This is a genomic window from Azonexus hydrophilus DSM 23864 (assembly GCF_000429605.1).
Taxonomy (GTDB): domain Bacteria; phylum Pseudomonadota; class Gammaproteobacteria; order Burkholderiales; family Rhodocyclaceae; genus Azonexus; species Azonexus hydrophilus.
The window spans coordinates 680,547-735,420 of the sequence record NZ_KE386925.1 but is presented as its reverse complement, the minus strand read 5'-3'; the positions used below and the strand labels follow the sequence as shown (position 1 = coordinate 735,420).

General features: G+C 63.7%; 55 protein-coding genes (2 of these 55 only partly in view). 17 read left to right on the top strand and 38 right to left on the bottom strand.

Annotation, left to right across the window (positions count from 1 at the left end; all coding sequences use genetic code 11):
* Positions 1 to 695: the 5' portion of an outer envelope protein gene (locus tag G471_RS0114800; RefSeq protein ID WP_028996015.1), read on the bottom strand. 178 nt of this gene lie to the left of the window's left edge; 695 of the gene's 873 nt are visible here — the first part of the coding sequence; the start codon lies at positions 693 to 695; the stop codon falls past the left edge of the window.
* Positions 696 to 1,092: 397 nt separating this feature from the next.
* Between G471_RS0114800 and G471_RS0114785 the strand changes: the two genes are divergently transcribed.
* From G471_RS0114785 to G471_RS0114775, 3 genes are read left to right on the top strand one after another with little or no spacing between them, the layout of a single operon-like run.
* The gene (locus G471_RS0114785) at positions 1,093 to 2,121 is read left to right on the top strand and encodes an ABC transporter substrate-binding protein (RefSeq protein WP_028996014.1); all 1,029 of its coding nucleotides are present in this window, start codon (positions 1,093 to 1,095) and stop codon (positions 2,119 to 2,121) included.
* Positions 2,122 to 2,178: 57 nt separating this feature from the next.
* The gene (locus tag G471_RS0114780; protein WP_028996013.1) at positions 2,179 to 2,958 is read left to right on the top strand and encodes an ABC transporter ATP-binding protein; all 780 of its coding nucleotides are present in this window, start codon (positions 2,179 to 2,181) and stop codon (positions 2,956 to 2,958) included.
* Between the two features lie 9 nt (positions 2,959 to 2,967).
* Complete coding sequence (locus tag G471_RS0114775) at positions 2,968 to 3,744, top strand: ABC transporter permease (protein ID WP_028996012.1); 777 nt, start codon at positions 2,968 to 2,970, stop codon at positions 3,742 to 3,744.
* Between the two features lie 64 nt (positions 3,745 to 3,808).
* Here G471_RS0114775 and G471_RS0114770 read toward each other — a convergent pair whose 3' ends face one another.
* The 12 genes from G471_RS0114770 to G471_RS0114715 form a co-directional block, all read right to left on the bottom strand.
* Positions 3,809 to 4,246, bottom strand: a complete 438-nt coding sequence (locus tag G471_RS0114770) for a nucleoside deaminase (RefSeq protein WP_028996011.1) — start codon at positions 4,244 to 4,246, stop codon at positions 3,809 to 3,811.
* Positions 4,247 to 4,261: 15 nt separating this feature from the next.
* Complete coding sequence (gene scpB, locus G471_RS0114765; protein WP_028996010.1) at positions 4,262 to 5,041, bottom strand: methylmalonyl-CoA decarboxylase; 780 nt, start codon at positions 5,039 to 5,041, stop codon at positions 4,262 to 4,264.
* Between the two features lie 199 nt (positions 5,042 to 5,240).
* Positions 5,241 to 6,386, bottom strand: a complete 1,146-nt coding sequence (locus tag G471_RS0114760; RefSeq protein WP_028996009.1) for a GGDEF domain-containing protein — start codon at positions 6,384 to 6,386, stop codon at positions 5,241 to 5,243.
* Positions 6,387 to 6,487: 101 nt separating this feature from the next.
* On the bottom strand, positions 6,488 to 7,813 hold the full coding sequence (gene guaD / locus G471_RS0114755) for a guanine deaminase (RefSeq protein ID WP_028996008.1): 1,326 nt from the start codon (positions 7,811 to 7,813) through the stop codon (positions 6,488 to 6,490).
* Position 7,814: 1 nt separating this feature from the next.
* Entirely contained in the window at positions 7,815 to 9,176 is a 1,362-nt protein-coding gene (locus tag G471_RS0114750) for an 8-oxoguanine deaminase (RefSeq protein ID WP_028996007.1), read from the bottom strand.
* Complete coding sequence (locus tag G471_RS0114745; RefSeq protein WP_028996006.1) at positions 9,173 to 10,093, bottom strand: ABC transporter permease; 921 nt, start codon at positions 10,091 to 10,093, stop codon at positions 9,173 to 9,175. Before G471_RS0114745 ends, G471_RS0114750 begins: the two co-directional genes overlap by 4 nt.
* A 12-nt stretch (positions 10,094 to 10,105) precedes the next feature.
* The gene (locus G471_RS0114740) at positions 10,106 to 11,164 is read right to left on the bottom strand and encodes an ABC transporter permease (protein ID WP_028996005.1); all 1,059 of its coding nucleotides are present in this window, start codon (positions 11,162 to 11,164) and stop codon (positions 10,106 to 10,108) included.
* Positions 11,151 to 12,689, bottom strand: a complete 1,539-nt coding sequence (locus tag G471_RS0114735; protein WP_028996004.1) for an ABC transporter ATP-binding protein — start codon at positions 12,687 to 12,689, stop codon at positions 11,151 to 11,153. The genes G471_RS0114740 and G471_RS0114735 overlap by 14 nt, the downstream gene beginning before the upstream one ends.
* A gap of 2 nt (positions 12,690 to 12,691) precedes the next feature.
* Entirely contained in the window at positions 12,692 to 13,699 is a 1,008-nt protein-coding gene (gene xdhC / locus G471_RS17930; RefSeq protein ID WP_081700295.1) for a xanthine dehydrogenase accessory protein XdhC, read from the bottom strand.
* 1 nt (position 13,700) lies between these two features.
* Entirely contained in the window at positions 13,701 to 16,004 is a 2,304-nt protein-coding gene (xdhB, locus tag G471_RS17925) for a xanthine dehydrogenase molybdopterin binding subunit (protein WP_043421677.1), read from the bottom strand.
* Positions 16,001 to 17,494, bottom strand: a complete 1,494-nt coding sequence (gene xdhA, locus G471_RS17920; protein WP_043421675.1) for a xanthine dehydrogenase small subunit — start codon at positions 17,492 to 17,494, stop codon at positions 16,001 to 16,003. Before xdhA ends, xdhB begins: the two co-directional genes overlap by 4 nt.
* A 79-nt stretch (positions 17,495 to 17,573) precedes the next feature.
* The gene (locus G471_RS0114715; RefSeq protein ID WP_028996003.1) at positions 17,574 to 18,080 is read right to left on the bottom strand and encodes a nucleoside deaminase; all 507 of its coding nucleotides are present in this window, start codon (positions 18,078 to 18,080) and stop codon (positions 17,574 to 17,576) included.
* A 162-nt stretch (positions 18,081 to 18,242) separates the two neighbouring features.
* Here G471_RS0114715 and G471_RS0114710 point away from each other — a divergent pair, with 162 nt between their 5' ends.
* From G471_RS0114710 to G471_RS0114695, 5 genes are all read left to right on the top strand, one after another.
* Positions 18,243 to 19,322: a BMP family ABC transporter substrate-binding protein gene (locus tag G471_RS0114710; protein ID WP_028996002.1), complete on the top strand. Its 1,080-nt coding sequence runs from the start codon at positions 18,243 to 18,245 to the stop codon at positions 19,320 to 19,322.
* Between the two features lie 90 nt (positions 19,323 to 19,412).
* Positions 19,413 to 19,982, top strand: coding sequence for a S1 family peptidase (locus G471_RS0114705; RefSeq protein WP_028996001.1), 570 nt, complete (start codon positions 19,413 to 19,415; stop codon positions 19,980 to 19,982).
* 135 nt (positions 19,983 to 20,117) lie between these two features.
* Positions 20,118 to 20,276: a hypothetical protein gene (locus G471_RS19275; protein WP_157272554.1), complete on the top strand. Its 159-nt coding sequence runs from the start codon at positions 20,118 to 20,120 to the stop codon at positions 20,274 to 20,276.
* A gap of 669 nt (positions 20,277 to 20,945) precedes the next feature.
* Entirely contained in the window at positions 20,946 to 21,101 is a 156-nt protein-coding gene (locus G471_RS19270) for a hypothetical protein (RefSeq protein WP_157272553.1), read from the top strand.
* 291 nt (positions 21,102 to 21,392) lie between these two features.
* Entirely contained in the window at positions 21,393 to 22,418 is a 1,026-nt protein-coding gene (locus G471_RS0114695; RefSeq protein WP_043421674.1) for an adenosine deaminase, read from the top strand.
* Between the two features lie 18 nt (positions 22,419 to 22,436).
* Here G471_RS0114695 and G471_RS0114690 read toward each other — a convergent pair whose 3' ends face one another.
* The 3 genes from G471_RS0114690 to puuE are packed head-to-tail and all read right to left on the bottom strand — an operon-like array spanning position 22,437 to position 24,900.
* Positions 22,437 to 22,931: an ureidoglycolate lyase gene (locus G471_RS0114690; protein ID WP_028995999.1), complete on the bottom strand. Its 495-nt coding sequence runs from the start codon at positions 22,929 to 22,931 to the stop codon at positions 22,437 to 22,439.
* A complete protein-coding gene (alc, locus tag G471_RS0114685) occupies positions 22,928 to 23,956 on the bottom strand; it encodes an allantoicase (RefSeq protein ID WP_028995998.1) in 1,029 nt (342 codons plus the stop codon). Before alc ends, G471_RS0114690 begins: the two co-directional genes overlap by 4 nt.
* On the bottom strand, positions 23,956 to 24,900 hold the full coding sequence (gene puuE / locus G471_RS0114680; RefSeq protein WP_028995997.1) for an allantoinase PuuE: 945 nt from the start codon (positions 24,898 to 24,900) through the stop codon (positions 23,956 to 23,958). Before puuE ends, alc begins: the two co-directional genes overlap by 1 nt.
* A 50-nt stretch (positions 24,901 to 24,950) precedes the next feature.
* Here puuE and gpt point away from each other — a divergent pair, with 50 nt between their 5' ends.
* Positions 24,951 to 25,466 (top strand): xanthine phosphoribosyltransferase, encoded by a 516-nt coding sequence (gpt, locus tag G471_RS0114675; RefSeq protein WP_051295521.1) that lies wholly within the window; start codon positions 24,951 to 24,953, stop codon positions 25,464 to 25,466.
* On the opposite strand, the gene G471_RS0114670 is transcribed toward gpt, so the two are convergent.
* Together G471_RS0114670 and uraH are read right to left on the bottom strand one after the other, a co-directional pair.
* Positions 25,467 to 26,651 (bottom strand): urate hydroxylase PuuD, encoded by a 1,185-nt coding sequence (locus G471_RS0114670; protein WP_028995995.1) that lies wholly within the window; start codon positions 26,649 to 26,651, stop codon positions 25,467 to 25,469.
* Positions 26,651 to 27,004 (bottom strand): hydroxyisourate hydrolase, encoded by a 354-nt coding sequence (gene uraH / locus G471_RS0114665; RefSeq protein WP_028995994.1) that lies wholly within the window; start codon positions 27,002 to 27,004, stop codon positions 26,651 to 26,653. The genes G471_RS0114670 and uraH overlap by 1 nt, the downstream gene beginning before the upstream one ends.
* 201 nt (positions 27,005 to 27,205) lie before the next feature.
* Between uraH and uraD the strand changes: the two genes are divergently transcribed.
* Complete coding sequence (gene uraD, locus G471_RS0114660) at positions 27,206 to 27,727, top strand: 2-oxo-4-hydroxy-4-carboxy-5-ureidoimidazoline decarboxylase (protein ID WP_088177981.1); 522 nt, start codon at positions 27,206 to 27,208, stop codon at positions 27,725 to 27,727.
* 2 nt (positions 27,728 to 27,729) lie between these two features.
* Here uraD and G471_RS17915 read toward each other — a convergent pair whose 3' ends face one another.
* From G471_RS17915 to G471_RS0114630, 6 genes are all read right to left on the bottom strand, one after another.
* On the bottom strand, positions 27,730 to 28,698 hold the full coding sequence (locus tag G471_RS17915; RefSeq protein WP_051295520.1) for a LysR substrate-binding domain-containing protein: 969 nt from the start codon (positions 28,696 to 28,698) through the stop codon (positions 27,730 to 27,732).
* Between the two features lie 149 nt (positions 28,699 to 28,847).
* Positions 28,848 to 29,576 carry an amino acid ABC transporter ATP-binding protein gene (locus tag G471_RS0114650; protein ID WP_028995992.1) on the bottom strand — a complete coding sequence of 243 codons (729 nt, stop codon included), beginning with the start codon at positions 29,574 to 29,576 and terminating at the stop codon, positions 28,848 to 28,850.
* Positions 29,557 to 30,213 (bottom strand): amino acid ABC transporter permease, encoded by a 657-nt coding sequence (locus G471_RS0114645; protein ID WP_028995991.1) that lies wholly within the window; start codon positions 30,211 to 30,213, stop codon positions 29,557 to 29,559. The genes G471_RS0114650 and G471_RS0114645 overlap by 20 nt, the downstream gene beginning before the upstream one ends.
* Positions 30,213 to 30,878 (bottom strand): amino acid ABC transporter permease, encoded by a 666-nt coding sequence (locus tag G471_RS0114640; protein ID WP_028995990.1) that lies wholly within the window; start codon positions 30,876 to 30,878, stop codon positions 30,213 to 30,215. Before G471_RS0114640 ends, G471_RS0114645 begins: the two co-directional genes overlap by 1 nt.
* Before the next feature lie 48 nt (positions 30,879 to 30,926).
* Positions 30,927 to 31,715, bottom strand: a complete 789-nt coding sequence (locus G471_RS0114635) for a transporter substrate-binding domain-containing protein (RefSeq protein ID WP_043421672.1) — start codon at positions 31,713 to 31,715, stop codon at positions 30,927 to 30,929.
* 20 nt (positions 31,716 to 31,735) lie between these two features.
* Entirely contained in the window at positions 31,736 to 32,413 is a 678-nt protein-coding gene (locus G471_RS0114630; RefSeq protein ID WP_028995988.1) for a FadR/GntR family transcriptional regulator, read from the bottom strand.
* A 323-nt stretch (positions 32,414 to 32,736) separates the two neighbouring features.
* On the opposite strand from G471_RS0114630, the gene G471_RS19265 reads away from it, so the two are divergent.
* The gene (locus tag G471_RS19265; RefSeq protein WP_157272552.1) at positions 32,737 to 33,150 is read left to right on the top strand and encodes a hypothetical protein; all 414 of its coding nucleotides are present in this window, start codon (positions 32,737 to 32,739) and stop codon (positions 33,148 to 33,150) included.
* Here the strand turns inward: G471_RS19265 and G471_RS18490 are convergent.
* From G471_RS18490 to G471_RS18485, 4 genes are all read right to left on the bottom strand, one after another.
* Positions 33,070 to 35,442, bottom strand: coding sequence for a hybrid sensor histidine kinase/response regulator (locus tag G471_RS18490; protein ID WP_051295519.1), 2,373 nt, complete (start codon positions 35,440 to 35,442; stop codon positions 33,070 to 33,072). The genes G471_RS19265 and G471_RS18490 overlap by 81 nt on opposite strands.
* Positions 35,439 to 36,548 (bottom strand): ABC transporter substrate-binding protein, encoded by a 1,110-nt coding sequence (locus G471_RS0114620; protein WP_028995987.1) that lies wholly within the window; start codon positions 36,546 to 36,548, stop codon positions 35,439 to 35,441. Before G471_RS0114620 ends, G471_RS18490 begins: the two co-directional genes overlap by 4 nt.
* Positions 36,549 to 36,621: 73 nt before the next feature.
* Positions 36,622 to 37,461, bottom strand: a complete 840-nt coding sequence (gene queF / locus G471_RS0114615) for an NADPH-dependent 7-cyano-7-deazaguanine reductase QueF (RefSeq protein WP_028995986.1) — start codon at positions 37,459 to 37,461, stop codon at positions 36,622 to 36,624.
* Positions 37,462 to 37,528: 67 nt separating this feature from the next.
* Positions 37,529 to 39,952: an FIST N-terminal domain-containing protein gene (locus G471_RS18485; protein WP_051295518.1), complete on the bottom strand. Its 2,424-nt coding sequence runs from the start codon at positions 39,950 to 39,952 to the stop codon at positions 37,529 to 37,531.
* An 83-nt stretch (positions 39,953 to 40,035) separates the two neighbouring features.
* Here G471_RS18485 and G471_RS0114605 point away from each other — a divergent pair, with 83 nt between their 5' ends.
* Entirely contained in the window at positions 40,036 to 41,079 is a 1,044-nt protein-coding gene (locus tag G471_RS0114605) for a response regulator transcription factor (RefSeq protein ID WP_157272551.1), read from the top strand.
* Between the two features lie 55 nt (positions 41,080 to 41,134).
* On the opposite strand, the gene urtE is transcribed toward G471_RS0114605, so the two are convergent.
* The 6 genes from urtE to G471_RS0114570 form a co-directional block, all read right to left on the bottom strand.
* On the bottom strand, positions 41,135 to 41,827 hold the full coding sequence (gene urtE / locus G471_RS0114600) for an urea ABC transporter ATP-binding subunit UrtE (protein ID WP_028995984.1): 693 nt from the start codon (positions 41,825 to 41,827) through the stop codon (positions 41,135 to 41,137).
* Positions 41,828 to 41,829: 2 nt separating this feature from the next.
* Complete coding sequence (urtD, locus tag G471_RS0114595; RefSeq protein ID WP_028995983.1) at positions 41,830 to 42,660, bottom strand: urea ABC transporter ATP-binding protein UrtD; 831 nt, start codon at positions 42,658 to 42,660, stop codon at positions 41,830 to 41,832.
* On the bottom strand, positions 42,657 to 43,811 hold the full coding sequence (gene urtC, locus G471_RS0114590) for an urea ABC transporter permease subunit UrtC (RefSeq protein WP_051295517.1): 1,155 nt from the start codon (positions 43,809 to 43,811) through the stop codon (positions 42,657 to 42,659). The genes urtD and urtC overlap by 4 nt, the downstream gene beginning before the upstream one ends.
* Before the next feature lie 10 nt (positions 43,812 to 43,821).
* On the bottom strand, positions 43,822 to 45,402 hold the full coding sequence (gene urtB, locus G471_RS0114585; RefSeq protein ID WP_028995981.1) for an urea ABC transporter permease subunit UrtB: 1,581 nt from the start codon (positions 45,400 to 45,402) through the stop codon (positions 43,822 to 43,824).
* Positions 45,403 to 45,511: 109 nt separating this feature from the next.
* A complete protein-coding gene (locus G471_RS0114580; RefSeq protein ID WP_028995980.1) occupies positions 45,512 to 46,471 on the bottom strand; it encodes a TerC family protein in 960 nt (319 codons plus the stop codon).
* Positions 46,472 to 46,799: 328 nt separating this feature from the next.
* On the bottom strand, positions 46,800 to 47,243 hold the full coding sequence (locus tag G471_RS0114570; RefSeq protein ID WP_028995979.1) for a hypothetical protein: 444 nt from the start codon (positions 47,241 to 47,243) through the stop codon (positions 46,800 to 46,802).
* 254 nt (positions 47,244 to 47,497) lie between these two features.
* Here G471_RS0114570 and G471_RS0114565 point away from each other — a divergent pair, with 254 nt between their 5' ends.
* The 3 genes from G471_RS0114565 (at position 47,498) to G471_RS0114555 (ending at position 49,555) form a co-directional block, all read left to right on the top strand.
* Positions 47,498 to 48,172 (top strand): alpha/beta hydrolase, encoded by a 675-nt coding sequence (locus tag G471_RS0114565; RefSeq protein ID WP_028995978.1) that lies wholly within the window; start codon positions 47,498 to 47,500, stop codon positions 48,170 to 48,172.
* Positions 48,169 to 48,774, top strand: a complete 606-nt coding sequence (locus G471_RS0114560; RefSeq protein ID WP_043421670.1) for a 3'-5' exonuclease — start codon at positions 48,169 to 48,171, stop codon at positions 48,772 to 48,774. The genes G471_RS0114565 and G471_RS0114560 overlap by 4 nt, the downstream gene beginning before the upstream one ends.
* A 139-nt stretch (positions 48,775 to 48,913) precedes the next feature.
* On the top strand, positions 48,914 to 49,555 hold the full coding sequence (locus tag G471_RS0114555) for an alpha/beta hydrolase (RefSeq protein ID WP_081700292.1): 642 nt from the start codon (positions 48,914 to 48,916) through the stop codon (positions 49,553 to 49,555).
* Between the two features lie 66 nt (positions 49,556 to 49,621).
* Here G471_RS0114555 and urtA read toward each other — a convergent pair whose 3' ends face one another.
* The 4 genes from urtA to G471_RS0114535 form a co-directional block, all read right to left on the bottom strand.
* Positions 49,622 to 50,884 carry an urea ABC transporter substrate-binding protein gene (gene urtA / locus G471_RS0114550; protein WP_028995975.1) on the bottom strand — a complete coding sequence of 421 codons (1,263 nt, stop codon included), beginning with the start codon at positions 50,882 to 50,884 and terminating at the stop codon, positions 49,622 to 49,624.
* A gap of 132 nt (positions 50,885 to 51,016) precedes the next feature.
* Positions 51,017 to 51,454 (bottom strand): hemerythrin domain-containing protein, encoded by a 438-nt coding sequence (locus G471_RS0114545; RefSeq protein WP_157272550.1) that lies wholly within the window; start codon positions 51,452 to 51,454, stop codon positions 51,017 to 51,019.
* A gap of 83 nt (positions 51,455 to 51,537) precedes the next feature.
* Positions 51,538 to 51,732, bottom strand: a complete 195-nt coding sequence (locus G471_RS0114540; RefSeq protein WP_028995973.1) for a hypothetical protein — start codon at positions 51,730 to 51,732, stop codon at positions 51,538 to 51,540.
* 82 nt (positions 51,733 to 51,814) lie between these two features.
* Positions 51,815 to 52,330 carry a phasin family protein gene (locus tag G471_RS0114535; RefSeq protein ID WP_028995972.1) on the bottom strand — a complete coding sequence of 172 codons (516 nt, stop codon included), beginning with the start codon at positions 52,328 to 52,330 and terminating at the stop codon, positions 51,815 to 51,817.
* A gap of 156 nt (positions 52,331 to 52,486) precedes the next feature.
* Here G471_RS0114535 and G471_RS0114530 point away from each other — a divergent pair, with 156 nt between their 5' ends.
* Both G471_RS0114530 and G471_RS18480 read left to right on the top strand, forming a co-directional pair.
* The gene (locus G471_RS0114530; RefSeq protein ID WP_157272549.1) at positions 52,487 to 53,023 is read left to right on the top strand and encodes a putative pterin-binding protein; all 537 of its coding nucleotides are present in this window, start codon (positions 52,487 to 52,489) and stop codon (positions 53,021 to 53,023) included.
* On the top strand, positions 53,020 to 54,874 hold the 5' portion of the coding sequence (locus tag G471_RS18480) for a PAS domain-containing hybrid sensor histidine kinase/response regulator (protein ID WP_051295515.1). Its footprint extends 347 nt past the window's final position; only the first 1,855 of its 2,202 coding nucleotides appear in the window; its start codon is at positions 53,020 to 53,022; its stop codon lies beyond the right edge, outside the window. Before G471_RS0114530 ends, G471_RS18480 begins: the two co-directional genes overlap by 4 nt.

Genomic DNA, 54,874 nt, shown 5'->3' with positions numbered 1-54,874 from the left:
TTGGTTTCGGCCTTGGTCTTGGTCTTGGCGATGTTTTCGTTATCGCCCTTGGCGGCGATGAAATTGGCGTAGCCACTGAAAGAGAAACCGCTGTCGCCGAGCGGAATGCCCCAGGCCAGGTTGAGCATGGGGTGCGGGTCATAGTGGTAGCGGCCGGGCTGGCGGAAGACGGCGCGTGCCGGTTCGTTGCTTTCCCACAATTGCAGCAGGCTGATGTTGAGGAAGCCCGGCACATTCATCATCACCGTCGGGCCGGCGACCAGCATGCGCTTCTTCGACTGGTAGCTATCGCCGCTCTTGTTGTTGTAGTCGAAACCGGCGGTAAAGCCGAAGCCACGGAACGGGCCGACCGCCAGACTCTTGCCGGCGATCTTGCCGAAGTCGAAGGTGTGACGGTAAACAATATAGACTTCCTGAGCGCTGCTCTCCTTGTTGGGAACACCGTTGGTCGTCGGCGAGTCGTTGCTGTCCGACATCAGCATGTCGACGTTGAAGTAGTTGCTGCCGTACTTGTAGCCACTGGCGTGGGTCAGGTTGATGATGTTCTTCTTGATGTCGTTGTTGTTGAACGGCTCGGCGAACTTGGTGCCGTAGCGGTAGCCGATCGAGGTATCGCTCCAGTCGGCGGCGCTGGCACCGGTAATGCCGACGGCGAGCAGGACGCTGGCGGTGAGGATGGACTTCTTGGCAAACATGATTGAACCTCCTGGTTTTGAGTTTGGGTGATCTCGTGCGGATGCTGCGGTGCAGCAGCCAGGCGACGGGCAAAATTTATCAGGAAGCGGCGTTGATGACCGGCATACACGGTATCGCTGAAATCATATAGTCGGTTTCTTATATCCCATTGAATATAATGGGCTTATCTCGCAGCAAATATACTTTCGGCATGCACGGTGAGGGGGCGTTTTTGCTGCTCATGCACCAAATCGAGGCGTGCTTTTTGCGCTATTTTGGTGAAAACCTTCTGCTGGCTTGACCGACGCGGCCTCGGGAAATTTCCGGTTTTAAAAAGTTGTTTAAAAACATAGACTTATTGCTTGGCACGGCGATTGCATGAAGACGGCCATTCACAACCGTTCAGGAGAATCGCTCATGTCCCTTCCCTTCAATGCCTGCCGTCGCCTGCTGCTTGCCGCTGGCCTTGCCTGCCTGACTGTGCCGGCGTTTGCCCAGGCTCCGCAGAAGATCAAATTCACGCTTGATTGGCGTTTCGAGGGCCCGTCCGCACCTTTCCTGATGGCCAAGGCCAAGGGTTACTTCGCCGCCGAAGGGCTGGATGTCGAGATCGATTCGGGCTCGGGTTCGGCCGGTGCCGTCACGCGCGTCGCGACCGGCGCCTACGACATGGGCTTTGCCGACTTCAATGCACTGGTCGAGCATGAGGCGAAGACGCCGGGCTCCAAGATCCAGGCCGTCTATATGGTGTACAACGCAACGCCGGCCGCTGTCTTCGTGCTCAAGAAGTCTGGCATCACGAAGCCCGCCGACCTCGTCGGCAAGACTTTGGCGGCACCGGTCTTCGATGCTGGCCGCAAGGCCTGGCCGGCTTTTGCCAAGTCGAATGGTCTGGCCGTCGATGCCGTCAAGTGGCAGAGCGTCGAACCGGCGCTGCGCGAAACCCTGCTCGCGCGTGGTGACGTGGATGGCATCACCGGTTTCTACTTCACCAGTCTGCTCAACCTCGAAGCGCGTGGCGTCAAGCCGGAAGAGATCGTTGCCCTGAAGTATCCGGATTTCGGTGTTGCGCTCTATGGCAACGCGATCATCGCCAGCCCGAAACTGATTGCCGAGAAGCCGCAAGCGGTGGCCGGCCTGCTGCGCGCCTTCAACAAGGCGCTCAAGGAAACCATCGCCAACCCGGATGCCGCGATTGCCTACGTCAGGGAGCGCGATCCGCTGATCAACGTTGCCCTCGAAACGCGTCGCCTCAAGCTGGCACTTGAATCCAGCGTGATCACCCCGGAAGTCAAGGCCAATGGTCTCGGTGCCGTGACCGGCGAGCGCCTGCAACGCTCGCTCGCCGAAACCGTCGAGGCCTATGGCCTGCCGGCGATGCCGAAGGCCGGCGATCTGTTCAGTGCTGCCTTCTTGCCGGCCGCTGCCGAGCGCGCACTCAAGTAAGTCCCCCGGCCGGCGGCAGTCGCCGCCGGCCGTTGCCGTTACCGATAGGGAATCCGCATGTCTTTCGTCAAGTTCGAGAACGTCAGCCTGGCCTACGCACCAGGCGGCGCCAACGCCATCGAGGATGTCAGTCTGGACATCCGTGAGGGTGAATTCGTCGCCGTCGTCGGCCCGTCAGGTTGTGGCAAATCCACCCTGATGAAGCTGGTCTCCGGCCTCAAGCCGCCAAGCAACGGTTACGTCTTTGTCGACGGCCGCGAGGTCGGCGGTCCGCTGAAAATCGTCGGCATGGCCTTCCAGGCCGCCAACCTGCTGCCCTGGCGCAGTACGCTGGACAATGTGATGCTGCCGCTGGAAATCGTCGAGCCCTTCCGCAGCAACCTGAAGAAGGAAAAGGCGCAATACACGGCCGACGCCGAGGCATTGCTCGCCCGCGTCGGGCTGGCCGGCTACGGCGACAAGTTTCCCTGGGAACTGTCCGGCGGCATGCAGCAGCGGGCCTCGATCTGCCGCGCGCTGATCCACCAGCCGCGCCTCTTGATGCTCGACGAGCCCTTCGGCGCCCTCGACGCCTTCACCCGCGAAGAGCTCTGGTGCATGCTGCGCGACCTCTGGCAGGAGAAGCCGTTCACCGTCATTCTGGTGACCCACGACCTGCGCGAGGCGGTCTTTCTGGCCGACACCGTCTACGTGATGAGCAAGCGCCCGGGCCGCATCCTGGTGCGCAAGGAAATCGAACTGCCGCGCCCGCGTCCGCTCGATGTCACCTACACCGACACGTTTGCCGCCTACGTGCACGAGCTGCGCGACCACATCGGCCGCATCCGCGAATCCTGAGGAATTCCCATGGTCATCAAACCTTCCACCCTCATCAAGGCCGCGCCCTGGTTGCTCACTGTCGCCATTTTCCTGATCTGGGAAATCATCTGTACCGGCCTGGCCATTCCCGATTACCTGATGCCGGCGCCGAGCGCGATCTGGGTCTCCGGCGTCGAATACGCGGGGCCGATCATGATGCACGCCATGCAGACGCTGTGGACGACGCTGGCCGGCTTCGCCATTGCCGTCGTCGTCGGCATGATGCTCGGCCTCGCCGTTGGTGCCTCGCCCTTGGTGTACAAAGCCTGCTACCCGCTGCTGGTCGGTTTCAACAGCATTCCCAAGGTCGCCTTCGTGCCGGTGCTCGTCGTCTGGTTCGGCATCGGCACCATCCCGGCCATCCTCACCGCCTTCCTGATCTCCTTCTTCCCGGTCGTGGTCAACGTCGCCACTGGCCTGGCGACGCTGGAACCGGAACTGGAAGACGTGCTCCGTTCGCTCGGCGCCCGTCGCTGGCAGATCCTGATCAAGGTCGGTATTCCGCGCTCGCTGCCGTTCTTCTTCGCTTCGCTGAAAGTGGCGATCACGCTCGCCTTCGTCGGCTCGGTGATCTCGGAAACGGTCGCCTCCAACCTCGGCATCGGCTACCTGATGATGTCGGCCAGCTCGTCGATGAACATGCCGCTCGTCTTCGCCGGGCTGATCGTCATCGGCGTCATGGGGGTGGTCATGTACGAACTCTTCGCCCTGGCGGAGCGGCGCCTGACCGGCTGGGCGCACCGCAACCCGAACGCGCCGGGCTGAAATCGCGCAACTGTCGCGACAACGGCGCCCGCGGGCGCCGTTTTTCATGGTGCGGGGCGCCGGTTCAAACCCCGATATCCTCATTCCACAATTCCGGCCGGGCGGCGATGAAGTCGCGCATCAGGGCGATGCAGCTTTCGTCCTGCAGCACCTCGACGGCAACGCCGCGCGAGCGCAGTAGTTCTTCTTCGCCCATGAAGGTCCGGTTCTCGCCGACGATGACGCGGCGAATGCCGTAAAGCAGAATCGCCCCGCTGCACATCGAACAGGGCGACAAGGTGGTGTACAGCACCGCCTCCCGATACACCGAGGCCGGCTGGCGGCCGGCGTTCTCGAAGGCATCCATCTCGCCGTGCAGGATGGCGCTGCCCTGCTGGACTCGCCGGTTATGCCCGCGCCCGATGATGCGACCGTCGTGCACGATCACCGAGCCGATGGGAATGCCGCCCTCGGCCAGGCCCTGCCGGGCTTCGGCAATGGCGGCCTGCATGAATTCGTCCATGTCTTGCCTCTCCTGTCACTCGCCGCGATAGACCGGCGTGCGTTTTTCCTTGAAGGAATTGATGCCTTCGGCGTAGTCACGGCTGTTGTATACCACACGGCGCAGGCCCTGGATGCGCTCGAAATCGGCCGGCGACAGGGCGTGTGCGGCAGCCAGGATGCGTAGTTGTTCCTTCATGACGCCAATCGCCAGCGGCGAGTTGTGGGCGATGGTCTGCGCCATGTCGTGCGTTAACGCGGTGATTTCGGCAACCGGTACGACGTGGTTGATGATGCCCTGGCGTTCGAGGCGGGCAGCGGTCATCGGACGACTGGTGAATAGCAGCTCCTTGGCGATGTGTGGTGGCGCGGCGTTGAGGAAGGTGAGCAGGCCGGTCGCGTTGTAAGGCACGCCGAGCTTGGCCGGCGTTGCGGCAAAAGTCGCCTCGGGCGTGGCGACGATCATGTCGCAGGCAAAGACCAGTTCGCAGGCGCCGCCCCAGACGCTGCCCTCAATCAGCGCAATCACTGGCGCCGGAAAGGCTTCCACCTCGCGGATCAGCATGCGCAGCGGGTCCTGCCAGCCGAGCGGGTCGACGCCGCCGAGCGGCAGTTCGGCGACATCGTGGCCGGCCGACCAGACCTTGGCACCAGGCTGCGCACGCAGGATGGCAACGCGCGCCCCGGCTTCCCTGAAGTCGGCGAGGGTGGTGGCGATGGCATGGACCAGTTGTTCGGACAGCGCATTGCGCTTGAGGTCGTGATTCAGGGTGATGGTGCCGATGCCTTCGTTGACCGAGGCAAGAATCAGGGACATGAATTTTCCTGTAGATAATGATCTTGGACTATTGTGCCCCAGACTGTTACCGCCAGCACCTGCGTCGCGCTCAGGCTGCGCTTGTTGCCGAGACTCATCGGCGCACTGCTTGCTCTGGCCGTGCGTTGCCAGCTCGTTGGCCGACAAGGCTCCACCGAGGTGATCGCCCTGCGCGGCACGAATGGCTGATCGTCCCGACTTACTCGCTCAACTGCCCGCGTCCCGCCGCCTTGGCCCGGTATAGGGCGGCGTCGGAGCGCCGGCGCAGGTCTTCCAGTGTGGTGTCGCCGCTTTCCAGACAGGCCAGACCGGTGCTGAAATCGAGCGGGTAGCCGAGTTCGGCCGGTGCCATGTCTGCCAGTAGTCGACGCAGGCGGGCATCGTAACGCTGCGTCGCCGCGTTGCCGGCCAGCGGCAGCAGGGCACAGAATTCCTCGCCGCCGATTCGCGCCACCACGTCTTCCTGGCGCTGCTGGCTGTGCAGCAGCTTGCCGAACAGTCGCAAGGCGGCATCACCGGCTTCGTGGCCGCGTTGGTCGTTGATTGCCTTGAAGTGGTCGAGGTCGAAGGAGAGCAGGGCGAGTGGCTGGTTGTGCCGACGGGCCAGGGCGAAGGTCCGTTCGCCGTGTTTTTCCCAGCCGCGGCGATTGAGCAGCGTGGTCAGCGGGTCGGTCAGGACCAGCGCTTCCAGGCGCAACTCGGCTTCTTCCCGCCAGGCCACGAGCAGTGAGACGTTGGCGAGCACCATGGCGACGTTGGCCACCAGCAGCGACGCCACGTTGACCGGATGCGGGGCAGCGAAATTCGGATAAAGCTCGGGGTAGAAAGCGCCCAGCACGCCGCGCGCCAGGGTCAGAACGCCCATCGTCGCAAAACAGGTGAGCAGGGCGAAGCGCCAGCTACCGCGCAGGGCGCTGCGCGGGCGCAGGGTGGCGTAGCAGAGGATGGCCAACTGCAGGGCGATGAGCAGGTTGGCCCAGCCGACGCGGGCGCTGTAGCTGTCGAACAGCAGCAGGTAGCCGATGGGCAGGGCGATGGCGAGTCCGCCCAGCAGGCGACCGCCGGCCCGCTCGCCCAACCATTCGCCAAGAGCCCGGAAAAGCAGCCAGTGACTCGTCCCGTAGCCTGCCATCGAGAGCGTCGACAACAGCCGGTTGGCCCAGTCGGGGGCGACCTGCTCGGACAGGATGACGGCGATCCAGGCCCCGGCATGCACGATCAGCGAGAGCCTGGCCGCCCGCGCCGCCGGGCTCAGTCTCTTGCCCATGATGACTGGCAGGAGCACGGCCAGGGCGAGCAGGTTGGTCACGCTGACGACGAGCAGCGTCTGTGGATCGAGCGACATGGAGGGAGGTGGAAGCAGGCCCGGGGGGCGGCAAAGGCGAACATGTTACCAGTTCGCCAGGCCCGCGAAAGCGCCCCGTCCCAGGCGAAGCAGCTGACGGATCAGTCCGCGGCGGCGGAGACTCTTTCCCCCAGCACATGCGTCGCCGTCACGCAGCGTTCGTCGCCGAGGATCATCAGCGCGAACAGCGTCGCCGCCAGTTCGTCGGTCTTTTCCAGGCGGAAGTCGAGTTCCGGCGTCGCGCGCGGGTTGAGGACGATGAAGTCGGCTTCCTTGCCGGGGGCGAAGTTGCCGATGAAGTCGTCGAGGTAGAGCGCCTGCGCGCCGCCCAGCGTGGCCAGGAACCAGGCGCGTAGCGGCGGCAGCGGGCGGCGGTGGACTTGCGAGACCTTGTAGGCTTCGTCGAGCGTGCGCAGCATGCTGAACGAGGTGCCGCCGCCGACGTCGGTGGCGAGGCCGACGCGGATGCCGGCATCGACGGCGGCAGCGTGGTTGAAGAAGCCGCTGCCGAGGAAGAGGTTGGAAGTCGGGCAGAAGGCTGCCGCCGTGCCGGTTTCGGCCATGCGCGCGACTTCGGCCGGCGACAGGTGGATGCAGTGGCCATAGATGCTGCGTGGGCCGAGCAGACCGTGGCGGTCGTAGACGTCGAGGTAGTCGCGCGCTTCCGGGAACAGCGACTTGACCCAGGCGATCTCGTCGAGGTTTTCGGCCAGGTGCGATTGCACGTGCAGGTCCGGTTTGCTTTGGTAAAGCTCGCCGGCCAGGCTGAGCTGGGCTGCGGTCGAAGTCGGCGCGAAGCGCGGCGTCAGGCAGTAGCGCAGCCGGCCCTGGCCGTGCCAGCGCTCGATCAGCGCCAGGCAGTCGCGCTCGGCGTCGGCGACGGTGTCGCACAGCGCCGGCGGCGCGTGGCGGTCCATCATGACCTTGCCGGTCAGCATGCGCAGCCGGCGTTTTTCGGCGCCGGCCATGAAGGCGTCGACCGAGCCGGCATGCACCGTCGAGAAGACGGCGGCGGTGGTCGTGCCGTGGGCGAGCAGGCGGTCGAGGAAGTAATCGGCGGTGTGTGCGGCGACTTCCGGGTCGGCGAAGGCGGTTTCGGCCGGGAAGGTGTAGTCGTTCAGCCAGTCGAGCAGTTGCCGGCCGAAGGAGGCGATCACCGCCGACTGCGGGTAATGGCAGTGGGTGTCGACCAGGCCGGGCAGGATCAGCTGGTCGCCGTAGTCGGTGATTTCGGCGGCGGCGCGTTCGGCTGGCGCGATGCTGGCTTCGACTGCCGCGCGCGTGCCGGCGGCAGCGATGCGGCCGGCGACGATCCACAGCGCGCCGTCGGGAAAGTACTCATAGCTGTCGGCGGCGTCCGCTTCGCCCGGGTCGGCGAGGAAGTGGAGGACGCGGCCGAAGACCAGTTGTTTGCGGGTGGCGTTCATGTCAGTGCGCAGTGTTGGCCAGTTGCCGGGCCAGCCGGTTATGTTCGGCGACCAGCGGCGGCAGGTCGAGCGGCAGCAAGTGGCCGTCGGTGACCACCGCCTTGCCGTTGATGATCGAATGGCGCACCGTTTGCGGTGTGCAGAAGACCAGCGCGGCGACCGGGTCATGCACGGCGGCGCCGGCCAGGTCGAGGCCGCCGGTAGCGAAGGCGACGAGGTCGGCGCTCATGCCCGGGGCGAGGGCGCCGATGTCGTCGCGGTTGAGGACTTTGGCACCGCCCAGCGTCGCCAGTTCCAGCGCCTGGCGGGCGCTCATCGCCGCCGGACCGTGGCCGACGCGGGCCAATAGCATCGCCTGTCGCGCTTCGCCGAGCAGGTGGGCGGCGTCGTTCGAGGCGCAGCCGTCGACGCCCAGCCCGACATTGACGCCGGCGGCGCGCATCGCCGGGATCGGCGCAATGCCGGAAGCCAGGCGCATGTTCGAGCACGGGCAATGCGCGACGCCGGTGCCGCTGCGGGCAAAAAGATCGATGCCCGGCGCGTCGAGCTTGACGCAGTGGGCGTGCCAGACATCGTGGCCGACCCAGCCGAGCGATTCGGCGTATTCGGCCGGCGTCATGCCGAACTTCTCGCGGCTGTAGGCGACGTCGTTGTCGTTCTCGGCGAGATGCGTGTGCAGTGAAACGCCGTAGCTGCGCGCCAGTTCGGCGGCGTCGCGCATCAGTTCGCGGCTGACCGAGAACGGCGAGCAGGGCGCGACGACGATGCGCTGCATGGCGTGGCGTTTGGGATCGTGCCAGGTTTCGATCAGGCGCTGCGTGTCTTTCAGAATCGCCGCTTCGTTTTCGACGAGGCGGTCCGGCGGCAGGCCGCCCTGGCTTTCGCCGACGCTCATGCTGCCGCGCGCGGCGTGGAAACGCATGCCGATGGTGGCGGCGGCTTCGATGCTGTCGTCGAGCCGGCTGCCGTTTGGGTATAGGTAGAGATGGTCGCTCGACGTGGTACAGCCGGAAAGGATCAGCTCGGCCATCGCGGTCAGCGTCGACACGCGGATCATTTCCGGTGTCAGCCCGGCCCAGATCGGATAGAGCCGGCGCAGCCAGCCGAACAGTTCGGCGTCCTGGGCGCCGGGGATGGCGCGGGTCAGGCTCTGGTACATGTGGTGGTGGGTGTTCACCAGGCCGGGCAGGGCGACCGTGCCGGCCAGCGAAATGACCTGATCGGCGGTGGTTGGCAGCTCGGCGCTGGGGCCGACCGCCTCGATCACGCCGTCGCGGATGAAGACGCCGCCACCGGGGATTTCGCGGCGGGCAGCGTCCATGGTGACGAGGACGTCGGCGTCCCTGAGCAGCAGTGTTGTCATGGCAGGAAAGGCTTGCCGAGCGAAGCCGGCAGGTTCAGTTGCAGCAGCTTGCGGTCGCGCGAGATCAGCACCAGGACGACGATGGTCGCCAGGTAAGGCAGCGCCGCCAGCAGTTGCACCGGCACCGAAATGCCGAGGCCCTGGGCGTGGAACTGCAGGATGGTGACGAAGCCGAACAGGTAGGCGCCGAGCATCAGCCGGGTTGGTTTCCAGGTGGCGAAAACGACCAGGGCGACGGCGATCCAGCCGCGTCCAGCGCTCATGTTCTGGACCCACAGCGGCGTGTACACCGTGGCCAGGTAGGCGCCGGCAATACCGGCCATGGCACCGCCGAAGATCACTGCGCCGTAACGGATGGCGATCACCGGGTAGCCGATCGCGTGGGCGGCCTCCGGCGCTTCGCCGACCGCCTTGAGCAGCAGGCCGAGGCGGGTTTTCGTCAGGGTCCAGGCGACAAGCGCGAAGGCGATCAGCGACAGGTAGACCACCCAGTCCTGCCGGAACAGCGCCGGCCCGAGCAGCGGGATGTCGCTGAGCAGCGGAATGGCGATCGGCTGCAGGCCGGGCAGGCTGTAGCTGACGTAGTGCTGGCCGATGAAGGCCGACAGGCCGATGCCGAAAATGGTCAGGGCCAGCCCGCAGGCGGCCTGGTTGGCGGTCAGCGACAGGGCGAAGAAACCGAAGATGGCTGCCGCCGCAGCGCCGGCCAGGGCGCCGGCGGGCAGGCCGATGACGGCGCCGTAGCCGGTCTCGGCGGCAGCGGCGAAGCCGGCGATGGCGCCGATCAGCATCATGCCTTCGACGCCGAGGTTGATGACGCCGCTGCGTTCGGCGACCAGTTCGCCGAGGCCGGCGAAGATCAGCGGGGTGGCGGCGGCGAGCGTGCCGGCGAGGATCAGGGGAAGGTAGTCGAGCATCGCAGTCTCCGGTCAGCGGGCGCGGCGGCGCAGGCGGTTATCGATGAAGGCGTCGGCGCCAAGCAGGAAGAACAGCAGCATGCCCTGGAAGATGCCGGTGATCGCCGCCGGCATCTGCAGGCTCAGTTGCGCTGCTTCGCCACCGAGGTAGATCAGCGCCATCAGTGTGCCGGCGAGGACGATGCCGAGCGGGTGCAGGCGACCAAGGTAGGCGACGATGATCGCTGCAAAGCCGTAGCCGGGCGAGATGTTGAGGTTCAACTGGCCGACCGGTCCGGCGACTTCGCCGACCCCGGCGAGGCCGGCGGTGAGGCCGGAAATGACCAGGCTGAACCACACCGTCTGCTTCGCCGGAAAGCCGGCGTAGCGCGCCGCCGCCGGTGCCAGGCCACCGACTTCGAGACGGTAGGCGAGAAAGCTCCTGGCGTTGAACAGCCAGAAGGCGAGCACCGCGAAAATGACGATCCACAGCGAACTGTTGATCCGGAAACCCTCGACCAGCAGGCCGAACAGCGCCGCGTCGTCAAACAGGATCGACTGCGGGAAGTTCATCCCCTCCGGGTCGCGCCACGGGCCGTGCATCATGTACGACAAGAGGTGGCTGGCAACATAGGTCAGCATCAGCGTGGTCAGTGTTTCCTCGGCGTTGAAGCGCGTCTTGAGCAGCGCTGGGATGGCGCCCCACAAGGCGCCGCCGATGGCGCCGGCGACGACCATCGCCGGCAGTACCCAGGCGGCACCGGTTTCGCCGTAGGCGATGCCGATGCCGCCACCGAACAGCGCGCCGACGATCAACTGGCCTTCGGCGCCAATGTTGTAGATGCGCGCCTTGAAGCCGATCGCCAGGCCCTGGGCGATGAGGATCAGCGGGCAAGCCTTGATCAGCAGTTCGCTCCAGCCGTAGCCGGTGGTCAGCGGTTCGACGAAGAAAACGTGGAAGGAGTCGAGCGGCGACTTGCCGAGCGCCCAGAACAGCACGGAGCCGACCAGCAGCGTGGCGGCGATGGCGATCAGCGGCGCCGTCCAGCGCATCAGCTGCGACGGCTGGGCGCGTGGTTCAAGCAGGTGCATGGCTGACCTCCGCGTCGGTGTCGGTGAACAGGCCGGCCATCTGCAGGCCGACCGACTCGGCGTCGGCCAGCTCGCGTGCTTGCGGTGCCGACAGGCGGCCGGCGGCGAGGACGGCGATGCGGTCGCTGATTTCGAACAATTCCTCGAGCTCCTCGGAAATGACCAGGATGGCGACACCGCTGCGCGACAGATCGAGCAGCGTCTGGCGCAGGAAGGCCGAGGCGCCGACATCGACGCCCCAGGTCGGCTGGGCGACGATCATCAATTTGGGGGCGAGCATGATCTCGCGACCGACGATGAATTTCTGCAGGTTGCCGCCGGACAAGGAGCGGGCGGCGGCGCCTGGCCCGCCGCAGCGGACGTCGAAGCGGGCGATGCATTGCTCGGCGAAGGCCTGCGCCTTGTCGAAAGCGACCAGCCCCCAGCGCTTCATGCCCTGGCGGTGGCCGGTGAGCAGCGCGTTGCGGGCCAGCGACAGCGCCGGTACGGCGCCGCGCCCCAGTCGTTCTTCAGGAACGAAGACCAGGCCGCGGTCGCGCCGCCGGCCGGCGTCGAGGTGGCCGACGGCCTCGCCGGCCAGCCAGACCGCTTCGCGGTCCACCGTCGTTTCGCCGGACAAGGCGGCCAGCAGTTCGGCCTGACCGTTGCCGGAAATGCCGGCGATGCCGACGATCTCGCCGGCGTTCACCGTCAGCGAGATATCCTTGAGCGAGGTGCCGAAGGGGTCGTCGGACGCCAGGCTGAGGCGTTCGACCTGCAGCACCGGATGGACCGGACCGTGGTAGGGCGGGGCAACGCAGACCGGCAGCTCGCGGCCGATCATCATGCGTGCCAGCGAAGCTGGCGTTTCGTCGCGCGGGATCGCGGTGCCGGTCACCTTGCCGCCGCGCATGATGGTCGCGCTGTCGCACAGCGACTGGATTTCGTGCAGCTTGTGGCTGATGTAGAGGATGGAAACGCCTTCGGAAGCCAGCCGGCGCAAGGTCTCGAACAGTTTCTGCACGGCCTGCGGCGTCAGCACCGAGGTCGGCTCGTCGAGGATCAGCAGCTTGGGGTCCTGCAGCAGGCAGCGGACGATCTCGACCCGCTGGCGCTCGCCGACCGACAGGCTATGTACCAGCCGGTGCGGATCGAGCGGCAGGCCGTAGCGTTCGGAAACCTCTTTCACCCTTACCGCCAGCGCCGCAAGGTCAAAGGCTTCGTCGAGGACCAGGGCGATGTTCTCGACCACGCTCAGCGTCTCGAACAGCGAAAAATGCTGGAAGACCATGCCGATGCCCAGGCGGCGCGCCTGCGCCGGATTGCTCACGTTCACCTGGCGACCGTCCCAGAGCATTTCGCCACTGTCGGCCTTGACCGCGCCGTAGATGATCTTCATCAGCGTGCTCTTGCCGGCCCCGTTTTCGCCGAGGATGGCGTGGATCTCGCCGGGCATCACGCTCAGGCTGATGTCGTCGTTGGCGACGACGCTGGGATAGCGTTTGCTGATGTGCAACAACTTGAGACGGGCTTCGGGCGAGCTCATGCTTACTCCGGCAGGTCGGGGCGAACGGGAATGGTGCTCAGGCGCGGACGGCCGGCCTGGTGCAGCAACTGGCGTGCATGATGCAGGCTGAGCAGTTCGGCGGCAACCGCCAGGGCAATCGCTGACGGTTCCTTGCCGACGATGCCGGGAATGCCGATCGGGCAGGTCATCTCGCGCAGGCGGTCGGGTGCCAGACCACGGTCGCGCAGCCGGCGCTCGAAACTGGCGCGTTTGCTGTGCGAGCCGATCAGCCCGAAATAGGCGAAGTCGCGGCGGCGGAAGATCGCCTCGCACAGCGCAAAATCCAGCGTGTGGCTGTGCGTCATGACAACGAAGAAAGTGCCGGCCGGCGCTTGTGCCACTTCGCTTTCGGGCAGGTCGGTGAGGCGGGTGTCGACACCGCTCGTATCGACATCGGCAAAGGCTTGGTCACGCGTGTCGATCCAGGTGACGGTGGCGCCCAGTGGCAGCAACTGGCGGATCAGTGCCCGGGCGACGTGGCCGGCCCCGAAAACCCAGACCGGGAAGGCGCTGCCGGCGATGTCCTGCACGAAATGCCAGTCCTCCGGCCCGCCGAGCAAGGCGGTGGCGCAGGCGGCGGCGCCGGTCTGCCAGGTCGATGCGCTGTCGCCGGCGGCCAGCCGGCGTTGCAGGCGGGCGCCACCAGCCAGCGCGGCGCTGCGCTGCGCCCAGGCGGCGGCCTCGCTGGCGGGAATCTTCTCGTAAGCGAGCCAGACGACGCCGCCGCAACACTGGCCGAGCCCGGCGCCGAGCGCGTAGCGCACCACCTGCGGCCGGCCGCCGCCGGCCAGCAGGCGGTCGGCGTGGGCGGTCGCCTGCCATTCGAGGTGGCCGCCGCCGATGGTCAGTTCGGTCGTGCTGGCGCTGATCAGCATGGTCGTCCCGGCGTCGCGCGGCGCCGAGCCCTGGACGGCGGCGACGGTGACCAGTACGACATCCTCGCCGGCGGCGAGGCGGGCGGCCAGCGGGGCGACCCAGTCGGCGGCCATTTCAGCTGCACCCACCGGAAATTGCGCGCAGGATCGCTTCCGGCGTTGCCGGGGCGTCGAGCTGCAGTGGCTGGCCGGCCGGCAGGGCGGCGGCGACCGCGTCGCGCAGCGCCTGGTAGACGGAGAGGGCGAGCATGAACGGCGGTTCGCCGACCGCCTTCGAGCGGTGGATGCTGTCCTCGACGTTGGCGTTGTCGTAGAGGCGGACGTTGAAGATGTCCGGCAGGTCGCTGGCGGTCGGGATCTTGTAGGTCGACGGGGCGTGGCTCATTAGCTTGCCGTCCGGGCGCCACCACAGTTCCTCGCTGGTCAGCCAGCCCATGCCCTGGACGAAGCCGCCTTCGATCTGGCCGATGTCGAGCGCCGGATTGATCGAGCGGCCGGCGTCGTGGAGGATGTCGACGCGCAGCACGCGGCTCTCGCCGGTCAGCGTGTCGATGGCCACTTCGCTGCAGGCGGCGCCGTAGGCGAAGTAGAAGAAGGGCCGGCCGAGCTTGGTCACCGGGTCGAAATGGATTTTCGGCGTCTTGTAGAAACCGGCGTCCCACAACTGGATGCGCGCGCGGTAGGCGCGCATGACGAGGTCGGCGAAGGCTTCGTCGAAGGCGCTGCCGGCGCGTACCCGGCCGTCTACGAACTGCACGTCGGCGGCGTGGACCGCGCCGTTGGTCAGTTCGACGACGAAGGCGGCGAGCCGCGCCTTGATGTTGGTGCACGCCGCCTGCGCCGCCTTGCCGTTGAGGTCGGTGCCGCTGGAGGCGGCGGTGGCCGAGGTGTTGGCAACGCGCCGGGTGTCGGTGGACGAGAGGCGGACGTCGGCGAAGGGCAGGCCGAATTCGTGGGCGACGATCTGCCGCACCTTGGTGTACAAGCCCTGGCCCATCTCGGTGCCGCCGTGCGAGACGAGCACGCTGCCGTCGGTATAGACATGGACCAGCGCGCCGGCCTGGTTGTAATGCGTGGCGTTGAACGAGATGCCGAACTTGACCGGGGTCAGCGCGATACCGCGCTTCAACACCGGGCTGCCGGCGTTGAATTTGGCAATCGCCGCGCGGCGGGCGGTGTAGGCGCAATCGCGTTCAAGTTCGGCGACCAGTGCCGGGGCGACGTTGTCTTCGATCGTCGTGCCGTAGGGGGTCAGCGAACGGGCCCCCGGTTCGACGTCGTAGAAGTTGACGCGGCGGATGGCCAGCGGGTCGCGGCCGAGGTGGCGGGCGATGTCGTCGAGCACGTTCTCGATGACGAACATCCCCTGCGGCCCGCCGAAACCGCGAAACGCCGTGTTGGAGACGCGGTTGGTCTTGCAGCGCAGGCTTTTGAGCGCCACCGCGTCGAGGTAGTAGGCGTTGTCGATGTGGCAGATGGTGCGGTCGTTGACCGGCCCCGAGAGGTCGGCCGAGTGGCCGCAGTCGGCGGCGAATTCAAGCTTCAGGCCGAGCAGGCGGCCGCTGTCGTCGAAGGCGCTTTCCCACTGGTAGCGGTAGGGGTGGCGCTTGCCGGTGGCGACCATGTCGTCGTCGCGGTCGAGGCGCAGTTTGACCGGTTTGCCGGTGTTGACCGCAAGCAGGGCGGCGAGGCAGGCCCATTGCGCCGACTGCGATTCCTTGCCGCCGAAGGCGCCGCCCATGCGCCGGCATTCGACGCTGACGCGGTGGGCGCGCCAGCCCAGACAGTGGGCGACCATCTGCTGCATCTCGGTCGGGTGCTGGGTCGAGCAGAGGACGTGCAGCGTGCCGTCGTCGCCCGGCTGGGCATAGGAAATTTGCCCTTCGAGGTAGAAATGCTCCTGGCCGCCGAGCACGGCGCTGCCGCTCAGCCGGTGCGGGGCGTCGGCAAAGGCGGCGTCGACGGCACCGCGCTGCATGGAAAACGGCGGCAGCACCCAGGATTCGGCGGGAATCGCCGCGTCCATGTCGAGGATGGGCGGCTCGGCGTCGTAGTCGATCTTGGCCAGGCGCGCCGCCTGGCGGGCGATGTCGCGCGTCTCGGCGGCGACGACGAAGAGCGGCTGGCCGTGAAAACGGATTTCGCCATCGGCGAGGATCGGGTCGTCGTGCAGGATCGGCCCGCAGTTGTTGTCGCCGGGAATGTCGGCGGCGGTGAGCACGGCGCGCACGCCGGGATAGGCGCGCACGGCGCTGAGGTCGATGCTGCGGATGCGGCCACGGGCGATGGTCGATAAACCGGGCGCCGCGTGCAGCGTGCCGGCGGCTTGCGGCAGGTCGTCGACGTAGTGGGCCTTGCCGCTGACGTGCAGGCGGGCGCTTTCGTGCGGCAGCGGGCGGCCGATCAGCGAGGTGCTCATGCCTTGTCCTCCGGGGCAATTGGCGTCAGCGCGGCAAGGCGCACCGGCGCGTCGGCGGCGCCCGAGGTCTCCAGCCAGAAGCGTTGCAGCAGGTTGGCGGCAACGCTCAGGCGGTAGGCGCTGCTGGCGCGCACGTCGGTGAAGGGGGCGAAATCGCTGCCCAGCGCGTCCATCGCCCGGCGCACGGCGGCGGCGTCCCACGGCCGGCCGAGCAGCGCCGCTTCGGCGCCGGCCGCCCGTTTCGGGGTTGCCGCCATGCCGCCGAAGGCGAGGCGGGCGCGGCGGATGCAGCCTTCGTCATCGACATGGACGGCCAGCCCGCAGGCGACCGCCGAAATGTCCTGGTCCAGCCGCTTGGCCACCTTGTAGCTGCGGAAATGGCGTTGTAGCCCGGCGGCCGGCGCATCGAGGACGAGCGCGCGGACGAACTCGCCGGGGGCCAGCGCCGTCTTCTGGTAATCGAGGTAGAAATCTTCCAGCGCCATTTCGCGCGTCGCCGCGCCGCGCTGCAGCACGATGCGCGCGCCGAGGGCGATCAGCGCCGGCATCGAGTCGCCGATCGGCGAGCCATTGGCGACGTTGCCGCCGAGCGTGCCGGCGTTCTTGACCGGCGTCGAGGCGAAACGCCGGGCCAGTTCGGCCCATTGCGGCTCGAAGGCGGTGAGCGCCGCGAAGGCGTCGGTCAGGGTGGCGCCGGCACCGATTTCCAGCCGGCCAGGGCCGATCTGGATGCGCTTGAGTTCGGCGACGGCGCCGGTCAGGATCAGTTCGCCGAGGTCGCGTCCCTGTTTGGTCACCCACAGGCCGACATCTGTGCCGCCGGCGACCAGCCGGGCGTTCGGCAGCCGCTCGCGCAGTTCGGCGAGTTCGGCCAGCGTGCGCGGGCTGTGGCTTTGCCGGCCGTCGCCGAGGTAATCGAGCGGCGGCAGGTCGGCCAGTGTTTTCAAGGCAGCGATCACCGGCAGGCGGTCGAGCTGGCGGCGCGGCAGCGCGTAGGCGTCGCGCGCGGCATCGACGATGGGGCGGTAACCGGTGCACCGGCACAGGTTGCCGGACAGCGTGTGGTCGATTTCGTCGCGTTCCGGGCAATGGTCCTGGTTTTCATAGAGGGCGAACAGCGACATGGCGAAACCCGGCGTGCAGAATCCGCACTGCGAGCCGTGCCGGTCGACCAGCGCCTGCTGTACCGGGTGCAGTTGCTCGCCAGCCGCCAGGTCCTCGACCGTGAACAGCGCCTTGCCGTCGAGCGCGGGCAGGAACTGGATGCAGGCATTGACCGCACGCAGGCGCAGTTCTTCTGCACCGGTTTCGCCGACCAGTTCGCCGATGACCACCGTGCATGCGCCACAGTCGCCCTCGGCACAACCTTCCTTGGTGCCGGTCTGGCAGAGATCCTCGCGCAGGTACTGGAGCACCGTGCGCGTCGGCGCTGCCCCCTGTATGGCGTGGATGGCGCCGCGGAAATAGAACTGGATTGGACGTTCGGACATGGACGGAAAGTTCGTTGATGGCATGGACCAAAGTTAGCACAGGGCAAAGGCGCCGGGCAGCGCCCGCCATGGATAAGGACTATGCGCCGGGGCTTATGGTTCGCCAGAATCCCGCATGTGGGCCAGCCGCCTCGTCTTCCAGGCAGGGGCCGACGACCTCGATGCGGCGCTGGCCGCGCGCGAAGACCTCGCGGCAGGGCAGGGCGAAGGTCGGGTTTTCCGGGTGGTCGCCGGTCAGCGTCAGCAGTCGGTGTTCGGACAGCGCATAGACGACGCGGCCGATGCCGCACCAGTAGATTGCCCCGGCGCACATGGCGCAGGGCTCGGCGCTCGAATACAGCGTACACCGGGCGAGCTGGGCCGGCGTCAGCAGGCGGGCGGCACGAGCAGCGGCGACCAGTTCGGCGTGGCGGGTCGGATCGCCTTCGGGCGGCAGCGAATCGTTGCCGGCTTCGACCACGATGTTGTCGTGCTCATCGACGACGATGGCCGCGAATGGGTGCTTGCCGGCATCGCGGACCTGGCGGGAGAGCATGATGCAGTGCTGCAGGAAACGGGTATCCTTGCCGTTCGGCTGGGGGTGCATGGGGAAACCTCCGATCAATGTTGCCTGGCATTATCCGGCGTCGGGCCGGCGCGTGATGACAGCGGCGAGCAATACTGTTCATAACGTTGGCAAGATAGGTTGCTGCGGCGTGCGTTGTTACAGTGAAGGCGATTCAACAAACCCCGTAAAGGAGATTTCCGCATGATTCCGAAAAGCTTCAAGACCCTTGCCGCTGCAGGCCTGCTCGCGCTCTCCTGCGTTGCCGGCGCGCAGACCGGTGCCCCCCTCAAGGCTGGCTTTGTCTACATCGGCCCGACCGGCGACCACGGCTGGACCTATTCCCATGATGTCGGGCGCAAGTCCGTTGAAGCCCAGTCCGGCGGCAAGGTGAAAACCAGCTACGTTGAAAACGTCCCGGAAACCGCCGACGCCGAACGCGTCTTCCGCGATATGGCCCAGAAGGGCCACAAGGTCGTCTTTGGCACCTCTTTCGGTTACATGAACCAGATGGTCAAGGTCGCCAAGGCCTTCCCCAACACGGTTTTCATGCACGCCACCGGCTACAAGACCGACAAGAACCTCGGCGTCTACGACGTCCGCACCTACGAAGGCGCCTACATGCTCGGCGTCATCGCCGGCAAGATGAGCAAGGGCAACAAGCTTGGCGTCGTCGGTTCGATCCCCATTCCGGAAGTCATCCGCAACATCAACGCATTCACGATTGGCGCCCGCAGCGTCAACCCGGCCGCCACGACCCGCGTCATCTGGGTCAATAGCTGGTTCGATCCGGGCAAGGAACGCGAAGCCGCGCTGGCGCTGATCGCCCAGGGCGCTGATGTGCTCATGCAGAACACCGATTCCCCGGCCGTCGTCCAGGTCGCCCAGGAAAAAGGCGTGCTCGCCTTCGGCTGGGATTCCGACATGAGCAAGTTCGGCGGCAAGGCCCACCTGGCCGCGTCGATCCTGAACTGGGGCGTGATCTACAAGAAGACGCTCGACGAAGTCCAGGCCGGTACCTGGAAGAGCGGCGACATCTGGTGGGGCGTCAAGGAAGGCGCAGTCAACATCGACAACTTCGGCCCGGCCGTTTCCCCCGAGCTGAAGAAGATCGCCGAACAGCGCCGCGACGATATCAAGTCCGGCAAACTCCACCCCTTCACTGGCCCGCTCAAGGACCAGTCGGGCAAGGTCGTCCTCGCCGCCGGCAAGAGCTACACCGACCCCGAACTGAAGCAGATGAACTTCTACGTCGAAGGCGTCGAAGGTTCGATCCCGAAGTAAGCAGCAACACGGCACCGGCCGGTTTCGCCCGGCCAATGCACAAAGCCCCCGGCCTTGGTCGGGGGCTTTGTTTTAGTGTTTAATCACGGCATGAAATCCATCGTCATGCTATTCCTCTCGCTGTTGCCGGTTTCTGTCCTAGCTGAGAATCCTTACGCGGTTGAATCCGCAATTTATAAAGTTGTTGTTCCGGTCGGCAATTCAAACTATTTCGGCACCGGCGTACTGTTGTCACCCGACAGGATTTTGACGAATTGTCATATCGTCCAGGGCAAGGGCGGATGGCCGAAGGTGATGCAGAGAAAGACAGGCGATTGGTTCAAGGTGGCAAAGTACTACCAGCTTGGAAAGCTTGACGCCTGTGTTCTTGTCGGGGGCTTCCGGGGGCAGCCTGTTGCGCCTAGTGCGAAGATCGTCGAAGGAGAAAACATCTGGCTGTATGGATATCCATCAGGCATTCCGGTAATCGGGCAGGGGTCTGTCCTTGGGTATGCTGATGGCGGAAAAACCTTGAAGCTCGGGGCTTTCTGCTCGGGAGGATCGTCGGGCGGACCGGTACTGAATGCTCGCGGCGAATTAATCGGCCTCAATTTCGCCGTCTATCGCTATCAAAAATCCTGTCTCGCCATTCCTGTGATCGAATTGCGGCCGTATCTATAGTTGCGATCGATGTGCTTCCCGATTTGGCGCGTTTGCACTCAATGGGCATGCTTGTTGTGACAGGTGGAAATTAACCGTTGTCAGGACATCGGCCACTGCGGACCGTCGGGCTGTGGCCAGTGTCGGGTTGAAGCAATGAGCTGGGCGCTGGCCGAACCCGAATTGAATATTCCGTTGCTGATTCGGGAATCGATGCGGCTCCTGATCGAGGAAATCCGTCTCCTGGAGCTGCGCATTTCCCGCCTTGAAGGCGAACTTACCGCAATGGCCAGACAAAGCCCAGCCTGCACCTGAACTGAACTGCAGCCTGGAGTCTTGTTATTCCGTATGGTTCGCGGCACGATGCGGGCACTTCGTTAGGCAAACATAACTGCTTCATACTTTCACAAGGGAAAGGCATGTATTGGTACTTCAAAATCTTAAGCTACTCCTTATTTGTACTCGCCATAGCTTTATTGTTTTATAGATTGCACCTGTTGTTCACAGGAAACAGAGTTTTTGGTGTGGTCACTAATTTAATAACTAGAAACAGAACAATTACTGGTATAGCCAAATCAACACTCATGGAAATTTCTTACAAGAATTCAAGCGGAGTTGACTGCAAATTTGAAGCTGACAATGGATTATTGGTTTTTATCTATAAAATAGGAGATTCGGTAAGTTTATCAGAGAGAAATGGCAAAATAATCGTTAATTCATTATTCAATATTCTCGCTGCGCCCATTTTTTTATTTGCAATGAGTTACGTGGTTTTTAATTTTCTTGCCTAATAAATCAAAGGAATGCGGGGGCATGGAAAATCGCGGAATCAATAGTTCAAAACCGTGTTTTTTCATCAGAAGAATTTGGCGTATTTGAAATCGCGGGCGGCGCAAAAAATCTTGGTTCAGCGACATCCGGCACGGCAGCCATAGCATCGTGTTGGCGCTGTGGCGCTCAAAAGTTGCCGAGCAAAACAAGCGCATGAAACTGCACAACAGCATGAAGAAGCCATTTAAAGCAAAAGCACTGTTGGCTATCGCGGCGCAACCACTTGTAACGCCCAGTTCAAGTCTGCGCCTAACAACTGGTTCAAAACGCTCGCTTCGCTCAATGGGACGGGCTAAAGCCCGCCTCTAACCAAATGTTGAACATCCGCTTTCACAATCGACCAAGTTCCGCTTCGGGTCGGGAGCACGAATTCGCTTAATGGGCAAGCAGCCGTTAGAGGCGTTTGGGAGCTGGACGGCAGTTGACCGACACATTGCCGTCTGTGTCTCGTTTAAGGCCCAAGCTCGGCTAAGGCCGACAAGTAGCCCCCTTTCACACTCCTCCCGCAATCCCCGATCTCCAATGCCGGTTATACGCCCGCCGCACGGCCGCTTCTCGTAGAATCGGGCCGACGCCGCGCTTTCACGGAGAATTTCTGCGATGACCACCCACGACCCCGTTCTTGAACTCGTCTGCCGCATGCCCAAGGCCGAGCTGCATGTGCATATCGAGGGCACGCTTGAGCCCGATCTGGCTTTCGCGCTGGCCCGGCGCAATGGCATTGCGCTGCCTTATGCCGATGAGGCAGCGTTGCGGGCGGCTTATGATTTCGACAGCCTGCAGTCCTTTCTTGATCTCTACTACGCTTGCGCCGACGTGCTGCGTACGGCCGATGATTTCCGCGACCTGATGCTGGCCTACCTGGAGCGGGCAGCGGCCGATAACGTGGTTCATGCCGAGATTTTCTTCGATCCGCAGACCCATACGGCGCGTGGCATTTCCTATTTGACGGTGCTCGACGGCCTCGAGGAGGGGCTGCGCATCGGGCGTCAGCGTTGGGGGATCAGTGGCCTGCTGATTCTCTGTTTCCTGCGTCACCTGAGTGAGGAAGAGGCGTTCGCCACACTGGCCGAAGCCGAGCCCTGGCTCGACCGGATTCACGGCTTCGGCCTCGATTCTTCGGAAAAGGGCCATCCGCCGAGCAAATTCGCGCGGGTTTTCGCGCGCTGCCGCGAACTCGGCAAGCCGGTGGTCGCTCATGCCGGCGAGGAGGGGCCGCCGGCCTATGTGGTTGAGGCGCTCGACCTGCTCGGCTCGGCGCGTATCGACCACGGCGTGCGCGCGGTCGAGGACCCGGAACTGGTCGCACGGCTGGCGCGCGAGGCGATCCCGCTCACCGTCTGCCCGCTGTCCAACCTGCGCCTGTGCGTGTTCGGCTCGATGGCCGAGCACACGCTACCGCAACTGCTCGCGGCCGGCGTGCGGGTCACCGTCAACAGCGATGATCCGGCTTACTTCGGCGGTTACCTGAACGACAACATCCGCGCCGTTCAGGCGGCTTTCGACTTTGACGCGGCGACCTGGCAGCGCATTGCCCGCAACAGCTTTGAGGCGAGTTTTGTCGATGCCGCCCAGAAGGCGGTGTGGATCGCCGAACTCGACCGCGTTGTCGGGCAAGGCGCCTGATCGCCGGATTGTTTGCCCTCAGGCCAGCGCCAACTGCACTGGCGGCGTGATCGCGGTCTCGTCGCAGTTGTTGCCGGGGCCGCTGCGGTCGATGACGAGAAAGTCGCAAATTTCGTTGAGCGCCAGCAGCGGGTGGTGCCAGGTGCCGGGCGCGTAGTTCACGCCCTCGCCGGGCTGGGCGAGGAAGGCGCGCAGGTCGTCGGGGCCGGGCGGTGGGCCGGGCGGGGCGACGACCACCAGATAGGGCTGGTCGCCGAGCGGCATGAATGCCTGCGAGCCGAGCGGATGGCGTTCCAGCATTTCGATGGCGAACGGCAGGGCGCGCGGCTGGCCGCGGAAGAGGCTGACGATCAGCTTGCCGTCCGGGCCGGGCACCAGTTCGGCGAGGTCGTGGTAGCGCTCGGTGTTGCCGCCGTTGATCGGAAAGTGCCGCTGCGCGGCGGCGACCGCGATGACCTCGCCGAAGGGCGCGAAGGCGGCCGCGGTGAGCGGTTCGGGAAGCAGTTTTTTCACCGCGCCACCTTGCCCCACAGGCGCAGCCTTGAAACGCCGCCGTCCGGGATGATGTTCAGCCGCACATGCGTCACCGGGCCGAGCTCGGCCAGGCCGTTGAACGTGTGGATGGCGTCCATGCTCAGTTTCTGCTCGGCGAGCAGCACCGGCCAGAACATGCTCTGAGTGATCACCGACTGGTCGGTGCCGCCGTCCATGCGCGCCGCCTGGATCGAGCAGCGGTCGGGGAAATTGCCCTTGAAGTGGGCGGTGTCGACTTCGACCCGCTCGATGATGCCGGGCGCGCCCAGTTGCAGGATGCACCAGTCGTTGCCCGGTTCGCGGCGGCGGCGGGTTTCCCAGCCGTCGCCCATGTTGATGCCGCGCCCCGGGGCGATCAGGTTGGCCGCCGAGCCGAAGTGGGCGTCGTTCCAGGCCACCGCGCGGCCGCCGTTTTCCAGCGCGACGAGGTCGTAGATGCGGTCCGGTTCGCTCGCATCGAAGACGCCGACCGGCTGGCCGTAGGCGCGCAGACGGGCGATGCCGCCGTCCGGGTACATGTTGATGCGCAGGTGGCTCCAGGTGTCGGCGCTGTCGACGGCGAGCAGGTGGTGGCTGTTGCCGGTCAGCGTGGTCGACGGCAGGATGCGCGTCCAGCGGGCCTTGGCCAGCACTTCGGGGTCGTCGGATTCGCAGTCGGTGGCGTCGATCGAGACGGCCGGCGCGAAGTTGCCGGTGAAGTGGCTGGTATCGACGTCGAAGCCGCGCAGGATGCCGCGCCGGCCGAGCTTGACCAGGCTCCAGTCGTAGCCGGTGGTGCGCTTGCGCCGGGTTTCCCAGCCGTCCATCCACTTGCCGTTGGCGTCGTACTTGCCGGGCACGAAAACCGCCGGCTCGGGGTTGAGCATGCGTTCGAGCGGGGCGAAGAACTCGTCGGTGGCGAACAGCGCGCGGGCGCCGATGCGGGTGTCGGCGAGGTTGACCGAACGCTTGGCCCAGTCGGGCAGGTCGGTGGGGGCGGAAACGATGGGGGCGGCGTGGATCATTATTTTTGGTCCTGGCAGTAGGGGTGGGTCGCCTGCCAGTGGCGGGCGATGTCGAGGCGACGGCAGACCCAGACGCGGTCGTGCCGTTCGATGTAATCGAGGAAGCGCTGCAGCGCGAGGAAGCGGCCGGGCCGGCCGAGCAGGCGGCAGTGCATGCCGATCGAGAGCATCTTCGGCGCTTCCTCGCCTTCGGCGTAGAGCACGTCGAAGCTGTCCTTCAGGTACTGGAAGAACGGGTCGCCGTGGCTGAAGCCCTGCGGCAGGCAGAAGCGCATGTCGTTGGTGTCGAGCGTGTACGGCACGATCAGGTGCGGCACCGTGCTGCCGTCGGTTTTGGTGACTTCGGTCCAGAACGGTAGGTCGTCGCCGTAGTAATCGCTGTCGTAGAGGAGGCGCCCGTCGTCGGCAACCAGGCGGCGGGTGTTCGGCGAATCGCGGCCGGTGTACCAGCCGAGCGGGCGGCTGCCGGTCATCTGCTCGATGACTTCCAGCGCTAGGCGCATGTGCTCGCGCTCGGTTGCTTCGTCCATCGTCTGGTAGTGAATCCAGCGCCAGCCGTGGCAGGCGATCTCGTGGCCCAGTTCGACGAAGGCGGCGGTGACTTCCGGGCTGCGCTGCAGCGCCATGCCGACGCCGAACACGGTGAGCGGCAGGCCGCGTTTCTCGAATTCCTTGAGGATGCGCCAGACGCCGGTGCGCGAGCCGTATTCGTAGATCGACTCCATCGACAGGTGGCGGTCCGGGTAGCTGGCCGGGTTGAACATTTCGGAGAGGAATTGTTCGGAGCCGGCGTCGCCGTGCAGCACGCAGTTCTCGCCGCCTTCCTCGTAGTTGAGGACGAACTGGACGGCGATGCAGGCGTTGCCCGGCCATCGGGCGTGCGGCGGGTTGCGGCCATAACCGGCCAGATCACGTGGGTATTCGCTTTTCCGTATATGGCTCATGGTCGGCTCCAACTATACTGCTGCCCTTGTCGTTTATCGAGAAATCAAGCATGGAACATTCGCCCGCCAGCCCCTACCGCGACGACATCGTGATCTCGTGGCCCGAACTTCATCGCGACACCCGTCTGCTCTGCCATCAACTGATCGACAAGGGCCCGTTCAAGGGGATCATCGCCATCGCCCGTGGCGGCCTGATCCCGGCGGCGCTGGTGGCGCGCGAGCTGGAAATCCGCCTGGTCGATACGATCTGCGCGTCCAGCTACGAAGCTACCGACGATGCCGCTGCCCAGACCATGCGCAAGGAAGTCAAAATCCTCAAGGGCATCGAAGGCGACGGTGAAGGTTATCTGCTGATCGACGATCTGGTCGATACCGGCAACACCGCCCGCGTCATCCGCAAGCTGCTGCCCAAGGCCTTTTTCGCGACGATCTACGCCAAGCCGCAGGGGCGCGAGGTGGTCGACCTGTGCGTCAAGGAATTCAGCCAGGACAAGTGGATCTACTTCCCCTGGGACATTGACTACCAGTTTGTCGCTCCGATCAAGAAACATCGCGCCAGCGCCTGATCAGCGGTAACCGCCGCCGGCCCAGGCGGCGATCTGCTGCCGCTCGTCGTCGGTCATTTCGGTGATGTTGCCGAGTGGCATGGCTTTCAGTTGCACCGTCTGCGCCAGGATGCGCGGGCCGTTGGCGCGGATTTGCGCTTCCGTGTCGAGCACGACACCGGCTGGCGCTGCCGGCATCAGGGTCGGCGTCGCCGAATGACAGCCGGCGCAGCGGGCAGTGAGCAGTGGCTGGATGTCGGCGACGGCCGGCGCGCCGTTGGCGGAAACGGCGAGCGGTGCCGGTGCCAGCCAGATGAAGACGCCAAGCAGCAGGGCGCCGCCGGCGGCCGGGTAGGGCCAGGCGAAGACGCCCTTGTGGCGCAGGTTGAAGAAGTGGCGGATGAGGACTGCGGCGAGCAGGATCAGCGCCAGCACCAGCCAGGCCTGCGGGTGGTTGTAGGTGAAGGCGTAGTGGTTGGAAATCATGCAGAACAGCACCGGCAACGTCAGGTAGTTGTTATGCACGCTGCGCTGTTTGGCGCGCAGGCCGTGAATCGGGTCCGGGGTTTCGCCGCGCTGCATCATGGCGATGGTTTTCTTCTGGCCGGGAATGATCCAGAAGAAGACGTTGGCGCTCATCGTCGTGGCGATCATCGCGCCGACGTGCAGGAAGGCGGCCCGGCCGGACAGCAACTGAGTCAGCCCCCAGGCGACGGCGACGACGAAGAGGAAGTAGAGCGCCGCAAACAGCAGCAGGCTGCGCCGCATCAGCACCCGGCACAGGGTGTCATAGACCAGCCAGCCGACGACCAGCGTGGCCAGACCGATGCCGACGGCGCTGGCGGGGGTCAGCGCGGCGCGCATCGGGTCGATCATGTAGGTGGCCGCTTGCGCGTAATAGAGCACACCGAGCAGGAAGAAGCCGGTGATGAAGGTCGAGTACGACTCCCACTTGAACCAGTGTAGTTCTTTCGGCAGGTGGGCCGGTGCGACCAGGTATTTCTGCGGGTTGTAGAAACCGCCGCCATGCACCGCCCACAGCTCGCCACCGACGCCTTTTGCCTTCAATGCCGGGTCGGTCGGCGGCTGCAGCGAGTTGTCGAGCCAGACGAAGTAGAACGAGGAGCCGATCCAGGCGATGCCGACGATCAGGTGCAGCCAGCGCAAGAGCAGCGAGCTGACGTCGATCAGGTAATTGAAGTCCATCAGCTGCCCCGGTAGGTGGAGTAGGACCACGGCGAGACGAGCAGCGGCACGTGGTAATGGCCATCGGCATCGGCGACCCCGAAACGCAGGGTGATGCGGTCGAGGAAGGGCGGTTCGGGCAGTTCGGCTCCGACGGCGCGGAAGTAGGCGGCAGCGTCGAAGACCAGTTCGTAGATGCCCGGCAACAGGTCGGCGCCGGCCAGCAACGGCGTGTCGGTGCGCCCGTCGGCGTTGGTCGTGCCGCTGGCGAGGACGACCGGCGTCGCGCCGTCGAGGCGGTTCAGGGTGTAAGTCATGCCGGCGGCCGGGCGGCCGTTGGCGGTGTCTAGTACGTGGGTGGAGAGGCGTCCCATGGCGGATTTCCGGCTGCGTTGACGATGCGTCGATTATAGGAAGCCAGGGCCCGTCGGGGGCGTATAAAGGCTATCGGAGTTTTCGGATGTCGGCGCGCGCACTATCTGTCCTGGCGCAGGAAGCTTATACGCGCGGCACGGCTTGCTGGCTGCGCTGAGCGTCCGTAAGCTAGGCTCAGGACTGACTTTATGGATCGCACGATGACCTCGCCCCTGACTTTCGCCACCCTTTCTCAACTCGATAGAGACGGCTTCGTTGCCGCTGTTGGTGCGGTGTTCGAGCATTCGCCCTGGGTCATGGCGCGGGTCTGGGAGAAGCGCCCTTTTGCCGATCGGGCGATGCTGCGCGCGGCGATGTCCGAGGTGCTGACCGGTGCGGCGCGTGCGGAGGTGCTGGCCCTGATCCTGGCCCACCCGGAACTGGCCAGCAAGGCGGCGCTGCGTGGCGAGCTGACGGCCGATTCGGCGCGCGAACAGGCCGGTGCCGGGCTGGATGCCTGCACGCCGGCGGAACTCGCGGAAATCCGCCAGCTCAACGACGCCTATCGCGATAAATTCGGCTGGCCCTTCATCGTCGCCGTACGCGGTTTGACCCGCCAGGACATCATCGCCGCCATGCGTCGCCGCCTGCAGCGAGACGCCGACGAGGAACTTGCCGAGGCCCGGGCGCAGGTCCTGCGCATTGCCGACCTCCGCCTTGATCCATTGCTCTCCGCTACCTGATTTCAGGCCCGCTGGCGCTGCCGGGGCATGGCTTCGGCAGATGGGTTGATGCGCTGGCGGATCACTTCGCCGATCTGCTCGCGGAACCAGCGGCATTCTTCGGCGTGGTGCGTGCGGTCGTGCCAGAGCAGGTAGAACTGCATTTTCGGGAAGTCGACCGGCGATTCGGCGTAACAGAGATCGCCCAGTGCGCAGCAGTGTTCGGCAAAAATTCGTGGTGCCGAGAAGATCAGGTCGGCCTGCTGCAGGACGTAGGGCACGAGATTGAAGTAGGGCACGCTGGCGACCACGTTGCGCTTGATCCGGTCGCGCGCCAGTTGCATGTCGATGACGCCGCGCTGACCGACCGCGTAGGGGGTCGGCGCCAGGTGTTCGGCGTTCTGGTAGTCGTCGGCGGTCAGCCGGTGGCCGGCCAGCGGATGGCGCTTGCGCATCAGGCAGACCACGTCGTCCTCGAACAGCGGCGCCAGCCGCAGATGCTCGGGCGGCTGCGGCCAGTTGCCGACGACGATGTCGAGCTCGCCCGATTCCAGTGCCTTGGTGTAGTCGTGTTCCGGACCGAAGGAGTGCAGTACGACCTGGGAGTGCGGTGCATGCTGGCGCAGGTGGGCAACGATGTTGCCGATCAGGATGGCGTTCAGGTAGTCCGGCGTGGCGATGTTGAACACACGCTTCGTCTTCATCGGGTCGAAACGCACCTGCTGCAGGCCAATCGCCTCGATCTGGGCGAGCGCGACCTTGACCGGTTCGAGCAGCGACTGGCCGCGTTCGGTCGGCGTCATGCCGTTGCGGCTGCGCACCAGCAGCTGGTCGCCGGTGATGTCGCGCAGTCGCCGCAGCGCAGTACTCACCGCGGGCTGCGACTGGTTCAGGCGGCGGGCGGCGTTGGAGACGCTGCATTCGGTAAGGAGTGCATGCAATACCTGCAGTAGATGCACGTCGATTGATTCCCAGGAGCAACTGGCGGCCATGCTTTTCTCCAAAATTGAAATTGTTTTTCATTTGTTCCAGCAATATCCGGGCCTTGGATGAAAAGCCGGAAAAGCCCGTTTTTTCGTAGTCAGGCGCACCGCATTGGCGCGCTGGCGGCAGATATCGCACCTGGGGGATGCATGGCCGTTCAGTTGATCGAGCCGATGAAGGCGGCCAGTTCCGGGGTTTGTGGATTGGCGAAGACTTCGCGCGGGTCGCCGGCTTCATGCACGCGGCCCTGGTACATGAAGACCAGTTTGTCGCCGACTTCGCGGGCGAAACGCATTTCGTGCGTCACCATGATCAGCGTCATGCCTTCGGCCGCCAGATCCTTGACCACGGCCAGCACTTCATTGACCAGTTCCGGATCGAGCGCCGAGGTGATTTCGTCGCACAGCAGCACGCGCGGTTGCATGGCTAGCGCGCGGGCGATGGCGACGCGCTGCTGCTGGCCGCCGGACAACTGGTCGGGGAAGGCATCGAACTTGTCCTGCAGGCCGACCTTGAGCAGCATCGCCTTGGCCAGTTCGCGGGCTTCGGCCTCCGGCATCTTGCGCACGATGCGCGTCGCCAGCATGACGTTCTGGCCGGCGGAGAGGTGCGGGAACAGGTTGAACTGCTGGAAGACCATGCCGACCTTCTGGCGCAGCGCGCGCAGGTCGGTTTCGTGCGGGTGGATGCGCTCGCCGTCGACTTCGATACAGCCTTCGTCGAAGCTTTCCAGGCCGTTGATGGTGCGCAGCAGGGTGCTCTTGCCCGAGCCGCTGCGGCCGATGAGGGCGATCACCTGGCCTTCTTCGATGTCGAGGTCGATGCCCTTGAGCACGTGGTTGCTGCCGAAATGCTTGTGCAGTGCGTCAATGCGAACGAGCGCCATGGAGATTCCTTTCGAGAGTGCGGGCATAGGCCGAGAGTGGGTAGCACAGGGCGAAGTAGCCGAGGGCGACGAAGCCGAAGACGAGGAAGGGCTGGAAAGTGGCGTTGGCGAGCATCGAGCCGGTCTTGGTCAGTTCGACGAAACCGATGATCGACGCCACCGCCGTGCCCTTGACCACTTGTACCGAGAAGCCGACGGTCGGTGCGATGGCGATGCGCAGGGCCTGCGGCAGGATCACGTAGCGCATCTGCTCGAAGCGCGACAGCGCCAGACTGGCCGAGGCTTCCCACTGGCCCTTGGGGATGGCCTCGACGCAGCCGCGCCAGATTTCCGCCAGGTAGGCACTGGTGAACAGCGTCAGGCCGATGGCGGCGGCGATCCACGGCGAGATTTCCAGGCCGATCAGGCTGCCGCCGAAGAAGATGATGAACAACTGCATCAGCAAGGGCGTGCCCTGGAAAATCTCGATGTAGCCGAGGGCCAGACGGCGCGGCAGGGCATGTTTGGCAATGCGGGCGAAGAGGATGGCCAGCCCGGCCAGGCCGCCAAAGACGAAGGCGGTCAGCGACAGGGCGAGCGTCCACACGGCGCCGTCGAACAGGTTGCGGACAATGTCCCAGGTTGAAATGTCGTTCATCACGGCCTCCGCGCGATCAGCCGCCGGCCGATCTGCATCATCAGCTGGCGGATACCGATGGCCAGCAGGAAGTAGATCGCGGTGACGATGAAATAGGTTTCGAAAGCGCGGAAATTGCGCGACTGGATGAAGTTGGCGGCGAAGGTCAGTTCCTCGGCGGCAATCTGCGAGCACACCGAGGTGCCGAGCATGACGATCACCACCTGGCTGCACAGCGCCGGCCAGACCTTGAGCAGTGCCGGCGGCAGGACGACATGGCGGAAGGTCTGCAGGCGGTTGAGCGCCAGTGACTGCGCCGCCTCGATCTGGCCCTTGGGGGTCGCTTCGATGCCGGCGCGGATGATCTCGGTCGAATAGGCGCCGAGATTGATGATCACCGCCAGGATGGCCGCCTGCCATTCGTTCATCTGCACCCCGATGGCCGGCAGGCCGAAGAAGATGAAGAACAACTGGACCAGGAAGGGGGTGTTGCGGATCAGTTCGACATAGACCGCGAACAGCCGGTCGAAGGGCGCCAGCCGCCAGGCGCGGCAGACGGCGCCGACGATGCCGAGCGCAATGCCGGCGACGGCGCCGATGGCGGTCAGCGCCAGTGTGCGGCCGGTGCCGGCGAGCAGCGCATCGGTATGCTCGAAAACCGCCGGAAAATCGAAGACGTAGGACATGGATTTCTCCGGTGCCGCCCGCAGGCGGCACCCAGCAGGGTCAGTGAATCAGAGGTCGGCCGGCAGCGGGGCTTGCAGCCAGCGTTGCGAAACCTGGTTCAGGTCGCCGCTCTTCTTGAGCTTGGCGATGACCTCGTTGACCTTGGCCAGCAGCGCGGCCTCTCCCTTGTTCACGCCGACGTAGCAGGGGGAGTTCTTGATCAGGAACTTGGTGTCCAGGCGACGGATCTTGGTGCGCTCGTTGACCGCGGCGGCGACGACGTTGCCGGTGGCGATCAGTTGCACCTGGCCGGACAGGTAGGCCGAGATGGTGGCGTTGTTGTCCTCGTAGCGCTTGATGTTTACGGTCGGCGGGGCGATCTTGGTGAATTCCAGGTCCTCGACCGAACCGCGGGTGACACCCAGCGTCTTGCCGGCGGTGTCGGCGGCGCCCTTGACCGTGCTGTCGGCCGGGCCGAACACGCCGTTGAAGAACGGCGCGTAGGCGATCGAGAAGTCGATTACCTTCTCGCGGTCCGGATTCTTGCCCAGACTGGAAATGACCAAGTCGGCCTTGCCCGTGGTCAGGTAAGGAATGCGGTTGGTGCTGCTGACCGGGATCAGCTCGACCTTGACGCCGAGTTCGCGGCCGATCAGGTTGGCAACGTCGATGTCGTAGCCGCGCGGCTTGAGGTCGGGACCGACGGTGCCGAAGGGCGGGAAGTCCTGCGGTACAGCGACGCGCAACACGCCGGCCTTCTGGACGTTGGCCAGCACGTCGGCGTGGGCGAGACCGCTGAATCCGGCCGAGAAAAGGGCGGTGGCGAAGACGGCTTTGAGGAAGGTACGTTTTTGCATGGCGAGGCTCCAGGGAAGGTTCAGGGTTTGACGAAAGTGATGCCGACGCGGCCGGCGGCCGAGTTCAGGTGCTGCTGCATGGCTTTGCGCGCGGCGCTGGCGTTGCCGGCAGCGACTGCAGCGAGGATGGCGTTGTGCTCGTCGGCCGGCTGCCAGATATGGCTGCGGTCGGCGAAGGGTAGGCGGAGGCTGTAGGCGAGGTGGGCCTGGAAGTGTTCGGTCAGCGCGGTCAGCGCCGGGTTACCGGATAGTTCGGCCAGCGCCAGGTGAAAGCGCAAGTCGCAGTCGGCGGCGGTGAGCAGGTCGCTGGCGGCCAGCGCCCGCTGCATTTCCAGCATGCATTCGCGCAGCGCCTCGATCCCTTCGGGGCCGGCCTGGCGGGCGGCCAGTGCGGCGTTGGCCGGTTCGACGACGTAGCGCATCTGGAAAATGGCGGCCGGCGGCATGGCGCTCGGCCCGGCCGGCAGGTCGGCGGCGCTGGCCGGTTTGCCGGCGGTGACGAAGACGCCTTTACCGGCTTGCGAGCGCAGCAGGCCGAGCGCTTCCAGCATGGAAATGGCTTCGCGCAGCGAGGCGCGGCTGATGCCGAGGTTCTCGGAGAGTTCGCGTTGTCCGGGCAGGGCACTACCGGGTGGGTAGTGGCCGTCGAGGATGCGGCGTTGCAGGGTTTGGGCAGCGATGTTGGCTAGGCTAGGCATGGGTTATCCGTTCAGACCGGTCAGACCAGTGGTGACCTATAAGCATGCTGCGTGCCAAAGTATTCTTTTCCTTATTTTGTGATTTATATATCTGTATTAATTGAACTTTTAATTTTTTGTTGTCTTTGTTTTGGCGTCGACTGCTCGCCCCAGTTCAGGGAGGTTTTTGTCGCATTGGCTTCAATGTGGTGCGTTTTATGACGAATGAGTGCGGAAGCTGGGGGATGTACTAGGTTCATCCGGACGACATTTGGGATTAAGATGAACGGCATACAAAAATGCTTCGGCAATATGCTGGGCAGTAGTCTCGAGAGGACAGGCTCATGACGTGCAGGCTGGTCTGGGAACCGGAAGGCGTATTGGCAATTTACGAGGGCGGGTTGCCGTCGGCCGGCCTTCTTGACGTGGTCAGGCGGATTCAGAGTGATCCGCGATTTGACGACGCTCGCTATGTGATTCACGACTTCTCGGCAGTCAGCCGGCACGATATCGGGCCGTCGGCGCTAACCGAGCTGGCCGCGCTGCATTACGGCGCCAAATTGTCGTCACCTAACTGCCGGATTGTCTTCGTGACGATGGATTCGCGATTGGCTGACGAAATCCGCAAAGTCCTGGGGGGCGACCTGAAGTCTTACCAGTGCGAGGTCCGTCCGACGCTAATCGATGCTCGCGACTGGCTGGACGCCCAGCCGCAACTGATGTTGCTCAGCGACGTCATGGGCTTCATCGGGCGCTGATGCCCGGTAATTGCCCGACAGGCAATCGAACAGCAAGGCGTAGAAGGCTTCCGGATTGATTGGCTTGGCGATGAATTCGTTCATGCCGGCGGCGAAACAGCGGGCGCGGTCTTCGGCAAAGGCATTGGCGGTCATCGCCGCGATCGGGATGTTGCGGCAGTTCTCCAGCCGGCGGATCCGGCGTGTTGCCTCGACGCCGTCCAGGCGGGGCATCTGCATGTCCATCAGGATCAGGTCGTAGGTCTGGCTGCCGGCCATCTCGATGGCCTGCATGCCGTCTTCGGCGGCGTCGGTGGCGAGGCCGGCATCGGTCAGCAGCATCAGGGCGATTTCCCGGTTGATCGGTTCGTCCTCGACCAGCAGGATGCGGCGGCCGGCGTATAGCCTGCGCAGTCGGGTTTCGTGATCGAGCGTCGCTGGCTCGTTATCGGCCTTGGCCACGGGCACCCTTTTCAGCCTGGCCGTAAACCAGAAGGTGCTGCCTTGTCCCGGGGTGCTGATTACGCCGACTTCGCCGTTCATGGCTTCGACGATCTTGGCGGTAATCGCCAGACCGAGTCCGGTGCCGCCGTATTTGCGCGTGGTCGAAGTGTCGGCCTGCTCGAACGGCTTGAACAGGCGTTCGCAGACTTCCGGGGAAATGCCGATGCCGGTGTCGCTGACTTCGAAGCGCAGCAGCAGGTCGTCCGGCGTTTCCGCCTCGACCCGGCCGCTCAGACGGATTTCGCCCTGCTCGGTGAATTTGATCGCATTGCTGGCGTAGTTCAGCATGGCCTGTTGCAGGCGGGTCGAGTCGCCAAGTAGCTGTTCCGGCAGATCGCTGGCATCGACCCGCAGGCGCAGCTGTTTGGCGCTGGCCTTTTCCTGGATCATCGAGCGCACGTTTTCGAACAGGCTGCCCGGGTGGAAAGCGGTGGCCTCGAGTTCCATTTTGCCGGCCTCGATCTTCGATAGATCGAGAACCATATTGATGACTTCGAGCAGATGCTGGCCGGCGGCTTCCAGCTTGTCGAGGCGGACGCCCTGTTCGGGCGGCAGGCCACCGCGGCGGATCAGGTGGGCCATGCCGCTGATGGCATTGAGCGGGGTGCGGATTTCATGGCTCATGTTGGCCAGGAAGGTGCTCTTGGCACGGCTGGCCGCTTCGGCCGCTTCCTTGGCCTGCTGCAGCGCGGTGGTCCGCTCGGCGACGCGTTCTTCCAGGCTGGCATTCAGTTCGCGCAGCGTCTGTTCGCGCTCGAGAATGGCGTTCGCCATGCGGCCGATGTCGCCGGACAGTCGGTTGAATTCGGCAATCCGTCCGCGCGGCCATTCGTCGACCTTTTCGCCCCGGGCCAGCCTGTCGGCGCGCTGGATGATCGCCCGCAGCGGGCGCAACAGGCGCGATGCACCGTAGAGGGCGAGCAGCGTACCGATTACCAGCGAGGCCAGGAAGCCGCCGACGACGATGAATACCGTCATGCGGATTTCCGGATGGGCGAGGCCGGCCGGTACGCGGGCGATGAACGACCAGCCGAGTTGTTGCGAGCGGGCGCCGCCGACGTAGTAATTCTCGCCATCGACCGCGAACTGGCTGGGCAGCGGCGTGCCGGCCAGCACGGCGGCCAGCAGCGGCGACGAATAGAGGTTGAGGGCGCTGCCGGTGCGCGTGGTCGAGGCGGTGTCGGCCAGGACTTCGCCACGCTGGTCGATGACCCAGATGGCGCGCTGGTGGGTTTCGTTGCCGCGGCCGAGATCGAGCAGGTAGGAGAGCGGCAGTTCGGCCAGCAGCATTCCCCGGTCGGCCAGCGGTATGCCCAGGCCGACGGTGACGATGCCGGTCAGCGACGACAGGTATTTGTCGCTCCAGACTGCGCTCTGCTTGTCCCGTACCTCGATGAACATCGGTGCCGACGACAGGTCGCTGCCGACCACTTCGGCTTGCAGGTGGCGATAGTTCGGTGCCAGGCTGGCCGTGCTCACCCGACCGTCCGGTGACAGCAGGTAGAGGGCGCGGAAAGCCTTGCCCTCGCCGACGGCCTTGTCCATCAATTGTCGGGTCCGGCCATTGCCGTCGAGCGCTTCGCCGAGCAGGACGAGCTGATCCTGCAATGCGCCCAGTTGCAGTTCGATGCGCAGGGCCAGTTCGCGTGCGTCGCCTTCGGCGCTGCTGCGGATTTCCTGCTCCAGTTGCGGAATCCGGTTGAACAGGAAGACCGAGGCGACGATGGTGAAGCTGAGCACCGAGGTCAGTGCCAGCAGGATGCCGAGGAAGTTATGCAGGCGCCACTCGCGCCGCTGCGATCGGCTCATCTGACCTGCTCGAATTTGCCGTTGCGGATTTCGGTGAAATACACCTGGCGGGTGGTGTCGCCGTTGGCATCGAAGACGATCTGCTGCTGTGCGCCTTCGTAAGGGCCATAGTTGAGCAGGGCCTGCTTCAGGCTTTCGCCATCCCGACGGCGTTGCAACGCGGTGATGACGATGTTGGCGGTGTCGTAGGCGAGCAGGGAAAAGGAACCGAATTCGCGCTGGAAGCGCTGCTTGTAGGCTTCGCGGAAGGATTGGTACGGCTGGCGCGAGTCGTTGCGGTCGTAGGCGTGGGCGATCAACAGGCCATTGACTGACTCACCACCCATTTCGGTCAGCAATTCGCCGGATGCCGCCCATTCGGTCGACGTGATCACCAGCGCCGGCGCCTGGCGGCGGGCCTGCTGGCTGAGACGGGCGGTGTCGAGCGAGCTGGCGACGAAAAGCAGGGTGTCCGGCGTTGATGGCAGCAGTTTGGCGATGACCTCGGCAAAGCTCGGCGTTGCCGCTGATTCGAAGCGGCTGGTATCGGTCACGCGGCCGCCCAGATGTTCGAACTTGTCACGGAAAGCCTTCACCCAGGTTTCGGAATATTGCAGGTTGGAGGCATCGAAAGCGATGCCGACCCGGCGCGAGCCGCGTTCGAACAGTATGCCGGCATGATGGATCGCCGCCTCGCGGGTGGTCCGGTTCACCCGGAAGAAATTGTCGTCCTTGCCATGGAAGTCGGTCGAGGCCACGGTCGGGCTGATGATTATCTGACCGGCGCGGTTCATCATCGGCACGACGATGCTGGCCATTGAACTGGTCACTGGCCCGATGATGATCTCGGGCTTGAGCGCGATCAACTCCTCGGCGGCACGGATGGCCTGCTCGCGCTCCTGGCCATCGTCGCGGACGATGAGTTCGATCTGGCGGCCATGAATGCCGCCGGCACGGTTCTGTTGTTCGATGGCCAGGATGACGCCGTTGCGCACACTCTCGCCGAAGTCCGAGCCGCGGTCAGACAGGCCGGCGAGCAGGCCGATGCGGATAGGTTCATCGTTGCCGCAGGCCGACAGCAGTAGCAGTCCAACCACGGCCAGGATCTTGTGCAATTTTTCGCTCACCCGTTCCTCCCCCTGAAACGAGTCATCAGTTTAACGCCTTACATGCATAAGGCACCATGGTGGTGCGGCAGGTTTATTGGCGAATTTCGCGGGTGTTGTCCGGCGGAGCAAAGTCCCCGGTGTTGCGGAAGGGGTTGATGTCGAGGCCGCCGCGGCGGGTGTAGCGGGCATGGACGGCCAGCGCGACGGGGGCGCAGGCGCGCTGGATGTCGCAGAAAATGCGCTCGACGCATTGCTCGTGGAATTCGTTGTGATTGCGGAAGGAAACCAGGTAGCGCAACAGTCCGGCCCGGTCGATCGGCTGACCGCGGTAGCGGACGACGACCATGGCCCAGTCCGGTTGGCCGGTGACCAGGCAATTCGACTTGAGCAGGTGCGAGTACAGGGTTTCCTCGACCGGCGAACCCGGCAGCGTGCGCAGTAGCTGCGGACTGGGCTGGTAGCAATCGCAGTCGATGTCCAGATCGTCGAGCAGGATACCGGCCGGGCTGCCGATGCGGGCCTGCGGACGGCCGCGCAGATCGGCGATATCCACCGCGACCGGGGCGCCGGCTGCACTGCTCAGGTCGCGGATCAGGCAGGCCTCGACCGCCGCCAGATCGGCAAAAACCGTCTGATTGAAGGAATTCAGGTAGAGCTTGAAGGACTTCGATTCGATCAGCATCGGGCTGTCCGCCGGTACCCGGAAACTGGCGACGGCAACCACCGGCTTGCCTCGAGGATTCAACCAGGAAAGCTCGTAGGCGTTCCACAGGTCTTCGCCGACGAAAGGCAGCTGGTCGTTCCGGATGCCCAACTCGTCGCGCTTCAACTGGCGGGGAATCGGGTAAAGCAGTTCCGGGGCGTAGTCAGCGCGGTATTCGGTCGGCTTGCCGAGCGGGGAGAGGATGCTGGGATCGGTGGGCTGGCTCATGGGCTGGATTTTACCCGCAAGCCCATTGTTGCGGGATGGCAAGCCGCAGTTCCGTGTGACCCCTCCTTCAATGTTTCGACTGATTTTCCCGGGCAAGGGAAAGCGAATCGAGTGCCGAGCTGGCTTCGCCGAAATCGTATTGTTTCAACGCCATCAGAATTCTCCGGTACATGATCGGCGAAACCGACCGGAATAACGCCGAGTTTTCCTCCAGCTTGTCGAAGGCATCCAGATCGCCAAGGTCGATCAGGGTTTTCAGTTCCCGAATGGCAAGCACCAGCCTTTCGTCATCCGCAGGGTTGTCGGGGAGCACGACGTCCGTTACCGGGCGTCTGCCTCCTGCATCGTCAAACACCGTCGCAGCGTCCGCTGACGGCAGCGAAATGGCTATGCCAGCCGGCAGGGTCCCGAGGCCGGGTTTGCTCAGCTTGATCGAAAACCAGAAGGTACTGCCCTGACCCGGTTCGCTGATGACGCTGATTTCGCCGCCCATCATTTCCACGAGGCGTTTGCTCAAGGTCAGGCCGAGTCCGGTCCCGCCGTATTTTCTCGAGGCTGAGCCGTCGCCCTGTTCAAAAAGCCTGAACAGTCGTTGTTTGTCCTCGGCGGGGATGCCAATTCCGGTGTCCTGGACCGAAAAACGCAGTTGCGCCTCCGTTGATGTTTCGGCGGCCAAGCGAACGCGGATATGAATATGTCCGCTTGGCGTGAATTTCACGGCATTGCCGGTCAGGTTGAGCAGGACCTGGGAGAGGCGCAGGGGATCGCCTTCGAAGACTTGCTGGCTCAGCTGTTCATCGATGTCGATGGCGAAGGACAAGCCCTTCAGCATGGCCTTTTCCCTTGACAGCAGATCAAGGTTTTTCATGACCTCACCCAGCTGAAAAGCGGATTTTTCCAGGGTCAGGCGTGCGCCCTCGATGTTGGCGATATCAAGAAGGTCATTGATCAGTGTCAGCAGGTTCCTGGCGCAAAGGCTGGTCTTGTCCAGGTAGTTGAGCGTTTTGGGATCGACGGTCCGGCGTCTGGCCAGATCTGTCATGCCGAGTACGCCGTTCAGGGGAGTCCGGAGTTCATGGCTCAAATTGGCCACGAAAATGCTTTTGGCGCGGCTGCCCGCTTCAGCGGCTTCCTTGGCAATCGACAGTGCGGCGGTGCGTTCGTCCACCAAGGCCTCAAGATGGCTGCTGTAACGCGCCAGTTGCCGGTTGGCAGCTTCCAGTTCGGCGGTCACGGTATCGATGAATCTGACCAGGGAAGAAACGACGCGCGCGTGTTGCCGTGCGTAAGGGTCTCGTACTGCGGCGCTCGGTAACTTGCCTGCCGGCCCGGGTGCTTCGCCGCGGGAGTGCAGCGCATCGCTGGGCGGGCCCTCACGCATGCCAACGGCCAGCAAGGTGGCATTCAGTAGTCCCAGGGTTTCGCCGTGGCCGTGGAATTCCCCGTAGGTGTAAAAGCCCGCAGTTGGCGCCGACAACTCGAACGGCCAGGTTTCCAGTTCGGCGTCTTCCTGAAGCAGGTAGCGTCTGCAGCCGCAGACAAAGACAAGAATCCCCTGTGGCTTGAATTCACGCATGAAGCGGTGGATGCCATCGGCCGTCTCCAGCATCCTCGCCGGATCGCCATAGCCGATGCGAAAGCGGTCGCCGGCAGCAATGTCCGCCATGAAGAGCAGGGCATTGTCTTCCGCGGTATCGATGGGGACGCGGGCGAATGTCTCGCCATTGCGTTCTATGAGAAAGGGAAATTCGGATGCGGTCAGCGCGAATTCCGCCTCACGCTCTGTCTGGATATAGCGCCGGTAAACATCAAAGGCCGGCATGTTGTCGATGGTCAATACCTTGAGTCCATCGACCGAGGTAATTTGCATTTCCTTGCTGAGGGGATGCCAGCCGAGGGAGGTACGGGTTTCGATATGCAATTCGCTGCCATCAAGAGCGACGGCAATGCACCCCTGGTCCATGGTTTTATCGCCCATCAATATCCAGGAGCAATTCATTGCCGCATAGTCGCCGGCACCGCCTCCGAAGACGGGAACCGTGCCGAGGATCTGTCCGATGCCCTTGAGCAAGGGGTTGACATCGAGCGAGAGCGGTGTGGCCAGCAGCAATATCCCGGCGAGTGAGCTTGAGCCGGCACCAAGCGCCTGAGCCAGTTGCTGGCCGAGTTCGTATTCACCGCCGCGGGCGCATTCTCCGGCCAGCACATGCAGTCGGGTGGCTTCAAAGAATGAGAGGATGATCAGTGTGGAGCCGGTCATCGTCCGTCCGGCGGCGACTTCACCGACCGTGCTGGCACCCACGACGATGGTTCCGGGAAGGCTGCCGGCTATCTCGGCAGCGATTTGCGCTGCCAGTGATGGATTGTCTGGCATCGAGTAAACTTGGGCCAGGCAGGCTCTGCTGGTGGCGCGGCAGCCACTGACTTCGTCTGATCCAAGATATTGCTTGAAGGATTCCAGATCGCTCAGAAGGTGTACGAGTTGTTTCATGCAAGTCTCCGTGCCCGGGTTTCGACCCCGATGCTAGTCGCGAATCCGTTCCTGAACCGGCTAATAATAGGGGGGCGAGCAACTTGACGGAAAAATGCCAGAATGCCATGCCAGAAGGGCACGGCACCCTGCTTTGCCTGGAATCGTCCGCTGCCCGGCAAGCGCTCCTGCGTCGTATTGCCGAAGTTCACGGGCTTCGTTTCCAGGGTTGCCGGAACGAATGCGAAATAAGCGCCGCACTCAACCGCGGGCAGAAATTCTCGGTCATGGTCATCGCTCATTCGACCGCTCAGGGAGATAGCCTGCAGGTGGTCGAAGCCGTGCGCTTGTCGCCATTGCACGCGACCTTGCCGATTGCCTTCCTGATCGGCGGGCGTGAGCTTTCGCTGGCCCGCAGCGCAATGAGCGCTGGGGTCACGGAAGTATTCCTGCGTGAGGAGCATGAAGCCCTGGTGAGTTTTGTCGGCGAATGTGCGGCCGCTACCAGCGATGTGAATTACGGGGGCAAGGTTCTACTGCTCGAGGATTCCGAATCGCATGCCAGCTATGTCCGGCACTTGTGCGAAGCACTGGGCATGAGGGTCGATGTCGCAGCGGATCTTGCTTCGGCAGAAAGACGCTACCGCGAAAATTCCTACCAGTTGATCATCGTCGATGTGGTCTTGAAGGACACGAAATCGGGAATCAGCTTTGTGCGTGACATCCGCCAGAACCACGAATCCAGGCTGCCGATTCTGGTGATGTCCAGTTTCGACGATGTCCCGCGTCGGATCATGGCGATGAAAAGCGGTGCCGATGACTTCATCAGCAAGCCGTTCACGCCTGAAGAGTTTGTCTGGCGGGCCAGAAAGATCATGGAGCGGCAGGCCAGCTATGACGTGGCACGGCAGATCGACAAGCAGGGTCGGGCAGCGGCGGAGGACGTGCTGTTGTCCCAGCTTTCCCGCCGGGAGACAGAAATTTTCCAGATGATCATTGCCGGCAAGGGCGATCGCGCCATTGCCAGCGATCTCGGTATCTCTTTCTGGACAGTCCGCGGACACATTCAGCAAATATTCAATAAGACCGGCGCCATTAACCGACGGGAGTTGATGTCCCGCTTCATCAGGGCGTCCGGCAGGCACTGAAGCTTGCCGTTTCCGCCAGAATGACGGGCGGTGGGGCTGACCGCCGCCATGCCCGTCACACCGCCAGCGCTTCCCGCACCCCATCCTGCGGCATGGTCTCGCCGCGACCGCGCATGATGAATTCGCCGCGTTCCATCAGCAGGTACTGGTCGGCCAGGGATTCGGCGAAGTCGTAGTACTGCTCGACCAGCAGGATGGCCATTTCGCCGGTTTCGGCGAGCATGCGGATGGCGCGTTCGATGTCCTTGATGATCGACGGCTGGATGCCCTCGGTCGGTTCGTCGAGGATCAGCAGCGACGGGCCCATGGCCAGCGCGCGGCCGATGGCCAGTTGCTGCTGCTGGCCGCCGGAGAGGTCGCCGCCGCGGCGGTGCATCATCTGCTTCAGTACCGGGAACATGTCGAAGATGCGCTGCGGGATCTTGGTGCTGCCGGGCTTGGTCGCCAGGCCCATCAGCAGGTTTTCCTCGACCGTCAGCCGCGGGAATATCTCGCGGCCCTGCGGCACGTAGCCGATGCCGGCCTTGACGCGCTCGTGCGGCGGCAGCGCGGTGATGTCGCGGTCGGCCAGGGTGATGCTGCCGGATTTCGGTTTGACCAGGCCCATCAGCGTTTTCAGCAGGGTGGTCTTGCCGACGCCGTTGCGGCCGAGCAGGGTGGTGACTTCGCCCTTCTGCAGTTCGAAACTGAGGCCGCGCAGAATGTGCGAGCCGCCGTAGGCCTGGTGGAGGTTGTCGATTTTGAGCATGGTTAGCGTCCCAGATAGACTTCGATGACCCGTTGGTCGTTCTGCACCGTGGCCAGGTCGCCTTCGGCCAGCACCGAGCCTTCGTGCAGCACGGTGACCTTGCCGCCGAGTTTTTCGACAAAGGCCATGTCGTGTTCAACAACGACCAGCGAATGCTTGCCGGCCAGCGAGACGAAGAGTTCGGCGGTGCGCATGGTCTCGTCGTCGGTCATGCCGGCGACCGGTTCGTCGAGCAGCAGCAGCTTCGGTTCCTGCATCAGCAGCATGCCGATTTCCAGCCATTGCTTCTGCCCGTGCGAGAGCAGGCCGGCCGGGCGGTCGGCTTCGCCGTCGAGGCGGATCAGTTTCAGCGTGTCGGCGATGCGGTCGCGGTCGTCGCCGCTCAGCCAGGCCATCAGGCTCTTCCACACGCGCTTGTCGGTCTTCATCGCCAGTTCGAGATTCTCGAAAGCGGTGTGCTGTTCGAAGATGGTCGGTTTCTGGAACTTGCGGCCGATGCCGACGTGGGCGATTTCCGGTTCGGTCAGCCGGGTCAGGTCGATGGTCTGGCCGAAGAAGGCCTTGCCCGAATCGGGCCGGGTCTTGCCTGTGATCACGTCCATCATCGTCGTCTTGCCGGCGCCGTTGGGGCCGATGATGCAGCGCAATTCGCCGGCGTCGATGGCCAGGCTGAGCTTGTTCAGGGCGCGGAAGCCGTCGAAGCTGACGGTGATGTCTTCGAGGTAGAGCGCGACGCCGTGCGACAGGTCGAGCTCGCCGGTGACGACGTGGCCGAGCTGGGTGGCGCTGTCGCCACCGTCCGGTTGATCGATGAGGGCTGCTTGGGCGTTCATGCCTGGGCTCCTTGTTTCTTGCTCATGATTTTCTTCCACAGGCCGACCAAGCCCTGCGGCAGCAGCAGGGTGACGACGATGAACAGCAGGCCGAGGAAGAACAGCCAGTATTCCGGGAAGGAGACGGTGAACCAGCTCTTGGCCAGATTGACCGTGAAGGCGCCGATGACCGGGCCGATCAGCGTGCCACGCCCGCCGACGGCGACCCAGATGGCGATCTCGATCGAGTTGGCGGCGCTCATTTCCGACGGGTTGATGATGCCGACCTGGGGTACGTAGAGCGCGCCGGCAATGCCGCACAGCACGGCCGAGATGACCCAGATGCTCAGCTTGTACCAGAGCGGGTTGTAGCCGATGAACATGACCCGGCTTTCGGCGTCGCGGATGGCGGTGAGCACGCGGCCGAACTTCGATTTGACCAGCCAGGCGGAAAAAACCAGTGTTGCGGCGAGCGCGATGGCGGTCAGGCCGAACAGCACCAGCCGGGTCTCCGGCGCGGTGATCGAATAGCCGAGGATGCGCTTGAAGTCGGTGAAGCCGTTGTTGCCGCCGAAACCGGTTTCGTTGCGGAAGAACAGCAACATCGCGGCGTAGGTCAGCGCCTGGGTGATGATCGAGAAATAGACGCCCTTGATCCGCGAGCGGAAGGCGAAGTAGCCGAAGACGAAGGCGACGATGGCCGGTACCGCGAGGACCAGGAAGGCGGCCCAGCCGAAGCTGTCGCTGCCGAGCCAGAACCAGGGTAGTTCCTTCCAGTCGAGGAATACCATGAAGTCGGGCAGGTCGGCGCCGTAGCTGCCGTCGCGGCCGATCTGGCGCATCAGGTACATGCCGAAGGCGTAGCCGCCGAGCGCGAAAAAGAGGCCGTGGCCGAGCGAGAGGATGCCGCCGTAGCCCCAGATCAGGTCCATGGCGACGGCGACCAGCGCGTAGCACATGATCTTGCCGATCAAGGTGATCGCGTAGGTCGATACGTGGAAAGCATTTTCCGGCGGCAGCGCCAGGTGCAGCACCGGGACGACGACCAGCGCTAGGGCGAGGAAGACGCCAAGGGCGATCCAGGCCTTGCGGTCGAGTGCGGCGAAGACGCGTAGCGTCAGCGGCACGCGGCCGGAAGCGGGGAGCGGGAGGGCGGAAGTTATGGCAGACATGGGTCGCTCCTTACTGGTCGGCAAAGCGGCCCTTCAAGGCAAAGATGCCCTGCGGACGCTTCTGGATGAAGATGATGATGGCGACGAGGATGGCGATCTTGGCGATCACCGCGCCGGCCCAGCCTTCGAGCAGCTTGGAGAAGATGCCCAGGCCCAGCGCTGCCCAGACCGCACCAGCCAGTTGGCCGACGCCGCCGACGACGACGACCATGAAGGAATCGACGATGTAGCCCTGACCCATGTCCGGGCCGACGTTGGAAATCTGGGAGAGCGCCACGCCGCCGAGACCGGCGATGCCGGCGCCGAGCGCGAAGGCCATGGTGTCGATGCGCGAGGTCGGCACGCCGACGCAGCCTGCCATCGGACGGTTCTGCGTGACGGCGCGGACGAACATGCCGAGCCGCGTCTTGTTCATCAGCACCCAGACCAGGAACAGCACGAACAGCGCGAAGCCGATGATGATCACGCGGTTCCACGGCAGGATGAGGTTGGGCAGGAGTTCGACGCCGCCGGACATCCAGCTCGGGTTAGCGACCTCGACATTCTGCGCGCCGAAGATCACGCGTGCCGCCTGGATCAGGATCAGCGACAGGCCCCAGGTGGCGAGCAGGGTTTCCAGTGTGCGCCCGTAGAGCCAGCGGATCACCGTCCGCTCCATCAGCACGCCGACTGCGGCGGCGGTGAAGAAGGCGACCGGGATGGCGGCCGGCAGATACCAGTCGATCAATTCGGGGAAGTGGCTGCGGAACAGGCTCTGCATCACATAGGCGGTGTAGGCGCCGACCATCAGCAGTTCGCCGTGGGCCATGTTGATGATACCCATGACGCCGTAAGTGATGGCCAGGCCGAGCGCGGCCAGCAGCAGGATGGAGCCGAGCGACAGGCCGGAGAAAACGGCGGCCAGCGTGTCGCCCCAGGCCAGGCTGCGTTCGATGGTCTTGAGCGCCTGGATGGCCGCTTCGCGTACCAACTTGTCGGCCTCGTTGGCCGGGTCGGTCAGCGGCAGCAGCAGGCTGCGCACCGCCGGCGTCTGTACTTCAGCCAGCGCGGCCACGGCAGCCAGACGGACGGCCGGGTCGGCATCCTGCAGGGTGGCCTTGGCGTAGGCGGTGGTCAGCAGTTCGAGGATATGCGGGTCGCTCTCGCTGGCTTTGGCCTTGGCCAGCACCGGTGCCAATTCGGCACCGACATTGCTCTGCAGTTCGCGGGCAGCGTTCAGGCGCACGGCGCGATCCTCGTCGAACAGCTTGAGCGCGGCCAGGGCGTTGGCCAGTTCGCCGCGCAGGCGGTTGTTGACCGTGATCGTGTCGGCGCCCTCGGGCAGTTCGACGGTTTCTCCGCTGAAGGCGTCGAGCGTGTTCTCGCCGTCGAAGACGAAGAGTTTGTCGTCGAGCACGTACAGGCTGTCGTCAGCCATGGCTTGCAGGATACCGGCCGTGCCAGGTTCAGCCGCAGCGGCCAGTTGCTGGATGGCGGCGATCTTGTCGCTGTTGTCGTCGGCGGCCAGTTGCCGGACCAGGGCCGGGTCGGGGCCTGCCCAGGCGCACAGGGCGCCGGTCAGCAGTAACAGGGTGGTGAGTAGTTTTTTCATGGGGTTCCATCCGCAATTTGTGCAGTGCAGCGACAGATTACGGAGCGGACCCCCGGCGGGGAATACGATGAATTGCGTAGGGCCGGCGGTGGACGGCCGGCCCGGTCGGTCAGCGCTTGCGGGTCTGGCGCAGCGAGAGGATCACCGAGGTGCCGATGATCGCGGCAACGACGCCGAGCGAGAACAAGACGGGGATCTTGTAGATGTCGATCAGCAGCATCTTGGTGCCGATGAAGATGAGCACCATCGACAGGCCGTATTTCAGCAGCGCGAAGCGGTCGGCCATCTCGGCGAGCAGGAAGTACATCGCGCGCAGGCCGAGGATGGCGAAGATGTTCGAAGTCAGTACGATGAACGGGTCGGTGGTGATCGCAAAGATCGCCGGAATCGAATCCACTGCGAAAATGATGTCGGAGAATTCAACCAGGACCAGCACCAGGAACAGGGGGGTGACGTAGCGCACCAGTTTGCCGCCTTCCTCGCGGTAAACCACGAAGCGCTCACCTTCGAGCTGATTGGTGACCTTCATGTGGCCGCGAATCCACCGCAGGATGGGATTGGTTTCGAGATCGGGTTCCTGGTCGGCGAACCACCACATCTTGATTCCGGTGACCAGCAGGAAGGCGCCAAATACATAAAGCAACCAATGGAACTGCGCCACCAGCCAGACGCCGGCGAAGATCATCCCGGTACGCAGGACGATGGCGCCCAGTACGCCATAGATCAGCACCCGTTTCTGCAACTCCATGGGAATGGCGAAGAAATTGAACAGCATCAGCCAGACGAACAGGTTGTCCACGGCCAGTGATTTCTCGATCAGGTAGCCGGTGACGAATTCCAGCGCCTTCTGGTTGGCCATCGCACGGCCGGCGGTCTGGTCGAGATAGGCCCACAAGCCCAGGGCAAAGAGCATCGAGACGCTGATCCAGATCAGCGTCCAGGTGCCAGCTTCGCGTACCGAGACGCGGTGCTGTTTGCCGCCGCCAACGACGAACAGGTCGATGGCCAGCATCGTCAGCACGATGCTGAAAAACGTGGCCCACAGCCCCCAGCTACCGATAGTTTCCAAAATTTTTCCCGGCGATGTGCGATGGCCGGGTGGCCACCGAAAATGCCGCCGAGAATAGGCGGTGGGTCAGTACCGGTCAATGTGCAGGCACTCGGAAAAGCCGAGGGATGATTCCGCTAAAACCGCAACCGCCAAGCCACTCCCGGCGCCGGTCAGCAGTAACAGGGTGGTGAGTAGTTTTTTCATGGGGTTCCATCCGCAATTTGTGCAGTGCAGCGACAGATTAAGGAGCGGACCCCCGGCGGGGAATACGATGAATTGCGTAGGACTGAGCGGTAAACAAAAAAAGCCCGGCAGATGCCGGGCAAACTTACGCGAACTGATGTATTTAGTTCAGATAGATGCCACCATGGCGGGCCGCATAGAACAGGAAATCGTCGATGCACTTCTGCAGCGCTTCTTCGAAGATGCTGTCCTGCCAGTTGTCACGTCCGTAGGTGATGCCAAGCGAATTGACGTAGTTTTGACCGTTTTCGTTGGTGTAGTGGGCGGTGATCTCGATCCGCCGGTCGGACAGGTGGCCATCGAGGGTCAGGCCGCAATGGCCGCCATCACGATAGTGCAGGGTGAAGGAAATGCTGACCGGGGAAGCCTTGATCTCGGCAATGATCTTGCGCTCCGCGAGCCTGGCCTGATACGACGCGACAACCGGTTGCAAGCGGGCAACGACCATTTCCAGAAAAGCCTGATTTTCAGCCGGTACGTCCACGGCGCTGACGTTTACACGGGAAATCTTGGCATCGATGCTGCTGAAGAACTCTTCGCGATTCACTGCATACCTCCCTGATGTGTTGAAAAACATCGTGACCACGACGACCGCGCACGCTGGCTTGGGACATCGCAGTGCTATCTGGTTTGGGGAGGGGTGTTTTTGTTTTAGGAAGCCTCGCGATTATGCCACCGTCAGCCTGAGCGGGTGAGGTTTTTTCGCTTCGAAATAGGGTCTTGGGGGCAATTTGCAGTGCTGTCGCTATACTGCGCCTGAGCGTCGTTTGCCGCCGAGTCCATTTGCCGTCAGGAGTTGCCATGCAGGATTGTTTGCCCGCCATCGAAATCGAACACGGCAGCGTACCGCCCAGTTTCAGCGTCATCTGGCTGCACGGCCTGGGGGCCGACGGTTCGGATTTCGTGCCGGTGGTCCCCGAGTTGGGCCTGCCCGACGATGTCGGCGTCCGCTTCATTTTTCCGCACGCACCGGAAATCCCGGTGACCTGCAACGGCGGCTGGGTGATGCCGGCCTGGTACGACATCTTGTCGTTGTCGCCGAACGAAAGGCGGATCGACGAAGCCGGCCTGCTCGCTTCCCGCGAGGCGCTGCGTTGTCTGATTGCCCGGGAAAACGAGCGCGGCATTGCCTGTTCGCGGATTTTCGTCGCCGGTTTCTCGCAGGGCGGGGCGGTCGCCTACCTGGGCGCGCTGACCCACCCGCAGGCGCTCGGCGGCGTGATTGCGCTATCGACCTACATTCCATCGGCGTCCTTGCTGGCGCGCGAGGCGGCACCGGCCAACCGGCTGATCCCGGTATTTGCCGCCCACGGCAGCGACGACGACGTGGTCGCGCCCGTTCTCGGCAAACAGGCGCGCGACCTGCTGCTGGGCGAAGGCTATGCCGTCGACTGGCATGAATACCCGATGCAGCACAGTGTCTGCATCGAAGAAATTGCCGATATCGGCCGCTGGTTGCAGGCGCGCCTGGCATGAGCGCGGTGGAAGTCAGTCGCACCGATTTGACCGACGATCTGCCGCTGTATCCCGGGCTCGATCTGGACCGGATCACCCTGGTTGAAGGCGGGGCGGCACTGGCCGCAGCGGGCGGCGCCTTGCGGGCGGCGGAGGTGATCGGTTTCGACAGCGAATCCAAACCGACCTTCCGCAAGGGCGAGGAATCGACCGGGCCGCACCTGATCCAGCTCGCCACCGACGATCATGCCTGGTTGTTCCAGGTGGCCAATGCCGAGGTTCATCCCTTGCTGCGCGAGATACTCGAGTCGCCGACGCTGCTCAAGGTCGGCTTCGGCCTGGGCAACGACCGCAGCGCGCTCAAGCGCCGTCTCGACATCGTGCCGCGCAACCTGCTTGATCTCGGCGAGAAACTGCGCGGTCCCGGTCATCGCGGCACCGTCGGCGCCAAGGTCGCGGTCGCGCACTTCTTCGGCCAGCGATTCCAGAAATCGAAAAAGACCGGTACCAGCAACTGGGCCACCCGCCGTCTCGACGAACGGCAACTGCGCTATGCCGCCAACGACGCCCATGTTGCCTTGCGCCTTTATCAGGCGTGGCGTGCCGCGCACCCCGACGCCTGAATTCGATCTGACTGGGGTAATTGCTGGCTGTGGTATTTCTTGCGATTGGCTATGATGCTGCTGGCAAGTCCGGGATGCGTCGTTGCTTCCCGGGTGGGCCAATGCAGTCTTTCAATGATCGTTCTAGGGAGTGAAAATAATGTTCAGGAAATGGATGGCGGTAATGGGGTGTGTGCTCTCTTTCGGTGCTGCTTCGTTGCAGGCCCAGGAAGAATCGGTGATCAAGCATGGTGAGATGAATGTCTCGGTGATGACCATGGGGGCGGGCGAGCATGTCGTCATCGCGCTGCATGGCGGTGGCGGAACTGACCGCCGCTTCTTCTTCAGTGGTAACGGCGGCGAAATGGGGCAGGCGCTGGCGGCTGCCGGGTTCCGCGTGATTGCACCGAGCTGGGCCGGGCAGGCTGGCGCCGGTTTCAATGAGGTTGCTGCCTTGGTCGCGCATGCCAGGGAAACCGGTGCGACGAAGATTTCCCTGATGGGCCATAGCCGTGGTGGCGAACTGGCTGCCAACTATGCACGCAGTCAGGATGACGGGGTCTTCAATACGGTAATCCAGTTCGCTTCGGTGGATGATCGCGGATTGCCGATGACTCAGACCAAGAAACTGTTTGCCTACAACAAGAATGATCGTTGGGCCGCATGGCAGCCAAAGGCCTTCACCCAATCTGCCGAGCCCAAGGTCCAGATTGAACTGGGCGGGCGTGGCCATCCTGTTTCCGACCTGATCAAGGAGAAGGCTGATCTGGTTGAGGACGTGGTCGGTCTGCTCAAGCAGTAAGCTTTCCGGAACGCCAAAAACAAACGGGGGCTGAGGCCCCCGTTTTGCTGTGACTGAAGTACCGGTTTACTTGCCTTCCGGAACATCCTTCTTCTTGTCGTTGCCTTCGATGAACGGGCTCCACGGCTGGGCACGGACCGGACCCTTGGTCTTCCAGACGACGTTGAACTGACCGTCAGCCTTCACTTCGCCGATGAACACCGGCTTGTGCAGGTGGTGGTTCTTCTCGTCCATCTTGACGGTGAAGCCGGACGGCGCCTTGAAGGTCTGGCCGGCCATGGCGGCGATGACCTTGTCGGTGTCGGTGGACTTGGCCTTTTCAACGGCCTGGGCCCACATGTGGATGCCGATGTAGGTGGCTTCCATCGGGTCGTTGGTGACCACAGTTTTGGCGTTCGGCAGCTTCTGCTTGGCGGCCCAGTCCTTGTACATCTTGATGAACTTGGTGTTTCCCGGGTTCTTCAGCGACTGGAAGTAGTTCCAGGCGGCCAGGTGGCCGACCAGCGGCTTGGTATCGACGCCGCGCAGTTCTTCTTCGCCGACCGAGAAGGCGACGACCGGGACGTCGGTGGCCTTCAGGCCGGCATTGCCGAGTTCTTTGTAGAAAGGCACGTTGGAGTCACCGTTGATGGTCGACACGACGGCGGTCTTCTTGCCTTGCGAGGAGAACTGCTTGATCTTGGCGATGATGGTCTGGTAATCGCTGTGGCCGAACGGGGTGTACTCTTCCATGATGTCGGCGTCGGCGACACCCTTGGACTTCAGGAAGGCACGCAGGATCTTGTTGGTGGTGCGCGGATAGACGTAGTCGGTGCCGAGCAGGACGAAGCGCTTGGCTGAACCACCGTCCTTGGACATCAGGTATTCGACGGCCGGGATGGCCTGCTGGTTGGGGGCGGCGCCGGTGTAGAAAACGTTCTTCTCGAGTTCTTCACCTTCGTACTGGACCGGGTAGAAAAGCAGGCCGTTGAGTTCCTTGTAAACCGGCAGGACCGACTTGCGCGAGACCGAGGTCCAGCAGCCGAAGGTGACCGCGACCTTGTCCTGGGTCAGCAGCTGGCGGGCTTTTTCGGCGAACAGCGGCCAGTTGGAGGCCGGGTCGACGACCACCGGCTCGAGCTTCTTGCCGAGGACGCCGCCCTTCTTGTTGATTTCCTCGATGGTCATCAGCGCGGTTTCCTTCAGCGCTGTTTCGGAAATCGCCATGGTGCCGGACAGCGAGTGCAGGATGCCGACCTTGATCGTGTCGGCGGCGTGTGCGGCCATGCCGATCGACGACAGGGCGGCGGCGAGGACGGTGGCCTTGATGAAGCTGCGACGAGTGCTCATGAAAACTCCTTGATCTGAATTGACTGACGTTTCGGAAAAACTGTTTGCTGCGGTGCAACGTCAGATTAAGGAGGGCGAGCTTCTGGACAAATACGTCAGATTGCGTAGGTTTGCGTATTCGGTGAAGCGGGCTCAGCTCGGGTTGCTCAGATAGGCTTCCAGATGCTGGTCGAATTCCCGGAAATGCGCTTGCAGGGTATGCAGGACTTCGTCGATTCCCTGGATCGCCAGTACGCAGTTGCCATCCGCCGAGAAGATCAGGCGGATTGCCTGCAATTGTGTGGCAATGCCCTGGTGGGCCTGGTTGTGCGCAACGCGGTGTGCCTTGGGCACGTTGTCGGCCATGTATACCGATTCGACGGCGTTGTGTTTGAGCGTGGCTTCGACGAAGGTCCGGACCAGTTGCTCGATGTTGCTGTGGCAGGACTCACGGTGACCGGACGGGCAGTCGCGGCAATTGTCGATGCCGTCGTCACGGTCGCAGACGGACTTGATGCGCTGGATCAGGTCAAGCAGATAAGCGTGGTCGCGGTGCATACGATCCACGGCATCGTTACAGATCAAGTGCATACACGCCTCCAGGGGAGTGACTGTGGTGTTCCTGTCGAGCGTATTGAGTATAGAGGGTTTTACGGGAAAAAATGCTGACGGTGTCAGCCTTGCGATTTTTCCAGGGCTTCCAGCAATCGCAATGCCCGTTCGCGATTCTTGGCGATGGCGGCAGCGCGTTCATCTACCTTGGCGGCGTCGGCGAGCGATGCCTGCAGCAGTGCCTGGTGCGGCGTCAGGCCGCCCAGTGCTGCGTGCAGCATGCTGTCGATTTCTGCGTCGGTTTTCTCTTCCGGCATGGGGTCTCCGTGGGTCTTGCGGCGATACGAATGAAAAGGCCCCGCGGGTCGCGCGGGGCCTCTCGTCATGCAAGCCCGGGAATTACTTGCCTTGCTTCATCGCTGCAGCGATGTTCTTCTGGGCGGCATCGGAGAATTGCTTGGCCATGGTGTTCATGTTGCCGAAAGCCGAGTTGGCAGCGGCGATGGCGCTCTGCACGGCGGCAACGGCACCTTCGGAACCGGCCGGGGCGGACTTGGCAGCCAGGTCGACCATGTTGGCGATCGACTTCTGGAATTCGCTGAACTGGGCTTCAACCATCTTGGCCAGTTCCTGTTGGGTCTGGCTGGAGATTTCGTAGACCGAGCGCGAGTAGGCAACAGCCTTCTCGACGGCCGGCTGGGCCAGGGCCTTCTGGGCGGCCAGGGCGGCTTGCGGGTCCTTGGCTTCGAGCACGGTCTTGACGCCGGAAGCGGTGTCTTCCAGGGCGGCGCGGGCGGTGTTCAGGTTGAGGGCGGCGATGCGCTCTGCGGAGGCCAGTGCCGTGTTGGCGACGGACAGCAGGGAATCAACGGTAGCCTTGTTGGCGGCGGCAAATTGCTCGGTATTGATGGACATTGCTGTCTCCTTGAATGAGTCATGAAAGTGTTCGCTGCGCAGTATAACGGAAGAATATTGTGCACTGCAACATAATTTGTTCGACCCGGTGTTCGCTGCCCGATCGGGTAAAATCAGGCTCTACCGTTTATCTTTGTTTTTCCAGAGATGCTGTCGATGAAAATGCGTGTGTGCCTGAAGCCGTTGCTCCTCTCCGTTGTTCTGGTTTGTGGCCCGGCTGCCGCATTTGCCGAAACGCCGGGGGCGCCCAGGGCGGTGACGCTGACCATCAGCAAGGCGACGGCGCCGGTGCTGACCTTGCATGGTGCCAGCGGCAAGGTGCAGCTGAGTCTGGCCGAGCTGGAAAGCCTGGGCATGCACGAGGTAAGGACGACGACCTTCTGGCCCGAGGACGACGGCAGTTATGCCGGCCCCCTGCTGCGCGATGTATTGCAACGTGCCGGTCTGGACAAAGCGGATGAGATCCGGGTGCGCGCCAAGGACGGCTTTTCCCAGGTGATCCCCCGCCAGGACTGGGAGCGCTGGCCGGTCCTGCTGGCGACCCGCCATGACGGGCAGCCGATGCGTCCGCGAAACAAGGGGCCGTTGCGCATCATCTATCCGCGCGACATGTCGCCGGAATTGGCCGACTCGGTCTATCGCCTGCGCTGGGTGTGGCTGGTGGACAGCATCGAAGCAAAGGCCGGACGATGACCCGCGCCTGGCTGCGCGGCGTTTTCCTGCCGGCAGCATTGATCGCCTTGCTGACGGGTGGCCTGGTCGTCTACCTGACGCACAGTACCAGTCAGATCAAGGCAGCCTTGCCGATTTCATCGCTGCACAAGGAGCGGGATTTCTCGGTCCTGCTCTACGATTTCCTGCGTCTCGAGCATGCGCTGGTGCGCTACGCCGACAGACCCGACGCCGATACCCGCGAGCAGTTCGGTTTCGCGCTTGATCTGCTGGTCCTGCGTCTGCAGGACAACCGTTCCCTGTACGCCGGCAGCGATCCGCGCATCGATGCGCTGTACGCCGATGCCGATGCCCTGGTCGCCACCCTCGATTCCTGGCAGGAGGATTCGTCCGAGCCGTCGGCGAGCGTGCGCCAAGCTGCAGTGCTGCAGGCAGCCCAACTGCATGCCGCGCTGAAGTTGTTGAACGACGACATATTCCAGGCATCGATGGCGCAGGCCTCGGTGCAACGCAACCATATTGCCGCACTGCGCCAATCGGTCAGCGTGCAGATCCTGTTCGCCGGTCTGGGCGCCTTGCTGTTGCTGTGGCTGCTGATCCAGAACCGGCGCGCGCTCGATGCCATGAAACGCAGCGAGGAAACCCTGCGGGCGATTGTCGACAACACGCCGTTCGAATTCTGGGCGCGCGATCGCGACGGTCGCTGCATCATGGAGAACCGTGCGCTGGTCCAGCACTGGGGCAGCCTGCTCGGTAGCCGCCCCGAAGACAAGGCGAGCTCCCCGGAGGTGCTGGCGGTGTGGCTGGATAACAACCGTCGGGCGATGGCCGGTGAACTGGTCGATGCCGAGGTCGAATACCTGCACGCTGGCGAGCAGCGCTTCTACCAGAACATCATTGCGCCGATCCGCTTGGATGGTCAGGTGACCGGCATCGTCGGTCTGAATCTGGATATCACCGAGCGCAAGCGGGCGGCGATGGAGCTGGAACGCTATAAACTGCATCTGGAAGAACGTATCAGTGAACGCACCCGCGAGTTGCTCACCGCCAAGCAGGCGGCCGAGGCGGCAAGCGTTGCCAAGAGTGCTTTCCTGGCCAACATGAGCCATGAAATCCGCACCCCGCTCAACGCCATCACCGGGATGACCCACCTGTTGCGCCGCGCGGGCGTCAGTCCCGAGCAATCCGGGCGTCTGGACAAGATCGAAATGGCCAGCCGGCATCTGCTGGAAATCATCAATGCCGTCCTCGATCTGTCCAAGATCGAAGCCGGCAAGCTCTGGCTCGACCGGGCCGAATTGCATGTTGCCGGCCTGGTCAACGAGGTCATCGGCATGATCCAGGGTAGTGCGGCAGCCAAGCGGCTGCGGCTGCACGCCGACATCGCCATGCCGGACATCTGTCTGCTCGGCGATGCCACCCGCCTGCGCCAGGCCTTGCTCAACTACGTCGGCAATGCGATCAAGTTTACCGATCACGGCGAGGTGGCCGTTCGGGTCAGCCTGCTTGAGGAAAGTGCGGTCGACACCCTGTTGCGTTTCGAGGTGTCCGATACCGGGATAGGGATCGAGCCGGCGGCGGTGGCCCGCCTGTTTTCAGTATTCGAGCAGGCCGACAATTCGACCACCCGGCAGTATGGCGGAACCGGTCTCGGGCTGGCGCTGACCAAGCGCCTGGCCCAGTTGATGGGGGGCGATGTCGGTGTTCGCAGTCAGCCCGGACAGGGGAGTGTTTTCTGGTTTACCGCCCGTCTGGAAAAGGCCGCTGGCAGACCGGTCGTGAATGGCCTGAATGCCGTGCCGGAGGAAGCCTTGCTGCTTGATCGCCACGCCGGCAAGCGTGTGCTGGTGGTCGATGACGAAGCGATCAATC

Excerpts from the sequence above, each read along its gene's own strand:
- urtE (WP_028995984.1), bottom strand. The coding sequence starts at position 41,827 with ATGCTCAAAATCGACAACCTCCACCAGGCCTACGGCGGCTCGCACATT.
- guaD (WP_028996008.1), bottom strand. The coding sequence starts at position 7,813 with ATGAACGCCACCCGCAAACAACTGGTCTTCGGCCGCGTCCTCCACTTC.
- G471_RS0114710 (WP_028996002.1), top strand. The coding sequence starts at position 18,243 with ATGATTCCGAAAAGCTTCAAGACCCTTGCCGCTGCAGGCCTGCTCGCG.
- G471_RS0114775 (WP_028996012.1), top strand. The coding sequence starts at position 2,968 with ATGGTCATCAAACCTTCCACCCTCATCAAGGCCGCGCCCTGGTTGCTC.
- G471_RS19270 (WP_157272553.1), top strand. The coding sequence starts at position 20,946 with ATGAAACTGCACAACAGCATGAAGAAGCCATTTAAAGCAAAAGCACTG.
- G471_RS0114760 (WP_028996009.1), bottom strand. The coding sequence starts at position 6,386 with ATGTCGCTCGATCCACAGACGCTGCTCGTCGTCAGCGTGACCAACCTG.
- G471_RS0114735 (WP_028996004.1), bottom strand. The coding sequence starts at position 12,689 with ATGAGCTCGCCCGAAGCCCGTCTCAAGTTGTTGCACATCAGCAAACGC.
- uraD (WP_088177981.1), top strand. The coding sequence starts at position 27,206 with ATGACCTCGCCCCTGACTTTCGCCACCCTTTCTCAACTCGATAGAGAC.
- G471_RS0114635 (WP_043421672.1), bottom strand. The coding sequence starts at position 31,715 with ATGCAAAAACGTACCTTCCTCAAAGCCGTCTTCGCCACCGCCCTTTTC.
- G471_RS0114645 (WP_028995991.1), bottom strand. The coding sequence starts at position 30,213 with ATGAACGACATTTCAACCTGGGACATTGTCCGCAACCTGTTCGACGGC.
- queF (WP_028995986.1), bottom strand. The coding sequence starts at position 37,461 with ATGAGCCAGCCCACCGATCCCAGCATCCTCTCCCCGCTCGGCAAGCCG.
- urtA (WP_028995975.1), bottom strand. The coding sequence starts at position 50,884 with ATGAGCACTCGTCGCAGCTTCATCAAGGCCACCGTCCTCGCCGCCGCC.
- G471_RS0114705 (WP_028996001.1), top strand. The coding sequence starts at position 19,413 with ATGAAATCCATCGTCATGCTATTCCTCTCGCTGTTGCCGGTTTCTGTC.
- G471_RS0114670 (WP_028995995.1), bottom strand. The coding sequence starts at position 26,651 with ATGGACTTCAATTACCTGATCGACGTCAGCTCGCTGCTCTTGCGCTGG.
- G471_RS0114770 (WP_028996011.1), bottom strand. The coding sequence starts at position 4,246 with ATGGACGAATTCATGCAGGCCGCCATTGCCGAAGCCCGGCAGGGCCTG.
- urtC (WP_051295517.1), bottom strand. The coding sequence starts at position 43,811 with ATGTCTGCCATAACTTCCGCCCTCCCGCTCCCCGCTTCCGGCCGCGTG.
- puuE (WP_028995997.1), bottom strand. The coding sequence starts at position 24,900 with ATGAGCCATATACGGAAAAGCGAATACCCACGTGATCTGGCCGGTTAT.
- G471_RS0114785 (WP_028996014.1), top strand. The coding sequence starts at position 1,093 with ATGTCCCTTCCCTTCAATGCCTGCCGTCGCCTGCTGCTTGCCGCTGGC.
- G471_RS0114540 (WP_028995973.1), bottom strand. The coding sequence starts at position 51,732 with ATGCCGGAAGAGAAAACCGACGCAGAAATCGACAGCATGCTGCACGCA.
- G471_RS0114695 (WP_043421674.1), top strand. The coding sequence starts at position 21,393 with ATGACCACCCACGACCCCGTTCTTGAACTCGTCTGCCGCATGCCCAAG.
- xdhB (WP_043421677.1), bottom strand. The coding sequence starts at position 16,004 with ATGAGCACCTCGCTGATCGGCCGCCCGCTGCCGCACGAAAGCGCCCGC.
- G471_RS0114780 (WP_028996013.1), top strand. The coding sequence starts at position 2,179 with ATGTCTTTCGTCAAGTTCGAGAACGTCAGCCTGGCCTACGCACCAGGC.
- G471_RS18490 (WP_051295519.1), bottom strand. The coding sequence starts at position 35,442 with ATGAGCCGATCGCAGCGGCGCGAGTGGCGCCTGCATAACTTCCTCGGC.
- urtB (WP_028995981.1), bottom strand. The coding sequence starts at position 45,402 with ATGAAAAAACTACTCACCACCCTGTTACTGCTGACCGGCGCCCTGTGC.
- alc (WP_028995998.1), bottom strand. The coding sequence starts at position 23,956 with ATGATCCACGCCGCCCCCATCGTTTCCGCCCCCACCGACCTGCCCGAC.
- G471_RS18485 (WP_051295518.1), bottom strand. The coding sequence starts at position 39,952 with ATGAAACAACTCGTACACCTTCTGAGCGATCTGGAATCCTTCAAGCAA.
- G471_RS0114535 (WP_028995972.1), bottom strand. The coding sequence starts at position 52,330 with ATGTCCATCAATACCGAGCAATTTGCCGCCGCCAACAAGGCTACCGTT.
- scpB (WP_028996010.1), bottom strand. The coding sequence starts at position 5,041 with ATGTCCCTGATTCTTGCCTCGGTCAACGAAGGCATCGGCACCATCACC.
- G471_RS0114715 (WP_028996003.1), bottom strand. The coding sequence starts at position 18,080 with ATGCACCCCCAGCCGAACGGCAAGGATACCCGTTTCCTGCAGCACTGC.
- G471_RS0114745 (WP_028996006.1), bottom strand. The coding sequence starts at position 10,093 with ATGCTCGACTACCTTCCCCTGATCCTCGCCGGCACGCTCGCCGCCGCC.
- G471_RS0114750 (WP_028996007.1), bottom strand. The coding sequence starts at position 9,176 with ATGACAACACTGCTGCTCAGGGACGCCGACGTCCTCGTCACCATGGAC.
- G471_RS0114530 (WP_157272549.1), top strand. The coding sequence starts at position 52,487 with ATGAAAATGCGTGTGTGCCTGAAGCCGTTGCTCCTCTCCGTTGTTCTG.
- G471_RS0114560 (WP_043421670.1), top strand. The coding sequence starts at position 48,169 with ATGAGCGCGGTGGAAGTCAGTCGCACCGATTTGACCGACGATCTGCCG.
- G471_RS0114740 (WP_028996005.1), bottom strand. The coding sequence starts at position 11,164 with ATGCACCTGCTTGAACCACGCGCCCAGCCGTCGCAGCTGATGCGCTGG.
- xdhA (WP_043421675.1), bottom strand. The coding sequence starts at position 17,494 with ATGTCCGAACGTCCAATCCAGTTCTATTTCCGCGGCGCCATCCACGCC.
- uraH (WP_028995994.1), bottom strand. The coding sequence starts at position 27,004 with ATGGGACGCCTCTCCACCCACGTACTAGACACCGCCAACGGCCGCCCG.
- G471_RS0114565 (WP_028995978.1), top strand. The coding sequence starts at position 47,498 with ATGCAGGATTGTTTGCCCGCCATCGAAATCGAACACGGCAGCGTACCG.
- urtD (WP_028995983.1), bottom strand. The coding sequence starts at position 42,660 with ATGAACGCCCAAGCAGCCCTCATCGATCAACCGGACGGTGGCGACAGC.
- G471_RS0114650 (WP_028995992.1), bottom strand. The coding sequence starts at position 29,576 with ATGGCGCTCGTTCGCATTGACGCACTGCACAAGCATTTCGGCAGCAAC.
- G471_RS19275 (WP_157272554.1), top strand. The coding sequence starts at position 20,118 with ATGAGCTGGGCGCTGGCCGAACCCGAATTGAATATTCCGTTGCTGATT.
- G471_RS0114555 (WP_081700292.1), top strand. The coding sequence starts at position 48,914 with ATGTTCAGGAAATGGATGGCGGTAATGGGGTGTGTGCTCTCTTTCGGT.
- G471_RS0114630 (WP_028995988.1), bottom strand. The coding sequence starts at position 32,413 with ATGCCTAGCCTAGCCAACATCGCTGCCCAAACCCTGCAACGCCGCATC.
- G471_RS0114545 (WP_157272550.1), bottom strand. The coding sequence starts at position 51,454 with ATGCACTTGATCTGTAACGATGCCGTGGATCGTATGCACCGCGACCAC.
- G471_RS17915 (WP_051295520.1), bottom strand. The coding sequence starts at position 28,698 with ATGGCCGCCAGTTGCTCCTGGGAATCAATCGACGTGCATCTACTGCAG.
- xdhC (WP_081700295.1), bottom strand. The coding sequence starts at position 13,699 with ATGGCCGCCGACTGGGTCGCCCCGCTGGCCGCCCGCCTCGCCGCCGGC.
- G471_RS0114640 (WP_028995990.1), bottom strand. The coding sequence starts at position 30,878 with ATGTCCTACGTCTTCGATTTTCCGGCGGTTTTCGAGCATACCGATGCG.
- gpt (WP_051295521.1), top strand. The coding sequence starts at position 24,951 with ATGGAACATTCGCCCGCCAGCCCCTACCGCGACGACATCGTGATCTCG.
- G471_RS19265 (WP_157272552.1), top strand. The coding sequence starts at position 32,737 with ATGACGTGCAGGCTGGTCTGGGAACCGGAAGGCGTATTGGCAATTTAC.